This is a genomic window from Paraburkholderia bannensis (genome assembly GCF_014200455.1).
GTDB classification, from domain to species: Bacteria; Pseudomonadota; Gammaproteobacteria; order Burkholderiales; family Burkholderiaceae; genus Paraburkholderia; species Paraburkholderia bannensis_A.
The window spans coordinates 229,886-287,556 of sequence record NZ_JACHBW010000007.1 but is presented as its reverse complement, the minus strand read 5'-3'; the positions used below and the strand labels follow the sequence as shown (position 1 = coordinate 287,556).

The 57,671-nt window shown below is 61.5% G+C and carries 40 protein-coding genes (1 of these 40 cut by a window edge); 11 read left to right on the top strand and 29 right to left on the bottom strand.

What is annotated here, in order from left to right; genetic code table 11:
* The 12 genes in view from F4827_RS14185 to rfbB are tightly spaced (at most 60 nt apart) and all read right to left on the bottom strand, a layout consistent with a single transcriptional unit that may run on beyond the window.
* Positions 1-1,922 carry the 5' portion of a glycosyltransferase family 9 protein gene (locus F4827_RS14185; protein WP_183724571.1) on the bottom strand. The gene continues 22 nt to the left of window position 1, outside the view, so 1,922 of the gene's 1,944 nt are visible here — the first part of the coding sequence; the start codon lies at positions 1,920-1,922; its stop codon lies off the left edge, out of view.
* A 2-nt stretch (positions 1,923-1,924) separates the two neighbouring features.
* Positions 1,925-5,377 carry a glycosyltransferase gene (locus F4827_RS14180; protein WP_183724570.1) on the bottom strand — a complete coding sequence of 1,151 codons (3,453 nt, stop codon included), beginning with the start codon at positions 5,375-5,377 and terminating at the stop codon, positions 1,925-1,927.
* 31 nt (positions 5,378-5,408) lie between these two features.
* Positions 5,409-7,301, bottom strand: coding sequence for a glycosyltransferase (locus tag F4827_RS14175; RefSeq protein WP_183724569.1), 1,893 nt, complete (start codon positions 7,299-7,301; stop codon positions 5,409-5,411).
* A 1-nt stretch (position 7,302) separates the two neighbouring features.
* A complete protein-coding gene (locus tag F4827_RS14170) occupies positions 7,303-8,052 on the bottom strand; it encodes an ABC transporter ATP-binding protein (protein WP_183724568.1) in 750 nt (249 codons plus the stop codon).
* A 9-nt stretch (positions 8,053-8,061) separates the two neighbouring features.
* Positions 8,062-8,844: an ABC transporter permease gene (locus tag F4827_RS14165; protein WP_183724567.1), complete on the bottom strand. Its 783-nt coding sequence runs from the start codon at positions 8,842-8,844 to the stop codon at positions 8,062-8,064.
* Between the two features lie 60 nt (positions 8,845-8,904).
* Positions 8,905-9,822 carry a glycosyltransferase family 2 protein gene (locus F4827_RS14160; protein WP_183724566.1) on the bottom strand — a complete coding sequence of 306 codons (918 nt, stop codon included), beginning with the start codon at positions 9,820-9,822 and terminating at the stop codon, positions 8,905-8,907.
* Positions 9,807-10,793, bottom strand: a complete 987-nt coding sequence (gene rfaD / locus F4827_RS14155; protein WP_183724565.1) for an ADP-glyceromanno-heptose 6-epimerase — start codon at positions 10,791-10,793, stop codon at positions 9,807-9,809. The genes F4827_RS14160 and rfaD overlap by 16 nt, the downstream gene beginning before the upstream one ends.
* A 32-nt stretch (positions 10,794-10,825) precedes the next feature.
* Positions 10,826-11,821: a D-glycero-beta-D-manno-heptose-7-phosphate kinase gene (gene rfaE1 / locus F4827_RS14150; protein ID WP_183724564.1), complete on the bottom strand. Its 996-nt coding sequence runs from the start codon at positions 11,819-11,821 to the stop codon at positions 10,826-10,828.
* Between the two features lie 54 nt (positions 11,822-11,875).
* A complete protein-coding gene (gene rfbD / locus F4827_RS14145) occupies positions 11,876-12,754 on the bottom strand; it encodes a dTDP-4-dehydrorhamnose reductase (RefSeq protein WP_183724563.1) in 879 nt (292 codons plus the stop codon).
* 7 nt (positions 12,755-12,761) lie between these two features.
* Entirely contained in the window at positions 12,762-13,313 is a 552-nt protein-coding gene (gene rfbC, locus F4827_RS14140) for a dTDP-4-dehydrorhamnose 3,5-epimerase (protein WP_183724562.1), read from the bottom strand.
* The gene (gene rfbA / locus F4827_RS14135; protein WP_183724561.1) at positions 13,298-14,191 is read right to left on the bottom strand and encodes a glucose-1-phosphate thymidylyltransferase RfbA; all 894 of its coding nucleotides are present in this window, start codon (positions 14,189-14,191) and stop codon (positions 13,298-13,300) included. The genes rfbC and rfbA overlap by 16 nt, the downstream gene beginning before the upstream one ends.
* 12 nt (positions 14,192-14,203) lie before the next feature.
* A complete protein-coding gene (gene rfbB, locus F4827_RS14130) occupies positions 14,204-15,265 on the bottom strand; it encodes a dTDP-glucose 4,6-dehydratase (RefSeq protein WP_183724560.1) in 1,062 nt (353 codons plus the stop codon).
* Positions 15,266-15,679: 414 nt separating this feature from the next.
* On the opposite strand from rfbB, the gene F4827_RS14125 reads away from it, so the two are divergent.
* On the top strand, positions 15,680-16,531 hold the full coding sequence (locus F4827_RS14125) for a symmetrical bis(5'-nucleosyl)-tetraphosphatase (protein ID WP_183724559.1): 852 nt from the start codon (positions 15,680-15,682) through the stop codon (positions 16,529-16,531).
* A 33-nt stretch (positions 16,532-16,564) separates the two neighbouring features.
* On the opposite strand, the gene F4827_RS14120 is transcribed toward F4827_RS14125, so the two are convergent.
* The 8 genes from F4827_RS14120 to F4827_RS14085 all read right to left on the bottom strand — a co-directional run bounded on the left by F4827_RS14120 (position 16,565) and on the right by F4827_RS14085 (position 23,935).
* Entirely contained in the window at positions 16,565-17,380 is an 816-nt protein-coding gene (locus F4827_RS14120) for a 2OG-Fe(II) oxygenase (protein ID WP_183724558.1), read from the bottom strand.
* A 62-nt stretch (positions 17,381-17,442) separates the two neighbouring features.
* Positions 17,443-18,207, bottom strand: coding sequence for a 1-acyl-sn-glycerol-3-phosphate acyltransferase (locus F4827_RS14115; RefSeq protein WP_183724557.1), 765 nt, complete (start codon positions 18,205-18,207; stop codon positions 17,443-17,445).
* Between the two features lie 51 nt (positions 18,208-18,258).
* A complete protein-coding gene (locus F4827_RS14110) occupies positions 18,259-19,536 on the bottom strand; it encodes a dihydroorotase (RefSeq protein ID WP_183724556.1) in 1,278 nt (425 codons plus the stop codon).
* 11 nt (positions 19,537-19,547) lie between these two features.
* Complete coding sequence (locus F4827_RS14105; protein ID WP_183724555.1) at positions 19,548-20,609, bottom strand: aspartate carbamoyltransferase catalytic subunit; 1,062 nt, start codon at positions 20,607-20,609, stop codon at positions 19,548-19,550.
* A 94-nt stretch (positions 20,610-20,703) separates the two neighbouring features.
* Positions 20,704-21,138 carry a Holliday junction resolvase RuvX gene (gene ruvX, locus F4827_RS14100; RefSeq protein ID WP_221303679.1) on the bottom strand — a complete coding sequence of 145 codons (435 nt, stop codon included), beginning with the start codon at positions 21,136-21,138 and terminating at the stop codon, positions 20,704-20,706.
* On the bottom strand, positions 21,135-21,713 hold the full coding sequence (locus F4827_RS14095) for a YqgE/AlgH family protein (RefSeq protein ID WP_183724554.1): 579 nt from the start codon (positions 21,711-21,713) through the stop codon (positions 21,135-21,137). Before F4827_RS14095 ends, ruvX begins: the two co-directional genes overlap by 4 nt.
* A gap of 191 nt (positions 21,714-21,904) precedes the next feature.
* Positions 21,905-23,431: a hypothetical protein gene (locus F4827_RS14090; RefSeq protein ID WP_260175193.1), complete on the bottom strand. Its 1,527-nt coding sequence runs from the start codon at positions 23,429-23,431 to the stop codon at positions 21,905-21,907.
* Positions 23,432-23,764: 333 nt separating this feature from the next.
* Positions 23,765-23,935 (bottom strand): rubredoxin, encoded by a 171-nt coding sequence (locus F4827_RS14085; RefSeq protein WP_008342674.1) that lies wholly within the window; start codon positions 23,933-23,935, stop codon positions 23,765-23,767.
* Between the two features lie 308 nt (positions 23,936-24,243).
* Here F4827_RS14085 and F4827_RS14080 point away from each other — a divergent pair, with 308 nt between their 5' ends.
* The 3 genes from F4827_RS14080 to F4827_RS14070 all read left to right on the top strand — a co-directional run bounded on the left by F4827_RS14080 (position 24,244) and on the right by F4827_RS14070 (position 27,372).
* Positions 24,244-25,128: a hydroxymethylpyrimidine/phosphomethylpyrimidine kinase gene (locus tag F4827_RS14080; protein ID WP_183724553.1), complete on the top strand. Its 885-nt coding sequence runs from the start codon at positions 24,244-24,246 to the stop codon at positions 25,126-25,128.
* 230 nt (positions 25,129-25,358) lie between these two features.
* Positions 25,359-26,309, top strand: coding sequence for a glycosyltransferase family 2 protein (locus F4827_RS14075; RefSeq protein WP_183724552.1), 951 nt, complete (start codon positions 25,359-25,361; stop codon positions 26,307-26,309).
* Positions 26,310-26,313: 4 nt separating this feature from the next.
* The gene (locus F4827_RS14070; protein WP_183724551.1) at positions 26,314-27,372 is read left to right on the top strand and encodes a glycosyltransferase; all 1,059 of its coding nucleotides are present in this window, start codon (positions 26,314-26,316) and stop codon (positions 27,370-27,372) included.
* A gap of 135 nt (positions 27,373-27,507) precedes the next feature.
* Here the strand turns inward: F4827_RS14070 and groL are convergent, their stop codons facing one another.
* The 7 genes from groL to F4827_RS14035 form a co-directional block, all read right to left on the bottom strand.
* On the bottom strand, positions 27,508-29,148 hold the full coding sequence (gene groL / locus F4827_RS14065; protein ID WP_183724550.1) for a chaperonin GroEL: 1,641 nt from the start codon (positions 29,146-29,148) through the stop codon (positions 27,508-27,510).
* 45 nt (positions 29,149-29,193) lie between these two features.
* Positions 29,194-29,484, bottom strand: coding sequence for a co-chaperone GroES (gene groES, locus F4827_RS14060; RefSeq protein ID WP_137333599.1), 291 nt, complete (start codon positions 29,482-29,484; stop codon positions 29,194-29,196).
* 489 nt (positions 29,485-29,973) lie between these two features.
* A complete protein-coding gene (locus tag F4827_RS14055; RefSeq protein ID WP_183724549.1) occupies positions 29,974-30,504 on the bottom strand; it encodes an SMR family transporter in 531 nt (176 codons plus the stop codon).
* Positions 30,501-32,228, bottom strand: a complete 1,728-nt coding sequence (locus F4827_RS14050; protein ID WP_183724548.1) for a hypothetical protein — start codon at positions 32,226-32,228, stop codon at positions 30,501-30,503. The genes F4827_RS14055 and F4827_RS14050 overlap by 4 nt, the downstream gene beginning before the upstream one ends.
* Positions 32,229-32,257: 29 nt before the next feature.
* On the bottom strand, positions 32,258-33,706 hold the full coding sequence (locus F4827_RS14045) for a UbiA family prenyltransferase (RefSeq protein WP_183724547.1): 1,449 nt from the start codon (positions 33,704-33,706) through the stop codon (positions 32,258-32,260).
* Between the two features lie 294 nt (positions 33,707-34,000).
* Positions 34,001-35,884 carry an HAD-IIIC family phosphatase gene (locus F4827_RS14040; protein ID WP_183724546.1) on the bottom strand — a complete coding sequence of 628 codons (1,884 nt, stop codon included), beginning with the start codon at positions 35,882-35,884 and terminating at the stop codon, positions 34,001-34,003.
* A gap of 252 nt (positions 35,885-36,136) precedes the next feature.
* Positions 36,137-37,075 carry a glycosyltransferase family 2 protein gene (locus F4827_RS14035; protein WP_183724545.1) on the bottom strand — a complete coding sequence of 313 codons (939 nt, stop codon included), beginning with the start codon at positions 37,073-37,075 and terminating at the stop codon, positions 36,137-36,139.
* An 837-nt stretch (positions 37,076-37,912) separates the two neighbouring features.
* On the opposite strand from F4827_RS14035, the gene F4827_RS14030 reads away from it, so the two are divergent.
* The 7 genes from F4827_RS14030 to F4827_RS14000 all read left to right on the top strand — a co-directional run bounded on the left by F4827_RS14030 (position 37,913) and on the right by F4827_RS14000 (position 55,761).
* On the top strand, positions 37,913-38,623 hold the full coding sequence (locus F4827_RS14030) for a 4'-phosphopantetheinyl transferase superfamily protein (protein ID WP_183724544.1): 711 nt from the start codon (positions 37,913-37,915) through the stop codon (positions 38,621-38,623).
* Between the two features lie 364 nt (positions 38,624-38,987).
* A complete protein-coding gene (locus F4827_RS14025; RefSeq protein WP_183724543.1) occupies positions 38,988-48,965 on the top strand; it encodes a non-ribosomal peptide synthetase/type I polyketide synthase in 9,978 nt (3,325 codons plus the stop codon).
* A gap of 3 nt (positions 48,966-48,968) precedes the next feature.
* Entirely contained in the window at positions 48,969-51,239 is a 2,271-nt protein-coding gene (locus F4827_RS14020) for a condensation domain-containing protein (protein ID WP_183724542.1), read from the top strand.
* Positions 51,240-51,254: 15 nt separating this feature from the next.
* On the top strand, positions 51,255-52,409 hold the full coding sequence (locus F4827_RS14015; RefSeq protein ID WP_183724541.1) for an SGNH/GDSL hydrolase family protein: 1,155 nt from the start codon (positions 51,255-51,257) through the stop codon (positions 52,407-52,409).
* Between the two features lie 376 nt (positions 52,410-52,785).
* Positions 52,786-53,772, top strand: coding sequence for a cupin-like domain-containing protein (locus F4827_RS14010; RefSeq protein WP_183724540.1), 987 nt, complete (start codon positions 52,786-52,788; stop codon positions 53,770-53,772).
* Between the two features lie 65 nt (positions 53,773-53,837).
* Entirely contained in the window at positions 53,838-54,758 is a 921-nt protein-coding gene (locus tag F4827_RS14005; protein WP_183724539.1) for a cupin-like domain-containing protein, read from the top strand.
* Positions 54,759-54,846: 88 nt separating this feature from the next.
* Entirely contained in the window at positions 54,847-55,761 is a 915-nt protein-coding gene (locus F4827_RS14000) for a transcriptional regulator (RefSeq protein WP_183724538.1), read from the top strand.
* Positions 55,762-55,778: 17 nt separating this feature from the next.
* On the opposite strand, the gene F4827_RS13995 is transcribed toward F4827_RS14000, so the two are convergent.
* Both F4827_RS13995 and F4827_RS13990 read right to left on the bottom strand, forming a co-directional pair.
* Entirely contained in the window at positions 55,779-56,660 is an 882-nt protein-coding gene (locus F4827_RS13995; protein ID WP_260175191.1) for a glycosyltransferase family 1 protein, read from the bottom strand.
* Between the two features lie 224 nt (positions 56,661-56,884).
* Positions 56,885-57,670, bottom strand: coding sequence for a glycosyltransferase family 25 protein (locus F4827_RS13990; RefSeq protein WP_183724536.1), 786 nt, complete (start codon positions 57,668-57,670; stop codon positions 56,885-56,887).
* Position 57,671 lies beyond the last annotated feature (1 nt).

The window sequence follows — 57,671 nt, the reverse complement described above, 5'->3', positions numbered from 1 at the left end:
AGCATCGCAAAGAACGCCTGCAGCGCCACCGAATCGACCGTATATCCGGTGCAGTAATCCCTTTCAGGATATGCAACGCAGGTCAGCGAGTTGCACGGCGAGCAGTTGACAATAGGTCCGAGATTCAGGCACGGATTCGCCTGGCTCCTGAACCAGCGCTTGGAATTCACGTGGTCCGGGTGCGTCGAGCCATACATGCAGACTTGCGGAATATCAAGGATCGCGCCGAAGTGCGACGTCCAGGAGTCCACGCAGATCAGCGCACGCCCAAGCCAAAGAATCTCTTTCCACTGTGACGGCATGAAGTTTTCAAGAATCGCGCCATCGGTGTGAGCGACGCGCCTATCTTTGGCCGCACCAATTTGAACGAGCTTGAATCCCGCTCTATGAACCTCCTCCGCCAGACCCGCCATGATGTGCGGAGGAATGGACTTCAAGCTCCAGCCGCCAAGCGGATGCACAAAGACAATATCTTCACCAATCGCATCGACGAGTTCACGCGCGCGACGACGTTGTGCGTCGGTACTGATCGGTTGCAGATTCGGCAAACGCGTTTCGAGCGGAAGCCCTGCCTCCCCCAGCATATATTCGACAAGATTGCGTCCAGTGTCCGACAAGTGACGACTCGGATGGCTGCGTGCAATGCGTGGGACGGCATCACGCCGCAGCGAGACGTATTGATATGAGTCGAGCAGCACGGGGTACGTCTCTTCCGCGCTGACCACCGGAACGGGGATCGATTCGACGTTAAGGCTCGGCCCGAACTCCTTCGCCCAGGAGACTAGCGGTTCCGCAACGTGCAAGCGTACGCGCTTGCCAACCGCGGCCGCACTCGCTGCCACCTGAACAGCGAGGATCATGTCGCCACGATGAAATGGACAAACGATCTCGATGACTTCATTTTTGTCAGGCGTGGCCGACGACGCGCTCGCCGCAATCCGACGCAAATCGTGGATCGATTCCCATGGCTCTGCTCCGTCGGTCATTTTCCCCAGTGTCGAACGCGAATACGCGCTGCCACTACGCACAAGCGCTACCCCCTTCGCCCGTAGCCTTTGGGATAGTTTGGTCACGGCGAGATTGCTCAGCAAACGCGTGTCGAGCAGTTGACCGTCCTCGTCGGCCAATAATGCACGCGGACCGCCGTAGATGCCCTCCGAAAAGGCGTCAAGCGGTTGATCCATCGGCAATTTTTGCGTTTGAACACTGCTTGCGTTGATCGCTCGCGCGAGCAGTGCGGCGCAAGACGCTGCTTCGAGAATTCCCTCTTCCTGCTCGCAAACTGGACCAAGATCAACGACAACCGAGCGCAAGCTTGCACCTGGCTCGACCGTGCCAGAAACGATTACGGCACGATTTCTCTGTTCGAGTTGGGTCTTGAACAGATAGGTAAAACACCCATCGAGGGGAATGTCGTAACGCCCCACGACCCATACATTCTCGTGCTGCGTCTCGCGCCACCCGAGCGCAAGCGCATCGACGTACCTGAAATCCTGCGAGTCGCTGGGCACCACCTTGAAACTGGTAAGCGGCAGCCGCCGCCGCCAAGCCGCAACGTGATCGCGAATCGCCACTAGACGCGGTTGTTCCGCCGTAGCGTCGACAACCACGATCTCCGCGACATCCAGTTTCTCATTGCGGAGTTCATCAATGAAAACCGATACATTGTCGAATGGCGCCGCTCCAGACACGACAATTGACGATCGCGAAGCAAGCGCCGCCACATCCGCGTCGTCGATGTGCACACGTGCGTCGAAAGCGCGCTGGCTTTCCTGAATCTGCGCAATCAGGTTTCCGAATCGCGCTGCATTGCGCGCATCATCACCGCGCCGTGCACGCAAGGCCAAGCTCAACCGATCCGCAAGCCCAGGGGCCGCACGCCGGATCATGCGTTTCAATTTCCGTTTTGCACTTGCTTTCATGTTCATCGCACCTGCGCATCAGTATCTTTCCAGCGCTTCACTGCACGCGGCGGAAAGGCAAGACCGTAGTTCTCTGCTGCAACCGTGAGGTTGGGGCTGTAGAAAGGATCGTGAGCGATGACATTACCCCATCGGGACATCATGTAAGCGCGCTCAAGTGCATCGCGCTCGATCTGCGCAGCCGAAAGATTCGCGCCACGCGAAATCGACTCCAAGTGGTACAGCTCAGCAAACGGTGTATAGACGACGTCATAGCCAGCCTCGCGAATCTTCAGGCACAGATCCACGTCGTTGTAACCCACGGTGAGATTAATTTCATCGTAACCGCCGACCTTCTCGAACACGTCCTTGCGCGCCAACATGCAAGCTGCCGTCACGGCAGTCATATTCTGCACCAGCATCGGACGACCGAAATAGCCGATCGTATTGCGAGGGAAATGCCGGTGTCCGTGCGCAGCCACACCGTAAAGGCCCAGCACCACGCCGGCGTGCTGGATCGTATCGTTGGCGTAGTAAAGCTTCGCACCTACCGCGCCGACGTTCGGCTGCGCCAGTTGCGCCACCATCTCCAGCAGCCAGTCCGAATGAATGATCTCGATATCGTTGTTGATGAACCCAATCATCGAACCCGTAGCGATCTCGACCGCCGCGTTGTTGAGCGCGGAGAAGTTGAATGCGCCCGGCACACGCAGTACCTTGACTCGCGGATCGCGCTTGATTTGCTCGAAGTATTCGAGCGTCTCTTCTTCCTCGCTGTCGTTGTCGACGACGATAATTTCCAGGTTCTCGTAGTTCGTCTCGTGCATCAGTCCATCAACGGCCGCGCGTAAAACACCCACACGGTCACGAGTCGGCACGATGAGCGAGACACGCGGCAGTTCGACGGGCGGCTGGCGTTTGATGCGCCACCAACCCGGGAAGCTGTCGATAGGCAACACTTCTGACGTCGGTTCAACATCCGCGAAGTACTCAACCATCGCGCGGCGTGCGGTGTCGACCGACGCATCGGGATTGTCGGTCGAGAAGCTTGACACGCCGGGGAAAATCCGCCAATGGTACAGAACGTGCGGAATATGGCGGATTCGCTTGCCATCTGTGTGCTTGAGGAAGCGCAGCGCGAAATCGTAATCCTGGCTGCCCTCGAAACCCACCCTGAAACCACCGATCTGCCGCACAATCGACGTGCGGTACACGCCAAGATGCGCGATGAAATTCTGCGAGTAGAACAGTTCGCGATTCCAGTCGGTCTTGAAGTGCGGATCGTGACGCTGATCGTTCTCATCAACCTTATCCTCGTCGGTATAGATAAGGTCGACGTCCGGATGACGATTGATCTCGTCGGCCACCATAAACAGCGTGTGCGCAGGGATGGCGTCGTCGTGATCCATCAGTGCGACAAATTCGCCCTTGACAATCTCGATCGCCGAATTGGTCGACGCCGAGATATGGCCGTTTTTCTCGCGGAAGACTACGCGAATTCGCGCGTCCTTACGCATATATTCTTCCAGCACCGTGCGAATTTCCGGATTCGGCGATGCGTCGTCAGCAATGCACAGTTCCCAATTCGGATACGTTTGCGCAATAACGCTGTCGAGCGCTTTGCGCAGATATTTGGGACGTGTGTTGTAGACCGGCATTACGACCGAAATGAGCGGCTTTTTTGCCAGCGCGTCACCCAGTTCGCGCAGGCGCACGAGATCCTGCTCGGTGAGCGTGTCATAAGTCTCCACCCACGCGCGATATTCACCCTTGTCGTATTTGCCGACAATGCCCGAGCGCACCAAGGTCTTAGCCAGCCGAAGTTTTGCGCCAAGAAGGGCGCGCCAGACCTGCCCTCGTTGTTCAGGCGAAAGCGCGGCATAACCTTCGCGAACCAAGCCCAGCCTGCCGATGCTGCGAACGGAGACGTCTTTTAGACTAAAGCGAACGTCGCGGCGATCGGTCGGATCGAATCGCAGCGAGCGCACATCCGGCGGCAGCACGATCAGGCGCCTCTCTCGCCCCTTGCCGTAGCCAGGCATGGCGTAAGACGAAACTTGCGCGCCGTCAGCGCCGTGGAAGGCATAAAGGACCGGATTCAGACTCGGTTCATTTGAGTCCATATCGACCGTGAGCACTGCCCAACCCGGACGCAGTCCGGCCCAGTGCGGTGTGACCGCGACCTGCGGATCAGCGCCTGTGGACACGAAGCCGGCTCCTCCTGTCGACTGCATCTCGTGGACGGGCGTGAACGTCGGCTTGCCCGCCGACATCATCAAGCGATACAAGCCGCGGGCGACGTTGCGGCCACGCCGCGCAACGCGGCTCGCCACACGAACGGGAGCGGTGATGCGCCAACTGAACGATGTGCGATAGGCATGCACCGCGGCGTTGAGTTGCTCGACCGATGCACCGAGCCGGCTAAGCGAGGCTTCGAGCGCGTGCTTCTCGGCCTGCAGACGGGTCAACTCGGTCCGCTGCACCCGGGCCGCACTGCGCAGCATATTGATCGAGGCCGTCGCGCTTTCCAGTTGCGTCGCCTGCTCTGCTGCGTGCGCCTGGGCGTTCGCCAAGGCGCTCAGGGTCTGCTCCAACTTCTCCTGGGCCTGCGCGCGTGCTTCTTCAGTACGCGCATGAGCAGCACGAGCCTCTTCTTCGGCGCCCCGCACCTGATGGAACGCCGCTTCAAGCGCCGTGCGGCCCTCGTTGAACTCGAAAATCTCATGGTCGCGTGCGGCGATCGTGGCCTTGAGCTGAGTCACTGCATCGGACTCGCTAATATCGGTCTCGAACACACCGGACGCCAGCGGCGGCACCTCGGCGTCGGATGCGACGGCGATGAGATACATCGGCGCGACGAGCCCCGAGTCATGCTCGACGTTAGACGAGGTCTTGCGAAAGCTCTCGATGGGCCCGCCCTGCTCCGCGAGCAACGCCGATGCATAGACGACTCGCTGGCCATAAATGGCGACATGCTTGAACGAAGCACGCACCAACGTCTCGAACTCCTCCCGGGTCAGTTCCTTGACGTGGTATTCATTGCGAAAGCCTGGAATCTCGGAGTAGACCACGCGATCCGGGCTTGACATGATAAGCAAGCCGCCCGGACGCAGCACGCGCCGGATCTCGGCCATCATCTCGTCGTGCTGATCGTGATGCTCGATGGTCTCGAAGCTCACAACGACATCGATCGACGCGTCGTCGATCGGCATTTTCGCCGCTGAACCCAACCGGAATTGCAGGTTCGCAGCCGCGTGATGCTGCGACGCATGATCGACAGCTTCCTGCGCGATATCCACGCCGATGACGCTAGCCGCGCTACGCGCGAGCAGCGACGAACCGTAACCCTCTCCGCAGGCGATATCGAGTACTGTTTTACCCTTACATAGCTCAGCGGCACAAAGATACCGGTGCACGTGTTCGAGCTCAATATTGCCCTTCTGGTCTGGGACAAAGCGTTCGCCGGTGAATTTCATGATTCCTTCGTAGATTCCGCTAGAGAGATGCCTAGTCAAACTGACCTATACGCGGCGATTCCGACAAACGGAAAAACTGCCCGCCATCGATTTCGAGATTTGGGTTGTAGGCAGGATCGCTCACCAGCCTTTTTCCCCATCGCTGTCTCATCCACGCCGCCTCGCGATTCAACCGGGCCGCGCGCTCGCCGGTACGGTCCGCCCCACGGGATGCTGACTCGTGGTGGTAGAGGTTGGCATAGGGCACATACACGTTACGATATCCTTCCATATTCAACTTCAGGCAAAAATCGATATCGTTGTATGCAATGCCAAGATTTTCCTCATCGAGCCCGCCAACCTGCTCGAAAAGCGCCTTCCTGACCACCAGGCACGCGCCGGTCACCGCGGAAACCTGCTGCGCCAGCAATGCGCGGCCAAAGTAGCCCGCTTCGTCGCGGCCAAGCATGTGGTGGAGATGGCCCGCGACGTCATCGCCCGCGAGCGCGACGCCGCCGTGCTGCAACCGCTCATTCGGATACCAGAGCGCGCAGCCCACCGCACCGATGCCAGGCTGCATCGCATAGCCGCAAAGGATCGACAGCCACTCCGGATCACGCGACTCGATATCGTTGTTCAACAGACACAGCACGGCGCCGCGCGCCAACGCCGCCGCCCGATTGTTGAGCGCAGAATAGTTGAACGGCGAGTCATCGCGTATCACGCGGCAGTTTTCTTTTGCATCGTATGCCGACAGCAACGCCAGCGCGCGCGCATCGGTCGAGCCATTATCGACGATCAGGATTTCGATATTTGCGTAGCGCGTCCGCTGCGACAGACTGTCGATGCATTGGGCCAGCAAGTCCGGCTTATCACGTGTCGGAATGATGACCGACACCAGCGGCTGCGGCTGCTGCACCGGAAAAACCACGCGCAGCATGGACGACGTCGGGCGCAGCCAATCGACATCAGCGATGCGGCCAGTCCTCTCAAGATGCTCTTTAACCGCACGCTTCGCTGCCTCGCGCACATACGGCTTGGCCGCCACTTCCCGCGCGGTGCTTTGCTCACTGATGCGCCAGTGATACAGCACGTGCGGAATGTGAACGATTGCGGACGCATCCACTTCCTCCGCACAGCGCAACACGAGGTCGTGATCCTGACTGCCTTCGAATCCCGCTCGAAAACCGCCGACCTCGCGCACCAACGCCGTCGAAATGACACCAAGGTGCGAGAACATATTCTGTCCGAGCATGAGAATAGGGTCCCAGTCCGGCTTGAAATACGGTTCGATACGCTCACCGTCGGGCGTCAGTTTGTCCTCATCGCTGTACAGCAGCTTCGCTTGCGGATGCAACTGAAGATAGCGCGCGATCAGATACAGCGCGTGTTCTGCGAGCCTGTCGTCGTGGTCAAGAAGCGCGACATAGTCGCCGGTCGCCAGCGCAAGCGCATCATTACTGGCCACGCAAATATGGCCATTGACGTCGCGACGCATCGTCTTGATGCGGGTATCCGCAGCCGCGTACTGCGCGAGAATCTCTGCGACATGAGGTTCAGTGGACGCATCGTCGCACAAACACAGTTCCCAGTCCGGATAGATCTGTGCGAGAACAGATTCCAGCATGTCGCGCAGGTGCTCTGCCCGCGGATTGAACACCGGCACGACGATGGAAATGCGCGGACGCCCCTTAAGCTGCGCGACTTTATCGCGCAGCGAAGCACGGCTTGCCTCGTCGATGGTGTCGAAACGGGCAATCCATGCGCCGTAGTCGTCGGTTCTGGCCGCGCGCGAAAGCAGACTGCGCACACCGCCCAGACCTTGTCGCCGAATCACGCCCATCGCAGCCCGCGCCACCGGCAGGACACCGCCGCGCGAGCGCACAGCCTGATGGGCTGCGCGCCAGGCTCGGTACGCGGACCCGGGCACAGAACTCCAGCGCATGTCAGCCGACCTGCTGCTCGTACGCCGCGACGACTTCCTCGACTGGACCGAATGCGCGCACGCGGCCGCCGTCCATCCAGAGCGCCTTGTTGCACACGCGACGGATCTCAGAATTTGCGTGCATGGCAAGGACCACGATCTCAGCGCGGCTATGCAGGTCGTGCAGACGCTCCTGAGCCTTGTGCATGAACGCTGCATCGCCCACGCCCATAACCTCGTCAAGCAACAAAATTTCGGCATCGACTGCCGTCGACACTGCGAATGCAAGGCGAACCCGCATCCCGCTCGAATAGGTGCGTAGTGGCAAATCAAGGTAATCGCCCAGCTCACAGAACTGGACAATACTCTCGGTCTTCGCCCTGATCTCTGCATCTGTCATGCCGAGCAGCAGTCCACGCAGACGGATGTTCTGCATCCCGGTGGAGTTGTCATCCATGCCGAGACTGATATCTAGCAACGGCACGATCTTGCCATCGCTTTCGACCGTGCCGCGCGTCGGCGCATAGATGCCCGCCATCGTGCGCAGCAGCGTCGACTTGCCTGCGCCGTTTCGCCCGATCAAACCAATGCGGTCGCCAGCTTCGAAACGCAGATCCACGTTTTCGAGCGCCTTCACGACGACCACACCGTCGCTGTCCTCGGCGATCGTGTTGCGGCGGCCCATGCGAAGCACCTGCTTCTTGAGCGAGCGTCCCTGCACGTCGTAAATAGGCAGGTCCAGACACGCACCTTTCAATTCGATAAATGCCACAGTGCTCTCCTAGACCCAGTACGGAATGCGTTTGAGATATCGGCCGGTCATTGCCAGCGCAAAAGTCCAGCCCACGACGGCGAGGCCAATCGCGACGCCCCAAGTCGTAGCCGACGGCATCTGTCCGATCAACGGTGCGCGCACCAGTTCGATCAGGTGGGCAAGCGGATTCAGTTGAACGATGAACGCGAAGCGCTTCAACGAATCCGGGCGATAGATGATCGGCGTTACGTAAAATGCAATCTGGATCAGCGCCGAAATGATCTGCGGAAGGTCGCGGAAACGGGCCGACAACAGGCCCGCGAGCATCGCAACCCACAGCGCATTGGCAAGATAAAGCAGCAGTGCAGGAACGAAGATCGGCAACACGGCCCAATCCTTGACGCCGTAAATGGCAAGCAGGATCAGCACGATGATGAAGTTGTGCGCAAGAATGACGAGATTGCGCCACACGACCTGGAAAACGTAAATTAGCTTTGGCGTTGCAGCCTGCCGGATATACGTCGCGCTATTGATGTAAGCGATGCTGCCTTCCTGCACAGTCTGGGCAAACATCGTCCACATCACGAGGCTGATCGCCAGAAACGGCAGATAGTCGCTCATCTTCTGGCCGAACAGCGACCCGTACACCACGCCGATCGAGCCGATCATGACGCCCATACTGATGGTCAGCCAGAACGGCCCCACGCGCGAGCGCGCATAGCGCTGCCGGATTTCAAGCCAGCCAAGCAAGGTCCACAACCGGTAGGACGCGATGCTCTGCTTCAGGTCTGTAAATATCAAGTTGAACATAGCTGTAGTCGAGGGATTGCACCGCCCGCGTAAGCACGTTTGCTTCGCGAGGTCTGTAATTCAAAGCTCGGATTCGAGCGGGCCGCGGCGGCCCCGCAATCCGTGCCATAAACCAAGAAACGCCATCCCGAGATGGCGTCGTCGAGGCTTGAGCCAGATGCCGTAGATCGCCAGGCGAAACGGCATCTTCAGCAACTCATTCGCCTTCCATTTCCACGGTATGTACCGCCTCTTCATGAGTTCGACGGCATTTCTGAACATGTAGTAGTGCCGCATCGGCGAGTGACTGGGATAGCTGCGTCCCAGGATGTTCACCGGCTCGCCGCCCAGTTCGTGGGCCAGCCGCAACCACGGTGCGCCTGCCACGCGATAACCTGCGGCACTTGCCCGGATGCACCATTCGAGATCCACGAAGTCAATGAAAAGCGAATCATCCATTCCGCCGATCTCAGGCCAAACGTCCAGATTCACGCACGAACCCGACGTGATCAGAAAGTCCACGTCGATCAGATTCTCGCCGTCTGCCGCGACGCGCTGCAACGCGGGAAACCCGAAGCGAACGAACGGCGCGATCCCGCCAAGACGCACGTCTTCGTAGGCCGGTCCGATCAGCGCAATGCGTTGCCCGGCTTCGACTTCGCGCGCCAAGACGGCGGGCAACTCGAGCAGCAGATGCGCGGAGGGTTCGCTATCCTGATCGAACAACAACACGCTGCGACAACCTGCGCGCCGCACCTGTTCCACGCCCTGATTGAGCGCTGTGGCAATGCCGAGATTTGCGCCGTTCGCAACGTATGTAATCTCCGGCCTCAGGCCCAACTCCTGCGCGGACCAAACACCCTCGGTATTGTCGACCACCACACAATGGCCGAACTCCACAAGGCGATTGGCACGCTCGATACAGGCGTTGTCGGGCCGATAAAACACCACGACGATGCCTGGCTGCAACTGCACGAGCACCGTTACTTCGCCAGCCAACGTACGTAACGATCCACCCCTTCCTGAACCGTCAGGAACGGTGCGTCGTAGCCCGCTGCGCGCAACTTCGTCTGGTCGGCCTGCGTGAAGCATTGATACTTGCCGCGCAGCGCGTCCGGGAACGGGATGTACTCGATCAGCCCTTCCTTGACCTGCTCTTCGAGCGTGAGCGCGGGCTTGCCTTCCATCGCGCGCAGCGTGTTGACCACGCTCGTGGCGATATCGTTGAACGGCTGCGCGCGGCCGCTGCCAAGGTTGAAGATGCCCGACTTTTCCGGATGATCGAAGAAGAACAGGTTGACCTTCACCACGTCTTCCACCGACACGAAATCGCGCGTCTGCTCGCCCGGCGCGTAACCGTTGTACTCGCCGAACAGCTTCACGCGGCCTTCCGCGCGGAACTGGTTGAAGTTGTGGAACGCCACCGACGCCATGCGCGCCTTGTGCGTCTCGCGCTGGCCGTACACGTTGAAGTAACGGAAGCCCGCGATCTGGCTCTGCGCCGTGGGCAGCACGCGGCGGATCACCTGGTCGAACAGGAACTTCGAATAGCCGTACACGTTCAGCGGCGCTTCCACTTCGCGATCTTCGACGAAGCGCGTCGAGCCGCCGTAAATCGCCGCCGACGACGCATACAGGAACTGCGCGCGCTGCGCCTGGCAGGCGTCGAGAATCGCGCGGCTGTAGCGGAAATTGTTGTCCATCATGTAGCGGCCGTCGGTTTCCATCGTGTCCGAACAGGCGCCTTCGTGGAACACCGCGCGCACCTTGCCGAAATCGCCGCGCGTGAAGCGTTCGACGAAATCGGTCTTGTCGAGGTAATCGTCGATTTCGCAATCGACCAGATTCTTGAACTTGTCGGCGCGCGTGAGATTGTCGACGGCGATGATGCGGTCTTCGCCGCGTTCGTTGAGCGCCTTGACGATGTTGCTGCCGATGAAGCCGGCTGCGCCGGTCACGATGATGGTCATGATCTTCTTGGTGTCGTTCGGTGGCGAAGCGATCAGATCGCCGCTTCGGTAACGAACACGTCGTCGTAAGAGATGGGGGAGGTCCCTACACGGCCCACCACCACGCCTGCCGCGCGATTGGCATAGCCAACCGCGTCGATCAGCGGGACGCCCGCGCCCAGCATGGCCGCTACCGTGCCGATGACGGTATCGCCCGCGCCGGAGACATCGAACACTTCGCGCGCCGCCGTAGGGACGTGTACGGGAGCATGGTCGCTAAAGAGCGTCATGCCCTCCTCGGAGCGCGTTAGCAGCAGGTTTTCGATGCCAAGCGATTTGCGCAGTTGCGTAACACGTGCGGTCAGGTCCGCTTCGGACGACCATGCGCCAATGACATCGCGCAATTCCGCGCGATTTGGCGTGATCAGGCTGGCGCCGGCATAGCGCTGCCAGTCGCTTCCCTTGGGATCGATCAATACCGTCTTGTCGAGACGACGAGCCGTCTCAATCATGTTGGAGACGTGCGTCAAGCCGCCCTTCGCGTAATCGGAAAGCAGCACGATGCGCGAGTGCGCAACCATGGCATCGAAGCGCGCAAGACTGGCGAGCAGAATCTCCTTGGTCGGCGTCTCTTCGAAATCGACACGTACCAATTGCTGTTGGCGGGCGATGACCCGCAGCTTGATGATCGTCGAGATCGAACGGTCGCGTTCGGCGTATGCCTTGACATTGCTTTCAGTAAGCAGCGTCATGAGCCGTTCACCCGGCTCATCCATCCCTACCACGCAAAGCAGCACGGCGTCAGCGCCCAGCCCAGCAATATTGCAGGCAACATTCGCCGCGCCGCCAAGACGCTCTTCACTGCGCTGGACGTGCACGACGGGAACCGGCGCTTCGGGCGAAATTCGATTGACGTCGCCGAACCAGTAGCGGTCGAGCATCACGTCGCCCACCACCAGCACCGAAGCGCCTGCGAGCCGTTCGCGCGAAACCGTCGGAAGCGAGTGTTCCTGGTTCGATTTCATCACGGCGCTTTCAATGACGGACATAGGCTTTTGGGAAAATGAGGAATCGCGGAACAAAGCACTGAACGCGCCCCGTCCTTACTGCATGCACAACGCCAGCGCCTCGCGCCAGTCCGGAGCACGCACGCCAAACGCCGCTGCAAACTTGTCGTTCGAGATGCGCGAATTGGCGGGACGCGTTGCCGGAGTCGGATACGACGACGCGGGAATAGGCTTGACGACGGGCCGCTTCGCGAGCGACGACAGTTCAAAGATCGCCTCGGCGAAGCCGTGCCATGAGGTCGAGCCACCCGCAGTCAGATGGTAGACACCCGACTGTTGCGCCCACCACTGACCGCGGTCGGCGGCACGCGTCGCCTGCGCGAGCACGTGAGCGGTCGACGTCGCGATCGTACGAGACCACGTCGGCGCACCGATCTGATCGGCTACGACAGTCAGCTCTTCACGCTCCGCGCCAAGCTTGAGCATCGTCAGCAGAAAGTTCTTGCCGCGCGTGCCGTACACCCAGCTTGTACGAAGAATAAGGTGATCGCAGCCGCTCGCCGCGATCGCCTGCTCGCCTTCGAGCTTGGTCTTGCCGTAGACACTCTGCGGATTGACCGCGTCGGTCTCGACATAGGGCGTGTCCTTCGTGCCGTCGAACACGTAATCCGTCGAGTAGTGAACGAGCGCGGCTTTCAGACGCTTCGCTTCTTCGGCGAGAACGACGGGCGCATCGACATTCAGGCGCTGCGCACCTTCAACGTCGCTTTCCGCCTTGTCGACCGCCGTATAGGCGGCCGGATTGACGATGATCGTCGGATTAATCTCGCGCACGACGCGACGAATCGCATCGGGACTATCGAGATCCAGCGCCGCGCGATCGCAGCCAATCACACGCCCAAGCCCCTGCAGCGAGCGCAGCAGCTCATACCCAACCTGACCGTTGACGCCCGTCACGAGAATGGTGGAATCCATCACACCCTCACGCAAACACGTCGGCTTCGGCCAGCTTCTTGCCCGCCGCATCCTTGGCGGCCAGCAGCGGCTCGAAGTCGATCGGCCATTCGATGCCGACGGCCGGATCGTTCCACACGAGACTGCGTTCGTGCTCCGGATACCAGTAATCGGTCGTCTTGTAGAGAAACTGCGCCGATTCCGACAGCACGACGAAGCCGTGCGCGAAACCCGGCGGCACCCACAACTGCCGATGGTTTTCCGTCGACAGATGCACGCCGACCCACTTGCCGAAATTCGGAGAGCTCTTGCGAATATCGACGGCCACGTCGAACACTTCGCCTTCCACCACGCGCACGAGCTTGCCCTGCGCGTGCTGGATCTGATAGTGCAAACCGCGCAGCACGCCCTTCGCCGAACGCGAATGGTTGTCCTGCACGAACTCCACGCCCGGCTCCACGAATTCCGCGAATTCGCGGCCGTTGAAGCTTTCGTAGAAGTAGCCGCGCGCGTCGCCGAACACCTTCGGCTCGATGATCTTGACTTCCGGCAGCGCCGTTGCCGTTACCGTGATGGCCATGCGACCTGATCCGTAAGAATGTTCAACAAATATTTGCCGTAGCCGTTCTTCGAGAGCGGCGCAGCGAGTTTCTGCAGTTGTTCCGCGTCAATCCATTGACGGCGATACGCGATTTCCTCTGGACACGCGACCACGAGGCCTTGACGTTTCTGCAGCGTCGCAATAAAGGTCGCCGCCTCGATCAGCGAATCGTGCGTGCCGGTGTCGAGCCACGCAAAACCGCGGCCCATGATCTCGACGTTAAGCGCGCCATCGGCGAGATAACGTGAGTTCACATCCGTGATCTCCAGCTCGCCGCGCGGCGACGGCTTGATGTCCGCTGCGATATCGCAAACACGGTTGTCGTAGAAGTACAGCCCCGTGACCGCATAGTTCGAGCGCGGTTGGGCGGGTTTTTCTTCGATCGACAGCGCGCGGAAGCTCTTGTCGAACTCAACCACGCCGTAACGTTCCGGGTCCTGCACGTGATAGGCGAATACCGTCGCGCCCGATTCCTGCGCCGTGGCGCGCTCGAGCTGCTTCGCCAGATCGTGGCCGTAGAAAATGTTGTCGCCAAGAATCAGCGCCGACGGATCGTTGCCAACGAACTCCTTGCCGATGATGAACGCCTGCGCGAGGCCGTCCGGGGACGGCTGCACCGCGTACTGGATGTTCATGCCCCACTGGCTGCCGTCGCCGAGCATCGACTCGAAGCGCGGCGTGTCCTGCGGCGTCGAGATGATGAGCACGTCGCGAATGCCCGCGACCATCAGCGTCGACAGCGGGTAGTAGATCATCGGCTTGTCGTACACGGGCAGCAGTTGCTTCGACACCGCATGGGTAATCGGATAGAGCCGCGTGCCGGAACCACCAGCGAGAATAATGCCTTTGCGTGCCATATGGTCCTGCCTTTACGTACGCTGCGCGTAGTTGGTTTCGACCCACTTGCGATAGTCGCCCGATGCGACTTCGTCAGCCCACGCCTGGTTGTCCAGGTACCACTGCACCGTCTTCGCAAGACCCGTTTCGAAGGTCTCGGCCGGCTTCCAGCCCAGTTCGCGTTCGAGCTTGCGCGCGTCGATTGCGTAGCGGCGGTCGTGGCCGGGGCGATCCGTCACGTAGGTGATCTGGTCGCGGTAAGAACCTGCGGCCTTCGGGCGCAGCTTGTTGAGCAGGTCGCACAGCGTGTGCACGACTTCGAGGTTCGTCTTCTCGTTCCAGCCGCCGACGTTGTAGGTCTCGCCGCTCTTGCCGCGCGCGAGCACTTCGCGGATCGCGCTGCAATGGTCGCCCACGTAGAGCCAGTCGCGCACGTTCTGGCCGTCGCCGTAGACCGGCAGCGGCTTGCCCGCGAGTGCGTTGGCGATCATCAGCGGAATGAGCTTTTCGGGGAACTGGTACGGCCCGTAGTTGTTCGAGCAGTTGGTTGTAAGCACCGGCAGACCATACGTATGGTGATACGCGCGCACGAGGTGGTCGGAACCGGCCTTGGTCGCCGAGTACGGGCTGTTGGGCGCGTACGGCGTGGTTTCCGAGAATTGGGGATCGGTTGCCGACAGCGAGCCGAACACTTCATCGGTCGAGACGTGAAGGAAGCGGAAGGCGGCCTTCCCTTCTTCCGGCAAGGTATTCCAGTAATGACGGGTGGCTTCAAGCAGCGTGAACGTGCCGACTACATTGGTCTGAACAAAGTCCGCCGGAGCGTGGATCGAGCGATCGACATGGCTCTCTGCGGCAAAGTGCAGCACGGCGCGCGGCTTGTGTTCGGCGAGCAGCACGTCGAGCGCGGCGCGATCACAGATGTCGACGCGCGCGAAGACGTGCTTCGGGTTGCCCTGCAGCGATTGCAACGTGCCGAGATTGCCCGCGTAGGTCAGCTTGTCTACGTTCAGAATGGCTTCGTCGGATTGACGGAACCAGTCAAGCACAAAGTTGGCGCCGATAAAGCCGGCACCGCCCGTTACCAGGATCATGGAATTCCTTTTGTAGGCGTGTGAAGGTGGTGCGCCTGGCCGTCTAACCCAAAGGCCCCCGGCAGCCAAACGCACGAAAGGATGCTGTAAAAGTGGATTTTTTGCGAGAAAAATGCAGCACTTTATCCGTGGAGCATACTCTTCTAGCTCTGTTTTATCGTGTCAATTATACGGACAGACCGCACGAAAACCATACCGCTAACATCTTGAAACAGCTTGACAAAGTTATCTTATTTCTTCTTGATTGTCATTCTTACTCCAGCCTTACGCCAGCAGAATTAATGTCGATCTCGTTTATCCGTGATCCCGATCCCAATCCGGCATCACGCGGCAATCGTTTTCCTGTGATACCGTCACTTCCTGCCTTGGCACCCTGCCAACCTATTGCAGACTACTGCAAGTGATTCAGATTCAATGACCAAGCAAGCGCCGTTCCCGCCGCCTCTCGCTTTTGGCGACCTTCAGGGTTGTCTCACCCCGTTCCGGGAGTTGCTGGCCAAGGCCGCGCCCTCTGCCGATACGCCCCTTTGGTTCGCCGGCGATCTCATCAATCGCGGCCCGGCGTCGCTTGAGACGCTACGCGAAGTAATCGCCCTTGGTGATCGAGGCGTAGCGGTGCTCGGCAACCACGATCTGCATCTGCTGTCGGTGTCGGCGGGCATTCGTAAGTCTAAAAAGGGCGACACCATAGACGCCATCCTCGCTGCTCCGGATGCCGACGATCTGCTGCACTGGGTCCGCCATCGCCCGATCGCGCACTTCGAACACGGCATGCTGATGGTTCATGCGGGCGTGCTGCCGCAGTGGGATGTGGATCTGACGCTGGAACTTGCGCACGAGCTGCAACAAGCGCTGCGCCGCGACGACTGGAAAGAGACGCTCGCCGGCCTCTACGGCAACGAGCCCAATCGCTGGTCGAAGAATCTGAAGGGTATCGAGAGGCTGCGTCTGACATGCAGTGCGCTTACGCGCATGCGCTTTTGCAACGAAGACGGCGTGATGGATTTCAGCGCGAGCGGCGGACTGGATTCCGCGCCGCCGGGCTACAGGCCGTGGTTCGACGTGCCGGGGCGCAAGACCTCGGACATCACCGTCGTATTCGGGCACTGGGCGGCGCTCGGCCTGACCTTGCGCAAGAACGTGATCGGCCTGGATTCGGGCTGTGTGTGGGGCGAACGGCTCTCGGCGGTCAGTCTCGCAACCGATCCTTACCAGCGCATTCTCACCCAGGTCGCCTGTCCGAACTGCCGCGCAGTATCGGCCTGAACGCGGCCAAAGACGGCCTGATGGATGGTCGCCTCAGCGCTTCTTGTTGTACACGTGCGTCGTGGCCTTCACGCCTTTCGGGAAGACGCGGCGCACAAAACCGCGTGCCGCCGCATCGGCCTGAAGCACCACATCGCGCACGGGCTGCTCGGGGCGACCGCGAAACGACGTCGGATGAAAATAATCATCGGCGCCAACCGGATGATCGGAAAAGTAGTAGTTCGACACGCAGCAACGCTGCTCGTCGCTTACGTTTTTCGACACCGAATGCCATGAGTGCTGGTTCGTCACCATCACGGCCAGGCGATTGAAACGGCTGACGATGGTCGTCGGTTCCGCCTTCGGGCCCTGCGGCCACACTTCGAGATTGGCGCCCTTCTCCAGCGACCAGTCCGGCGACACGTAGTAAAGCAGATTGAGCACGCGATAGTGCTCGCGATCCTTATCGTGCGAGTTGTCGAGGTGCGGGTTCAGGAAATGTCCCGGCCCCATCATGGAGATACCGCCCGCATACAGATGTTCGTCCGGATACAGCGAGCGCAGCCCCGTGATTTCCTTGACGAGCTCGACCACGCGCGGCGCCTGGAACGCGAAGATGATCTCTTCGAGCAGCGGCGCATGTGCATCCATCTGCGCGGATACGTACTTGAGTTCGCGCAGGCTCTTGCGCAGCATCATCTTCGACGCATCGGGAAAGCCCGCGCGGATCTCGCGGGCAATCGCTTCCGGCAACACATCGTCGATATGGAAATGCTGGATAGGCGCAGTCTGCGTCCATTGTTCGCGCAGCCGTGCGAGTTCAGTTTCAAGTCGCGCCGCGATCAGCGCACCCAGTTCCGTACGATCCATGATGACTGTCCTGCTTTCGATGTTCCGATGATGATGGTCTGTGCCGCTGCACGCGCGCTGAATCACACGCTCTGCACCACACCCGCCGACGCCCGCTCCCGCATCGCCGCCAACCCCGCCTCCACCGCCTCCTGCGCCCGCGCCGCCAGCTTGCGCCGATCGTCGCCCGGCTCAAGCGCCTCGCCCACATACACGTGCGCGGTAATCGGCCCCGCATTGAGCATGGCGTCGAGCGAATCCTTCAGCGACAGATCGTCGATATAAGCCGGCGCAGTCGACTGCCTTCCCTGCGCATCCTCGTACATGATGCAGATCGGCTGCACCGGGCGCGCCGCCGAAACAGGCGCCTGGAACATATTCGAGTGAAACTGCTTGAGCGCCAGCCCGTCGGTCGTCGTGCCCTCCGGAAACACGCACATCAGCTCGCCGCGTTCCAGGCGCGAAGCCAGCTCGTGCATGATACGGCGCGCCTCGCTGCGCTTCTCGCGCTCGATGAACACGGTATCGAGATTCGCCGCGAACCAGCCGATCAGCGGCCAGCTGCGCACCTCCGCCTTCGACACGAACGGGGTCGGCCGCCACGCGTTGATCACGTAGATGTCGATCCACGAAATATGGTTGCTCACGACCAGCGCGCCCGCATCGAGGCGCGCCGAATCGTTATGCACCACCAGCTTCATGCCGCACAGGGCGAGCATCTTGAGCGACCAGGCGCGGTTCAGGGCGTGGCGCTGCTCGGGCGTGGCGCGCGGAAAGCGCACGCCGACGGTCCAGGCGCCGCGCAGCAGGTGGCCCAGCAGACGGGCTTTGCGAAAAAAGAGACTCATGGCTGGGTCAGTATCGAAGTCGGTCGCGGCTTGCGTTCAGTGATGCCCGGTTCAATGGCGCTCGAAGCCGATGCGCCCTGCCACCAGCGTGGCACGCACCAGCGCAGGCAGTTCGTAGCCGAGGAACGGCGTATTGTGCCCCTGGCTCTTGAGCGCGCGCGGTTCGACCTGCCAGTGCGCGTGTTCGTCGAACACACAAAGGTCTGCGCTCGCGCCCACGGCGAGACGCCCCGCGTCCTTGCCGATCACCGTCGCCGGCGCCGACGTAATGCGCGCCAGCGCCTTCGCCAACGGCACATTGGCTTCCTGCGCCCACTTCACCGTGAGCGAGAGCAGCAATTCCAGGCCCGTCGCGCCAGGCGTTGCTTCGGCGAAAGGCAGCAGCTTTTCGTCGTCGTCCACGGGCGTGTGCTGCGAGCAGATCGCGTCGATGGTGCCATCGAGCACGCCCGCGCGCAGCGCTTCGCGGTCGCGCTGTTGACGCAGCGGCGGGTCAAGGCGGAACTGCGCGTCGAAGTAGCCGATATCCGTATCGGTCAGATGCAGATGATTCGCCGTCACGTCGCAGGTCAGCGGCAGGCCTTCGGCCTTGGCCGCCCGCACCAGCTCCACGCCCGCCGCCGACGACAGATGCTGCACATGCACGCGCGCGCCCGTCACGCGCATCAGCTCGAACAGCGTGAAAAGCGCAATGGTTTCCGCGCTGACCGGCACGCCCGACAGCCCCAGCCGCGAGGCCAGCGCGCCGCTCGCGGCCACGCCGCCCTTCGACAAATACGGATCCAGCGGGCGCAGCCACACCGGGTAGCCATACGTGCTCGCGTACTGCAGCGCGCGCAGCAGCACCTGAGTGTCGCCGATCGGCGAGTCGGCCTGCGTGAAGCCGATGCAGCCCGCCTCGGTGAGCGACACCATTTCGGTGATCACCGCGCCCTTGAGGCCGACCGTGAGCGCGCCAAGCGGATGCACGTTCGCACGTTCGAGCTTGCCCGCGCGGTACTTGAGCATTTCGACCAGACCTGCTTCGTCGAGTACCGGATCGGTGTCCGGCGGACATACGAGCGTCGTCACGCCGCCAGCCAGCGCCGCGTGCATTTCCGAATCGAGCGTGGCCTTGTGCTCGTAGCCCGGCTCGCGCAGACGCGCGCTCAGATCGACGAAGCCGGGCGCGACCTTCAGGCCGCGCGCGTCGATCGTCTTATCGGCCGTGAAGCCCGCTGGGGCCGTGCCAAACGCGGCGATCGTGCCCGCTTCGATGAAAACGTCCTGCTGCTGTTCGGTGCCCGCGACCGGATCGATCAGCGTGCCGCCTTGAATATGAATCTTCATGCTGCCCCGCGTTATGCGTTGTTGTCTGCGCTGCTACTCACAGGATTACCCGCGACGATGCCCATCACCGCCATGCGCACCGCAATCCCGAAGCTCACCTGATCGAGGATCACCGATTGCGGCCCGTCCGCGACCTGCGAGTCGATCTCGACGCCGCGATTCATCGGCCCCGGATGCATCACGATGGCATCGGGCGCGGCAAGCGCGAGACGCTCGGGCGTGAGGCCCCAGCTCTTGAAATACTCCTGCGCCGAAGGCAACAGCGCGCCGCTCATACGCTCGTTCTGCAGGCGCAGCATGATGATGACGTCCACGCCCTTCAACCCTTCGTCCAGGTTGTGGAACACGCGCACGCCCATCTGTTCGAGACCGCCCGGCAGCAGCGTGCGCGGACCGATCGCGCGCACTTCCGGCACGCCCAACGTGGTGAGCGCGTGAATGTCCGAACGCGCCACGCGCGAATGCAGGATGTCGCCAACGATCGCCACGCGCAGATTGGTGAAATCGCGCTTGTAGTGGCGGATCGTGTACATGTCGAGCAGGCCCTGCGTCGGGTGCGCGTGGCGGCCGTCGCCGGCGTTGATCACGTGGATGTGCGGCGCGCAGTGTTCGGCGATCAGATACGGCGCGCCGCTCGCCGCGTGACGCACGACGAACATATCGGCGTGCATCGCCGAGAGGTTGCCGATGGTGTCGAGCAGCGACTCGCCCTTGCTCGTCGACGACGCGTTGATGTTCAGGTTCAGCACATCCGCCGAAAGACGCCTGGCGGCGATCTCGAAGGTGGTGCGCGTGCGCGTCGAGTTCTCGAAGAACAGGTTGAACACCGACTTGCCGCGCAACAGCGGTACGTTCTTGATGTCGCCGTCAGTGGCGCTCACGAACTGCGTGGCGGAATCGAGCACCTGATTGAGGATCGCGCGCGGCAGGCCCTCGATCGAGAGCAGATGCTTGAGCTCGCCGTTCTTCGTGAGCTGCGGATTACCTTTCAGAAAGCCGTAGCGATAACGCTTGTCGGCGGCATCGGCCGCATTTTGAGATGCGATCGATGCGGGCGTGGGCTGTGAATTCATTGCTTGAGTCCTGCGCGAATGGCTTGCGGGGTCAATCTCAAAAGGTGTGCGGCGTGGCGCGTCCGGCTGGATAGACACATCACCCTGGCGGCACTCAGGCGGAAGGGAGTTCGTCGAGGTATTGCTGGAGGATCACGCAGGCGGCTTCGGCGTCGATGTGTTCGGCGCGTTCGCCGCGCTCGCGCAGACGCGCTTCGGCATCGACCGACGAATAGCGCTCGTCCACCCACACCACGGGCAGATTGAAGCGGCCATTGAGCTGGTTGCCAAAGCGCTTCGCCTGCTTCGTCATGACGTGCGGCGTGCCGTCCGGGTGGCTGGGCAAACCGACCACGAGGCGATCGGGCTGCCACTCGCGCAGCAGCGCGGCCACGGCTTCAAAACGGGAATCGATGCTGCGGTTCTGGATCACGGTGAGCGCACGGGCGCTGCGCGTGAGCGCATTGCCCAGCGCCACGCCGATGCGTTTTTCACCGTAATCGAAGGCCAGCAGGGTCGCCTCGGCGGCGTTGCGCCCCGCCACGCTCATGCGTGACCCGCTTCGCCCGAAAGCATCGTCGAGGAAATGCCGAGCAGCGCGAGCGCCGCTTCGAAGCGATCTTCGGCGGGCACCTCGAACACGATCTTCGGATCGGCTTCCACGGTGAGCCAGCCGTTCTTCGAGATTTCGTCTTCGAGCTGGCCCGCTCCCCAGCCGGCATGGCCGAGCGTAAGCAGGAACTGCTCGGGGCCGGTACCGCTGGCGACGGCTTCGAGCACGTCCTTGGAGGTGGTCATCTCCAGGCCGCCCGGCACCGACATCGACGACGTGTAGTTCGTGCCCGTGATAGGCGCGTGCAGCACGAAGCCGCGCTCGGTCTGCACCGGGCCGCCAAAGTAGACGGGCACGTGCAGCAGCGGTTCGATTTCCAGCTTGAGGTCGATGCGCGAGAACAGCGCTTCCAGATCGATATCGGTAGGACGATTGATCACGAGACCGAGCGCGCCGCGCTCGGAATGATCGCAAAGGTAGACCACCGTTCCTGAAAACGTGGGGTCCGCCATGTTGGGCATGGCGATCAGGAACTGATTGGTCAGATTGATGCGATCGTTACTTTTGGACATGATTTGAATTCTAGCAAAGACGATACGGATTGGCGGTGGCCTGCGTGGCCCTCCGGCTGCGCGCTGGACTCGTCCTCGACTCATCCTGGGCTCACCGTAGCGCGGGGAATAACTCACTCTAACATGCTGGCGCGGCGTGCCAGTAACGCCCCTTTTGCATGGCCGCAACGGGTCGGTTGCCGCATTTTCGGCTAGCGCGCCGCGAGCGGCGCGGCCGGTGCGCCCACCCCGCCCGCGGCTCCGGAAATCGCCGCGCCGAGCAGGCGTACCGTTGCGCTCGCGTCAGGCTGGGCTACGCCCGCCGCAACCTTGTGCAGCATTGCGCGCAAGGCTTCGTTGGCCTGCTCGATTGCGTCGAAATCGGGCGCATTCGAAGGTTGCGCGCCATAGGCTGGGGTCGACCCGGCACGATTGCCGGCCGCGACTGCCGCATGCGCGGTACATCGCCACGCAAGACCCAGGGCGTCGGCCAGCAGCCCGACATGGCCCAGACCCAGCGCCCAGGCCGCAGCGCCGATCCGGTAGGCTGCCTCCGCCGCCACCAGTGCGGCGGCCGGGTCGGTCGGCGTCCCGGCGGGCTGCAGCGACACAGCGCGCGCCTGGGTGCCGAGCGCGAGCATCGCCGCATCGGCGGTCTGCAAAAAATCCTCGTAGGCATTGCCATTGACGACCAGCGCGCCCAGATCACGCATCGGCGCGACACGGCTGGCGAGCGCATCGGCCTGCGCACTTTCGGCTTCCCAGAGCGCCTCGGAATCCTGCGTGCCCGCGACATGCCAGTCCACGGTCAACCCGTAGTCGTGCAGCAGTTCGACATCGGCCGTATCTTCCGCTGCCGCGCCGAAGAGCGCGTAATCGCGCCACAGCAGCGCCAGCGACGTGCGAACGAACGACTGCGGCGCGACGCGCAAGCCGCGTGCTTGTTCCGCCATCAACAGATTGCAGCGGGCGTAGAACCGACGCGCATCCTGGTCGCCCCACAACGCGGTGCTGCGCTGCAACACGCGCGCGCACGCTCCGGCGAGACGCCAGCAGTCGTAGGGATCGTCGCTGGTCAGCTCGGCGAAACAGGCGTCCATCTCGCCGAATGCCGCCTGCGCAAGTGCGTCGGAGGCACGGTTGCCATTGCTCTGGCGCAACTTCAGCACCGGCAGCAGCGCCGTTTCGAATCGCGCGCGCGCCTGCGCGAGACGCTGCGTGGGCTGCGCATGCAGCGCGGCAACGGCGATCGGGCGGCCATGCAGCGCGACGTCTTCGTAGGCAAGCGACACGCCGGGCGCGTGCTCGGCGAGCGCTTCGACCAATCTGCGCTGATGCGCGTAAAGCGTGGGCGAACAGGCCAGTTCGCGCAGATTGTGGCGATCGAGCGCGGCCGCCAGATCGGTCAGCGCGTCGCGAAAGACTTCGCGGAAGCGGCTGTCGTCAGGGCCATCGTGATCGTGCGCCGGCCGTGGCGGCATACCGGGCGGCGGTGGCGTGGGCACGTTGGCCGCTAGCGCAAGGGGCGAAGCCAGCAACAAGGTGTCCGCAAAGCGCGCCGCCGCCAGCCAGCCCGCATCGCATAGCGTACGCACCGCCTGCCGAAGCGGCCGCGCGACGTCGCGCTGCTCGTCGAGCGCCTGACTGGCCTGGGCCAGCGCAGCATGTGCGAACGGCACATGGCCGCCGCGCGGATTTGGCAGCGCTTCGAAGGGAGCCGACGATGAGTGATCAGTCATGAGGCAAAGGCAGCGCCGGAAACAGTTGCGAACTGATGCAGACGGACCTGCGGCGGGCGAACCTGCGGCAGGCCGTCCTGCAGTGCGGCACAACAACGTAGGTCAACGCCCGACAATGACAGATTTCGCATCATCGGGGCGTCTGGCTGACCAGCCGCCTCGGTTGCACGCGATGCAGGGCAGTGACAGCAAGTTGCGCGCCGCATGAAGTTTGAGGCAGGACGTTTGAAAACCGCATGCGGCGACATCAAACAAGCCATCACACAAGCCGAAGCAGCGCGTGTCGCACGCATCAGGCCGCCCCGCCACGCTTGGGCGCGATCGAGGCAGGCCTCAGATCTGGACCATCTCGAAGTCTTCCTTGCGCGCGCCGCACTCGGGGCACGTCCAGTTGATCGGCACATCCTCCCAGCGCGTGCCCGGCGCAATGCCTTCGTCTGGCAAACCGGCCTCTTCATCGTAGATCCAGCCGCAGATCAGGCACATCCAGCTTCTATATTCCATTCTTATGCCGCGTCGAAAAGTCGAAAATACCGCGCGCCTCTACCCTCTCTGGAGCGGACGCGATCGGTCGGGGAAAACTGCCAGGTCATGAGAGCCATGATGGTACCGTGTTGCCGTTTTTATGCCTAGCAACCGTGTCAGGGGCAGGACGCTCCCCTGTTGTGAGGTCAAGACGGAAATATCCCTCGCCTTAGACCGGTCATCCGTCCCCTGCTACGCGCCCGAGACGGCATAATTGAAGCGATAGCATCATCAACAGCAGCGCCAAAGCAGCCGTAACGAACCAACCCCTCACTGCGTCAACGTCCATGCCCGGCGACACCCCTCCCATCGTCCTTTCCTTCGGCCTTTCCGATCCGACCGGCGGCAGCGGCCTGCAAGCCGACCTGCTCACGCTCGCGAGCATGGGCTGTCACGGCGTCAGCGTTCTCACGGGCTATACCGTGCGCGATTCGGCAGGCTGCGACGAAGTCACCGGAATCGACCCCGAAACCGTCGCAAACCAGGCGCGCATGCTGCTCGAAGATATGCCCGTGGCAGCTTTCAAGGTTGGCGCGGGTGCGCGCGCGGAAGTGGTCAGCGCGATTGCCGAAGTCGTCGCCGACTACGACGAAGTGCCGCTGGTGCTCGCGCCCGACTTCACGCTCGACGACGAACACGTTCTTGCCGCCGACGAACTGCGCGAAACCGTCACAGATCTTCTCGTGCCGCAAACCACGCTGCTGGTCGCCGATGTGTCGGTGCTGCTCGCGCTCGCGCAACCCGATGGCGACTCCGAACCGCCCGGCATCGACGCCGCGATTTCGCAACTGCTGTCGAGCGGCTGCGAATACATTTTGTCGATGGAAACCGGCTCTCACCGCGTGGTCAACACCCTCTATAGCGAGGAAGGCCAGATCCGCCAGGACCTGTGGGAGCGCACGAGCCAGCCGATGATGGGCGTGACGGATACGCTCGGCTCTGCCATCGCCGCGCTGCTCGCCAACGGTCAGGAGCCGCCCGAAGCCGTGCGCGAGGCCCAGGAGTATCTATACCAGGCCATGCAGAGCGCGTTCCGCCCAGGCATGGGCGCGTGGGTTCCGGACCGCTTCTTCTGGGCGCGCAGCAACGATGCCGAAGAAGGCAAAGACGACGCAGCGGACGATGAAGATGGCTCGGGTAAGACGCCGCCTTCGGGCGAGGCACGGCATTGATTGTCTGACCAACCGCAGCGAGCTCTGGCATCCGGCCCGCGCCGTGCGGCAGCCGATCGCGTACGCCGGGACCGCGAAACGCAATTTACAGATACTGACGGCGGGTATACTGCCGGGCCTCCAGACAAAGATAACACCGCCCGAGCAGTCCCAGACGCGAAACCATTCTCGACAATATTCGAGATGGTGCGTCATGACCGATACGGGCGCACCCCACTCACGGCAGACCCATGTCCCGCACCCTCCTGTCACTGGTCGTACCTTTCTACAACGAAGAGGACGCCATTGCGGCTTTCTTCGCCGAGGTCGTACCCGCTCTTGAAGCGCTCGGCCAGGCCAACGAGACCGACTTTGAAATCGTGTGCGTCAACGACGGCAGCAAGGACTGCACGCTGCCGCTGCTCGTCGACGCCGCCAACGCCGACGCGCGCATACGCGTCATCGACTTCTCGCGCAACTTCGGCAAGGAAGCCGCCTTGTCCGCGGGGCTCGCCGAATCGCGCGGCGACATCGTCGTGCCCTTCGACGCCGATCTGCAGGATCCGCCCGAAGTCATCGCGCAACTCGTGAGCAAATGGCGCGAGGGTTTCGATGTCGTGCTCGCGAAACGTTCGGACCGTAGCTCGGATACATACCTGAAGCGCCAGTCCGCTGTGAGTTTCTATCGGCTGCACAACAAGCTCGCCGACGTGAAGATCCCGGAAAACGTCGGCGATTTTCGTTTGATGACGCGCGAGGTCGTGGATACGCTCAACGCGCTGCCGGAGTCGCGCCGCTTCATGAAGGGCCTGTTCGCCTGGGTGGGCTTTCGCACCGCCGAGGTCACTTACGTGCGCCACTCGCGGGTCGCGGGCGAGACCAAATTTTCCGGCTGGAAATTGTGGAATTTCGCGCTAGAGGGCATCACGAGCTTCAGCACGGTGCCGTTGCGGATGTGGACGTATTTTGGCCTGATGGTGGCGGCGAGCTCGTTTCTCTATGCGGCGTATCTCGTGCTCCGCACCCTTGTGCGTGGCATCGACGTGCCGGGTTATGCGTCGATCTTCGTGTCGCTGCTGTTTTTCAGCGGCGTGCAGATGATCGGCATCGGCGTGATCGGTGAGTATATCGGCCGGATTTATCTCGAATCGAAGCGTCGGCCGCTCTACGTGATTCGCCGTCGCTACGGCAAGGAAAAGTAAAAGCATGAACAATCCGCATGCGGCGCTCGTAGAAGCGCCCAGGCAATCGGGGAACGAAATTGCGCGTCGCATCGATGCCAGCGTCATCGTGCCGGTGTACAACTGCGAGCCATGGCTCAGGACGCTGCTCGCCTCGGTGCTCGAACAGGAAGGCGTCGAACTCGAAGTCATCGCGGTCTGCGACGGCGCAACGGACGGCAGCCTCGCGATCCTCGAAGCGATCGCTACCGCAGACCCGCGCGTGAGGGTCGTCGCCCAGGAGAACCGCGGCGTCTCGGCATCGCGCAACGTGGGACTTGCGCTCGCGCGCGGCGAATGGGTCGTGTTCGCGGATGGCGACGACTGGGTCAAACCCGGCGCGCTGCGCCGGTGGATCGAGCACGGTCGGCAGAACAATCTCGACGTCGTGATCGGCAACGGCTTCGCGTTCGATACGCTACCCGCGCCAGCACGGCCGTCGCCCATGTACGAACACCAGCCCTGGGGCGAGATTTGCGACGGCCGCACGTGGATGCTGCGAACCGTGCCGGACGACGATTGGGTCGTTTGCGTCTGGCTGCAGTGCATGCGGCGCGACTTTGTCGAACGGTTCGGCCTGCGCTTCGAGGAAGGCGTGGTTCACGAGGACATCATCTGGACCCTGCAGTTCGCGCAGCACGCCCAGCGCATGGGCTTTGTCGAAGAGCCGCTTTATGGCTATCGGCACAATCCTAATTCGATCATCAACGCGCCGTCTGAAAGCTCGCTCGCGCGTCGTGCCCATGGCTATCTGCGTGTCATCGATGCACTCGCCAGTGCGGCCAGTGCACGGCGCGAAGATCGTCCGTTTTACAGACTGCTGCTTCGGCAGATCAATCGCGAAGGCGGGAATTTCCTGCATCTGCTGAGAAAGCGTCTTCAAAGCAGCGAGTTGCGCCGCCACTATGCGCGCGCGTTTCTCGACAAGGGAAATATCCGGGTCATGCTGCGCGGGGCCACCAACGCGAGCGAAGTGTGGCGCGCGCTGCGCTGCTGGCGCACGCTTTCGCGTTTTGTCCAGACGTCGAGCCCGGCTACACGCTGAGCCTCGCGCATAGCGCGCGGCTGCACGATGCGGGAACGACGCGCATAAAAAAACCCGCATCGCTGCGGGTTTTTTCTTTTGGGAAGCACGCTTCGCAGCGCGCTTCCCACATGGTTGTAATCCAGTTGCCTGGAATTACATGTCCATGCCCATGCCGCCCATGCCGCCGGGCATGCCGCCGGGCATCGGTGCATCTTCCTTGGCGATTTCAGCAACCGCTGCGTCCGTCGTCAGGAGCAGGCCAGCAACCGAAGCTGCGTTCTGCAGTGCCGTACGCGTGACCTTCGTCGGGTCCACAACGCCGGCCTCGACCATGTCGACGTACTCGCCCGTCGCTGCGTTGTAGCCGTAGTTGCCCGAACCTTGAGCAACGGCTGCCACCACGACCGACGCTTCTTCGCCGCCGTTCGTGACGATCTGGCGCAGCGGCTCTTCCATTGCACGCAGGACGATCTTGATACCTGCGTCCTGGTCTGCGTTGGCGCCCTTCAGGCCCGACACAGCAACGCGAGCACGGATCAGTGCCACGCCGCCGCCCGGGACGATGCCTTCTTCAACGGCAGCGCGGGTTGCGTGCAGCGCGTCTTCCACGCGTGCCTTCTTTTCCTTCATTTCGACTTCGGTCGCAGCGCCAACCTTGATTACTGCAACGCCGCCTGCCAGCTTGGCAACGCGCTCTTGCAGCTTTTCACGGTCGTAGTCCGACGTCGCTTCTTCGATCTGCGTGCGGATCTGCTTGACGCGCGCTTCGATGCTTGCGGCTTCGCCTGCACCGTCGATGATCGTCGTGTTTTCCTTGCCCACTTCGATGCGCTTCGCTTGACCGAGTTCGTTCAGCGTTGCCTTTTCGAGCGTCAGGCCGGTTTCTTCAGCGATGACCTGACCGCCGGTCAGGATCGCGATGTCTTCCAGCATCGCCTTGCGACGGTCGCCGAAGCCCGGAGCCTTGACAGCAACGGTCTTCAGGATGCCGCGGATGTTGTTGACGACCAGCGTAGCCAGTGCTTCGCCTTCGACGTCTTCAGCGATGATCAGCAGCGGACGGCCAGCCTTCGCGACTTGTTCCAGAACCGGCAGCAGATCACGGATGTTCGAGATCTTCTTGTCGAACAGCAGGACAAACGGGTTGTCCAGAACGGCGACTTGCTTGTCCGGGTTGTTGATGAAGTACGGCGACAGGTAGCCGCGGTCGAACTGCATACCTTCGACGACTTCGAGTTCGTCTTGCAGCGACTTGCCGTCTTCGACGGTGATGACGCCTTCCTTGCCGACCTTGTCCATCGCTTCAGCGATACGGTCGCCGATCGACGAATCGCTGTTCGCCGAGATCGAGCCGACTTGCGCGATTTCCTTGTTGGTCGTGCAGGGCTTGCTCAGCTTGCGCAGCTCTTCGATTGCAGCGGCCACTGCCTTGTCGATGCCGCGCTTGAGGTCCATCGGGTTCATGCCCGATGCGACGTACTTCATGCCTTCGCGAACGATCGATTGCGCGAGGACGGTTGCCGTCGTCGTGCCGTCGCCTGCGTTGTCGCTGGTCTTGGAAGCAACTTCCTTGACCATTTGCGCGCCCATGTTCTGGAGCTTGTCTTTCAGCTCGATTTCCTTCGCGACCGAGACACCGTCCTTGGTGACCGTCGGGCCGCCGAACGAGCGTTCGAGCACCACGTTGCGGCCCTTCGGACCCAGCGTGACCTTCACTGCGTTGGCGAGAATGTTCACGCCTTCAACCATCTTGGAACGGGCGGAATCGCCGAACACGACGTCTTTAGCTGCCATCTTCTAACTCCTTGGGATTCTTGATGAATGTGCGGTGGGCGGAACTTACTTCTGCACCACGGCCATGATGTCTTCTTCGCGCATCACGAGCAGTTCGTTGCCATCGACCTTGACGGTCTGGCCAGCGTACTTGCCGAACAGGACGCGATCGCCAACCTTGACGTCGAGAGCGATTTGCGCGCCCTTGTCATCGCGCTTGCCCGGGCCGACTGCCAGGACTTCGCCTTGATCCGGCTTTTCAGCCGCTGCGTCCGGGATCACGATGCCCGAAGCGGTCTTGGTTTCTTGATCCAGGCGCTTGACGATCACGCGATCATGCAAAGGACGAAGGTTCATGGATAGATCCTCTCTTGATTTGGACTTGAAGAGACTCAAGAAAACCTGGCTGCCGACAATCGTCAGCCAGCGGTATAAGTGCACCGAGCGTTCTTAGCACTCTCATGCGGTGAGTGCTAATTATATGGACGGGTAGTGACAAATTCAAGAACTGGGGCCGAAGGAAAGTAAGATTCCTATAACCGCCCGTCGGCGACTCCAAAGCGACTACCAGCCGAACCGAGAAGCGCAAAAAAAATCAGAAATAATCCTTTATAAACATATTGTTGCAGTTCGTTGAAAAGAAGAAATCACAAAATTGGAGACAGACCACGCGCGCAGACGAAAAGGCGTGGACATCGGCAACGCATGAGCGGAAGGGGTAAATCCTGGGGAAATTACCGACGTCGCCCGATATTGGCGACAGAGCAATTGATCGCGGAAGTGGGATCCGAGCGCTAGGACAACGTGCGCTGGTTATTCTTTGCCCGCAAGCCGGCTGGTGGGCAACTAATCGGGATGGGCAGAGGGACGCCCCGCTGTCAAGGATGCGATAGCGGCGTCAGGCTTTCGTTCGGCGGCAGCCGGGCCGCCATTTGTGGACACGCCGGAAGCGACCCGGCGCACATGTCCTGAATGGGTCTTCGGATAACTCAGCGCTAGCAGCGCTACGCCGATGACGATGACTGCGACACCCACGAGGCGCATGGCTGGCAAACTTTCACCCAGGAGATAGTGGCCGGAGAACGTTGTTACGACCATCCCCAGCGCAACGAACGGGTAAGCATACGAGACGTCGACCCGGGAGAGCACCACCAGCCAGATCACTACGCTCAGTCCGTAAGTCACCAAACCGCCAATCAACCATGGCGAGTGCGACAACGACATCGCCAGCCTGAGAATTTCGCCCCGCCCCAGGGCCACCTGCGCGTCAGGCGCGCTCATGCCGACCTTCAGCATGACCTGCGCCGCGGCCGACATCAATACGCCCAGCAAGATCAACGTCAGCACCACCATATCCGTTGCACCTGTCTTTTTCATTGGCCAGGATCTACTGCGAAAACACAAAGTCTGCCTGATCGGTAGACGGGAACTTGACCAGCCGCGACGGTGCAATCATCGACCACTCGCCCAATCCCGTTCTCGCTCGCGTAGGCCAGGCGTTCCGGCAACGTTCTGGCAAGCAGGCTGCCGACCATCCGCGCGTGCCAGAGCGGATAATAGCTGGGCAGCCACAACGCGGCCGCGCCGTATTTCCCGGCAACCCACACCGAACGATGAGACAACGTCACGAACACCTCGCTGCCAACCAGCAGGTCCGACATGCGTTGCGGCTCCGCCGGCAACGACGTTCCTGACCATGTCCGCATCACCGGCAGCAGAAACACTGTATCGGGCGGCGTGCTGGTCTTGGCCCAAGCCGCCAGTTCCTGCCATTCGGCGCGTTGCATCGCAATTTGCGAATCAGCGCGATACTCCTTGCCGATCTTTACCGCGACCCCCAGGCTGGCCATCGACAGTAAAGCCAACGCTACCGGTGAAACCGTCAGCCAGCTCGCGGGATGCCACGCTTTGCGCAGCAAGAGCAGTGGCAGTACCAACGCACTCGCCAATGCCGGCAACACCGAACACACAACCAGAAGCGGTCCCCACAATTTGCTGTCCGCCCGGTTCGTTGAAGTCATCCATCTCGTCGTGAGCGCGGCCAGCGCGAGTCCAGCAAGTATTTGCAGATAGGTAGTCGAGCGAAGCAAGTGAAGATTGAACAGGAGCGGCGCTTGTGTCAGGAACGGCAAGAGCGCGCCGATCGACCACACCATGAGCAACGTCGCCGCCATCATCCGGATCAGGCGCGAGACACTCGCGGGCAACTGCCAGGCCGTCGCGAAGACGGTGACGATGACAATCCCGAAGCCGATGTATTGCCTCGGTGCGAGGTGCATTGCCAGAAAGTGATCGGGCCAGTGTTCGAGCAAAAAAACACGATAGTCGTAACCGGGTCGATGACCAACTTCGGGGTTGTGAGCCAAACTGATGAGAACCGGGAGCGCAATAACCGCACAGACGAGCAGTCCAGGCAAGCATTGCTTGACCAGACGCGCAATCGAAACCGGTTGATCGCGTAATCCCATCAGAAAAGTACCGACCATTAGCGGCGCCAGCCATACGGCCATGAAAATGTTGAGGAAGAAAACCAGACCGGCCACGCTCAGTGCCCAGCCATAGGCGCGACGCCAAACGAGTGATAGCGCAATCAAGGCAAGTCCATTGCCCAATTCCGAGTGCGTAAACGAGCTAATCGCAATGCCGCCGTCGCCAGCGAAAGAGGTGCCGCGCAGCAGGCTGCCGACTGTCGCCAGCAACATGAAAATCAGCACCTGCTTTCGCCCTGCCAGCCCTAGCATTGCGGTCCACGAACCGATACCGGCAAAGAAGAGCACTCGCGAAACAAACAACCATGGCAGAAAAAACTTCAGGACCGAATCGTCATCGGCGACTCCGCTCTGAAGCAACCAGAATCCCGAGGAAAAATAACGCAATGACTGGATAAACGGATCGTGGATGAACTGCGGCTCGCGCCACAGCGCCTCCAGAATCGGCAAATGGAAAATATTATTGTTGTCAATGGTGAAACCCGTCACACCCAGCGACAGCACGCTGAGCCCAACGAGCAGAACTGCCCACCCTGCCCAACTGAGACCGGCTGCGGTGGAAAGCAATTCCACACGATTCAGGCGAGGCGCCTCGTCGAGCTTTACTTCCATGGTTTTCTCCGTCGTCGACGTTGGCTGCTTTACAGGAATGCGGCGATCATCACGATTGCGACAAACAACGCACCACCGATGCGGCAGACTCGATCACGAAGCGCCCAGACAAGCGGGTCATCATCCATCTCGCGCCGATGGGCAACCAGCAATGCGCGGGAAATCAGAAAGAGCATGAGCGGGCACGTCCCCCAAAGCCATTGGGGGTGATGGTAAAGCAGCGATACGCGCGGCGAATCGATATATAACCCAAGCACGGTGACTGCATTCAAACCGGTTGCTGCAGCCAGCGCGGAAATGATGGGCAAGTCCTCCTTACGGTATCCGCGATTACGCGCCTCCGGTAAGCCGGCGTCCAGACGCACCAGCAACTCCGTATACCGCTTGATCAGCGCGAGGGACGCAAAAACGAAAACACAGAAACCGAGCAACCAGTTCGACAACTCAATCCCCGTGGCATAGCCGCCTGCAATCACCCGCATTTCATAAAGCAAAGCAAGAACAACGATATCTATCAGTATCTTTCGCTTCAGAAAAAAGGAATAGCTCGTGGTCAACGCAAAATAAGCAAGAAGAGTCAATGCGAATTTAGGGGCAAGCGCGACGGCCAATGCACTGCCAAGAACAAGCAATAAGACACCCACGGCGAGCGCGTGAAAAACACCGATCTCCCCTGCGGCGAGAGGACGGTGCTTTTTCGTGGGATGCAGGCGATCATCCTCCAAATCGACGAGATCGTTGATGATGTAGATGGCAGATGCAGTTGCAGAGAAGGCAACAAACGCAACACAGGCTTCGAAGAAAATCTGCCAGTCCAGCATGTGCCCTGCCAGCATCGGCAAGAACACCAACACGTTTTTCGCATATTGATGAACGCGCAGCGCCTTGCGCCAGACCCTGAAACGGTTCGACGACGTCGGCAGCACTTCGCTGTCGAGCGCAACGGATTGCATCATCTTGATCGTGCTATGACTGGCGCCGATGGCATACGCGCGTCTTGCATGCTGCCAGACAGCGACGTCAGCCTTGCTGTTGCCAACGTAATCGAACCCTTTCTCGCCAAACGCCGCAACGAGCTCAGCTGCCTTATTGCCACTCGCAAGATTGAGATCGGCCGACGTCGCAAACCGGCCGTCGAACATGCCCAGATGGTCAGCGACCTTGTTACCGTAGCGTTCGTGACTTGCCGTAGCCAGAAATACGCGCCGTCCGCAAATGCGCGCAGTTGAAATCAAATCGAGCACGGCCTGCCGATAGGGCAGCCCGACAACGTCTGGCGCCACCAGCATGGCGATGCGATGTTTGAATGCGGCTTTTCCCTGAGCCAACATAGGCAGCGCCAGCAGAAACTGCAAGGGATGGCGAAAGAGCAAAGTGACGACCGCTTCATGCAGCAGATCATTTGCAATCAGTGAGCCATCCAGATCCACTACGAGAGGGTTCTCCATGCTGGAATCACTCGTCGTCAACGTGTTCATGGGAATCTCGCCATGCAGGATTGCTTCGCGAATGGGAGCTGCTCGCCTGATCGGCCTGTTTCGACGACTTGCCGCCATCCGATTGGCCTGCGAGTAGCATTTGAACGGCGCTCAAACGGGATGCCGTTCGACTTTGTACGCATACAACTCTTTCACCGATGTACGTCAGCACACATTCGGACTGGGTCGCCGACGCACAGGAGGCAAAATACCTGCTTACGATAAGCCTGATATCCACAGCACAGAAACGCCGGTCACACCGTGACCGTCACGTCACCGATTGGCCCTCATTTTTCAATCGTCATTCCAGATACTGACCGGCGGAAACTCCGGCGTGCCAATATTCTCGATCTCAATGTAACGCGGCGGCTCATTCGCCGCACGCGCGTACAACCCCTCCCGCGTTTGAGAGAAGCCAAGGCGCTCGAAATAATCGTGACAGGTGGCATTCCTGCCCGTGTCGACGAGTTCGGCCTTGACCTCGGAGCGAGCCTTGAGCGCCAACCGTGTAGCAACCGCTCCAACGACCAGCTCCGCACCCAGCCCGAATACGCGGCACGACAGGACCACCTGGACGATGCTGCCGCCCTTGATCAGGCAGACGGAAATGATACCGTTGTCGATCAATTTATCGCGCAGCGACGAGACGACACAAAGTCCCCCTTTGCCCAGAAAATCCTCGAATTCCGATTTTTCCCAACGCTTGCCAGTCGTATTGAACTGATTTGTCTTGTTGATCAGTTCAAACGCGCGATCGAAATATCGGGAACGCGGAGTTTCGATCAGGAAAAACGATTGACGAAGCTTGAGCGACGCGAGCCACTCCTCGCGCGAAATGCTGCCTGCCGTATCTGCATCGGTCTGGCGTTGTGAGATGGCGCGCACGAGCTCGGTGCGGCGCGACGACTCTTCGCTCACGAACGGAACCTGCGTTTCGGACGAGCGCAGGATGATCCGCCGCCAGTCATAGTGATTACCGCCCAGGCAACGCATTTCGGGGATTGCCGCCTTTACTTCGGATAGCTCACGGTCGTTATCATCGATGAAGACGCAGTTCGCTGGCAGCAAATTAACCTCCTTGAGGATGCCAAGGATATTCTGCGATTTTGGCTGCCAGTTGATGCGCACGCTCGCGAAATCGTCCAGCGTGATCGCGCCGCGCCAGATCGCGTTAAACCTTTCGACGGTGGGCGCTTCTTCATTCTTGCTGCAGATCGCGAGCAGGCCGCCGCGCTTCTTGAAGAACAACAAGGCTTCCGCCAGTCCGACGGGCCAACCCTCGATCCGTTTGTCCACGTCCATACTTTCGCCTTCCGCAGCGACACCGCGCCACATGGTGTCGTCGAGGTCGACAATAACCAGCTTGACCGGATCCCGCTGTTCCGCAATCTTGACGATCGTTTCTATCCTGGAGAGAAGCAAAAGCGTAAATTCGCGCGCCGCGACTTCGTAGGTCAGCATATTGCCGAACGCCTTCGGCGCGTTCAGCCGGTTTGCATCGAGCTTGAAATCCCAATCGTTGATAAACGAAGCATGCGAACTGCTGGCCAGCACATCATCCTGCAAGTGGCGGCGGCCAATGAAATTCAGAATCTCATTGGAATCGAGAAAGAAACCGTTACTTGCCTTGCGCACCGCGCGCGACAACAAGCGGTTGAATTCGCGCACGAGATACGTGGGCGACGTCGGGTCGAATGGATCGATCACATCGCCCATGTAATTGAAACTCGGTTCAAAAAACGACATGAACAGAACCGGTATCGCCGCGATTTTCCCGGTGATCGCCATCACCTGCTCGGAAAGAAAGGCTTCGGTGCGCTCAAGTAGCACGCGGGCGTCGTCCTCCGAGCACAGCCGGGCGAAAACCATGTCGACCTCTGGCTCCGGCGTTTGCGTCACCTCGCTCAGAACATGCCGCAAGGTCAGGCCCACCACGGCCACGTCGTCGCCCGGTGCGGCAGCGGGTACGACCGTATGACGCTTCGAGCCCATCAGCACATGCCGGATGGTGTGCCCGGAATTGGCACTACGCTTGACGAGCATATCGACCGCGCAGGTGCCAAGCAGGAGGATATTGAGCTTGCGCGGGCCGCCTGCCAGCGGCGTGGGCGGCAGGGGTAAATTCACCTGTCTATCGGCAACGGAACCGTAAAACAGATCGCGGATATATTGACGCATTGCATCCCCCCAGAATCGAAGCGTGCCAGACAGGCACCACTTTTATGGTTGCTCTCGGCGTCTGCGCGAACGACGACTGCGCCCATGCCCTGACTGAGACTGCGTGTGAGTTTCGCCCGGGAGGCGCATCCCTGCGCACCGCCGATGCAGAGGCGATTAAAGCAGAGCGAGCGCGCATCCTCTGTGCGCCGACATACAGAAAACCCTGTCATGGGGCGCGTAGTGAGGCGTATCCGGCAAGCGCGATCGTACTTAGGCCGAGTAATCGCCGATCTGGATCTTTTTCCTCAACTTCTTCATGACGCGCACACCTCCCCTGCCAATAATCAAGCGCATCAGCAAAATCAACCAACCCTTTTCCGGAACATTAATCTCGCCCATCACGATTTTACTGACGATACCAAACCGCGACATCACGCTCAGCCTCTTATAGATCAAGACATCGAAGACAAACGAAGAAACCTGTCTCCTCGACATTGTTTTCTTATATTTATTGAAAAATTCCAGACTCGGCTCTCCGCTTGGAATTTCTGAAATCCGGAGGCCTGCACCATTCAATGAATATTCCGAAAGCGCGTCATGAACATAGATAAATTCACAACCTTGCCTTTGCGCATTGATGGCGAAATCCCAATCCTGATGACGACGCAAAATCCCATCGAAGCTGATTAATGGATACTGATGACGCCACATCATGATCGAGGAGGTCTGAATATAGCCACCCTCCAGCAAGATAAAATCGAACATCGATTGACCGCGATAGGGCACCGGATTGCCCAAAGTGCGCCGGTTACCGTCGATCAACATGACATTGCTGAACAACACTTTGGCGTTGGGATCAGATGGTTTGGGGCCAAACGCGGCGATGCACCGCTCCAGTTTGCGCGGAAGCCATCGGTCATCCGCGTCAAGGAAGGCGATCAGGTCGCCAGTTGCCTCCTCGATGCCCCGGTTGCGGCACCAGGCCGCCCCGCGATTCTGCGTCTCTCGAATCAGGCGCAGTCTGATATCCGCGCCGCAATGACTCGGCAATTCGAACTGCAACGCCGATGCATCGTCGATAACAATGATTTCCGATGGAACCACCGTCTGGGTTGCTATGGACTCGATAGCGACCCAAAGCAGATCAAGCCTGTTGTAATGTGGAATCACCACACTAACGTTATAGGCGCCATCTAAATCCCCTCGCATTCCGCACCTCGAATCTGGACTTCGAATAATTAATCACATGAATAGCTGAATCATTCAATCCGCATTGCAGTGCTTACGACTTCCACCACTTGCCAAGGTGTTATCCCGCCTACATCAATTCGCCTGCAAATAGCCATCAATCGCGCGAGCGAAACAATTACACGGCATTACATTACAAAATCTAGACGTGGCCATGGCTTCCGGGCATCACCGCAGCGCGCATTGACGCGAACTGATGGCGCATTTGTTCCAGAAAAACCGTACCGGCGTCGTTCGGAATCGCATATAACGATGGACTTCACAAAATCCGGTGGGCGATGACTTCTCCCGACGCCCGTAAAAGGTCGCAGGAGGATTACCCGGCAGTGCTAACTTCCAGGGTCACAGCAGGACTGAAGCGTATACACGAGACACCACCTGCCTGGCAGGTGGATAACGGCAGCCAGATAATTGGGTTGCGTAGTTCTGATCCTGCACAAGCGACGACGACGCGATGCGTAGTTCGTCGTGACCATGCAATCGCGCCCGCAAGGCCGGACGCACGCGCCGTGCTAAAGACCCACGCGGCAGGATCACCCGAGCGTTCTACGCCATCGTATAACGAGGTCCACATCCCTTGCGTGGGCTGCCCAACAATACGGCGCGATTTCAGCGCAAGTTCCAGACGGAACGTCGACGCCTTGCGCACGCAGGCAGCGTGTTCGCCTGAATCACAAACGCCGCCTGTCACTCATGTCTATGTCTATCGCGCGAAAACAGCGCGCCGGCGCACACCGGACACGCGTTCCCGGCTTGTAGAATCCGCTCACGTTGTCGCCAGTCCATCTCAGGCTCTCAATGTCTTCCTCTGCCCTCGCTCCACCCGCTGTGCACGAAGTGCATATCTGGCGTTGGAATCTCGATGTCTGCAAAAGCCGACTCGATCGCTACTGGGAAACGTTGTCGCCACAAGAACGCGAGCGCGCCAACGCGTTTCATTTCGAACTGCACCGCAGCCGTTTCGTCGCGGGACGCGGTGAACTCCGGCGCTTGCTCGGCGACTACCTCACTCGTGCGCCGCAAGCGGTTGCGCTCGGTTATGGCCCGCAAGGCAAGCCGTTTTGCACGCACCAGCCTGAAGGCTGGACGCTTGAATTCAACCTGAGTCACAGCGCAAACATGGCGGCGCTCGCGGTTTCAAACAGTCTTGAGATTGGCATCGACATCGAGTGCATTCGCCCGATCGAGGAAAGCATGCCGGTCGAGGTGTTCTCCGCACGCGAGCGCGCGACATTCACCGCGCTAGCCGATGGGCAGCGGCAAGCGGTCTTCTTCGAAACCTGGGCGCGCAAGGAAGCCTGTCTCAAGGCACTCGGCACCGGCTTCATCTTGCCGCCCGATCACTTCGAATTCGATCTCAGCACACGCGGCGACACCACACCGAGCCATGTCGCAGGCGACGCGATCGAAGCCGCGCATTGGCGCATTCGCGCGCTGACGGGCGCGTCGGACTGGGCAGGCGCGGTCGCGGCACGGCACGCGCAATGGTCGCTCGTCGTCATGAACTGATCGCTGCCGCTTCATTTCGGAGCCTGCGATCTGTGCGTCTACGCACAGAAGCCACCGAAACATCAAAGGCAACGAGGCGTCGCGCGTGCCTGCCGCCCGCGTTGCTCGCCCCACCTGCGTTGTCGTGTTGCCGCGGCGTTCGTGTGTGCGTCGGCGAACGGACAGTCTCGCCGCGCAAAATTAAATTCGACTTACAGAATATTTCGCACCGAAGCAGGTACCTGGGTGCGCATAGGCAGTGTATTAACGGGGCTTTCTTTTTGTCGTGAACTCGCCGAGGTGCATCGAGCCACCACGTTGACGGCGACGAATCGACGATCCAGCAAATTCCGATGGCCGATCAAAACGATTGGGAGACCGGCAAATGTCGCATCGAGATGAAATATCAGGGGGCGTGACAAGCGGCGCCGACCACGCTGCAAATGTGGTCGAGCGCTTCGACGTCATTCGTGCGGAATATGGCGATCGAATCGCCGTACTCGACGCGACGGGCGAAGAGCGTTACGCCGATCTCGGCGAACGTTCCGCCCGTCTCGCCACCGTTCTGCGCAATTGGGGGCTGCAGCCCGGCGATCGCTGCGCGATCATGGTGCCGCGCAGCCGCGACACGCTGGCGCTGATCCTCGCGATCCTGCGCGTGGGCGCGGTATACGTTCCGCTCGATCCTGCCTATCCGCGTGCGCAACTCGATTTTATCGTGTCCGATTGCGCACCCAGATTCCTGATCTCGCAAGGCGCCGAACTCGCGCATGCCGACAGTCTCCACGGAGTCCTAATTGATCTCGACGATCTCGTGACCTCGGCGCAAGCCGCGGTAGTTGCCGCGTCCCATGCAAGCGGCCGCGACGACCCGGCCTACATCATGTACACGTCCGGCTCGACCGGCAAACCCAAAGGCGTGATCGTTCCGCACCGCGCGATCCTGCGTCTCGTGCACAACCAGACGTTCACTGAACTGTCGCCGCAGACGTGCTTTCTCAATCTCGCGCCGCTCGCCTTCGACGCGAGCACGCTGGAAATCTGGGGCCCGCTGCTCAATGGCGGTTGCGCGGCCATCATCAACGACGTGCAGCCGTCGCTCGACACCATCGCAGCCGAAATCGCACGGCTTGGCGCGACCAGCGCGTGGTTCACTGCAGGCCTCTTCAACGCGCTCGCCGATTACCGGCTCGAAGCGTTTGGCCCGCTCAAGGAAGTGTTGACGGGCGGCGACGTGCTCTCGCCCGTCCATGTGCGCAAAGTCATCGAGGCGCATGCCGGGCTACAGGTCATCAACGGCTACGGCCCCACCGAAAACACCACGTTTTCGTGTTGTTACCGCATTGCGCGCAACAGCGAAGCGCTCGCACACGGCGACGCCATTCCGGTCGGTCACGCTATTGCGGGCACGCAAGCCTATATCCTCGATGACAAGTTCGCGCCGGTCGCGGACGGCGAAGTTGGCGAACTCGTGGTTGGCGGCGACGGCGTCGCGCTCGGCTACCTCAATCGCCCCGAACTGACGGCACAGAAGTTCGTCGATGACGTCTTCACGCCGGGCGCGAAGCTGTATCGCACCGGCGACCTCGTGCGCCGCCGCCCGGACGGCGCAATCGCTTTCCTGGGCCGCAACGACCGGCAGATCAAGATTGCGGGCAAGCGCATCGAACTCGACGAAATCGAGCATGCGCTGCGCGTTGCGCCCGGCGTCGCTGATGCGGCCGTAGCGGCATTCGAAGGCCACAGTGGCAAGGCCATCGCAGGCTTCGTGAAGGCCGACGCCGCGTCGGCATCGACCTTGCTCGACGCGCTGCGCGCGCATCTTAAAGCTGCCCTGCCCGACTACATGATGCCGGCACAGTTGCGCGTGCTGCCCGACTTTCCGTTGACGCCGAACGGCAAGATCGACCGCAAGGCGCTGCTCGCGCTTCTCGACGTGCCCGCCGCATCCGCACTCAACACGGTCAATACGATCGCCACGCAGACACAGGACGACGACCTCGCCGGCAAACTCGCCGCCGTCTTCGAAGGACTCCTTGGCAAAACCGTCGAACGCCGTGCGAACTTCTTCGATCTCGGTCTGCGTTCGCTCGATCTGATGCGCGCGCACGCGATCATCGTGCGCGACGTGAGCGCGGGCATCGCACTGGTCGATCTGTTCCGCCATCCGAACGTCGATGCGCTGGTCACGCATCTGCGCGCGACGCTCAGCACGCAGCAATGCGGCGCGATCGAGCGCCGCCGCACCACGGCGGGCGGCGCGATCGCCGTGATCGGCATGGCCGGACGCTTTCCGGGCGCGCGCAACGTTGCCGAACTGTGGGCCAACCTGCTTGCGGGCCGCGACTGCATCACGCATTTCGATGTGTCGGAACTCGAAGACAGTTTCGACGACGACGCGCGCCGCGAAGAACGCTATGTGAAGGCGCGTCCGATTCTTTCCGATGTCGACCGTTTCGATGCGGGCTTTTTCGGCATGCTGGCGCGCGAAGCCGCGCTGACCGATCCGCAACAGCGTCTGTTCCTCGAGATCGCGTGGGAAGCGTTCGAGGACGCGGGCTACGATCCCGCCGCCGTCGCAGGCGCGGTCGGCGTATTCGCCGGCACGTCGATGAACACGTACTTCCTCAAGCACGTGCTTTCGGATCGCAGCGTGATCGACGAATTCACGAGCCAGTTCCAGATCGGCGAATATCAAAAGCTGGTGGGCGCGGGCGATTTCGTCGCCACGCGCACGGCCTACAAACTCGGCCTCAAGGGCCCGGCGATCTCCGTGCAGACCGCCTGCTCCACCTCGCTCACCGCGATCGGACTCGCCGTCGAGAACCTGCGCGCGGGACGCTGCGACATGGCGCTGGCCGGCGGCGTGTCGATCACCTTCCCGCAAAAGCGCGGCTACTTCTACGAGGAAGGCGGCATGGGCGCGCCCGACGGCGTGTGCCGTCCGTTCGACGCCAACGCGAAGGGCACGGTATTCGGCAGCGGCGCGGGCGTGGTGCTGCTCAAGCGCCTCGAAGACGCCATCGCCGACCACGATCCGATCAGCGCCGTGATTCGCGGCGTGGGCATGAACAATGATGGTTCCGACAAGGTCGGCTTCACCGCGCCAAGCGTCGATGCGCAGGCGCGCGCCATCGCCATCGCCCACGCCGAAGCGGATATCGACCCGGCGACGATTGGCTATGTCGAGGCGCATGGCACCGCCACACCGCTGGGCGATCCGATCGAATTCGCCGGGCTCGTGCAGGCGTTTCGCCTCGGCGGCGTCGAGGGCGGCCAGTTCTGCGCGCTCGGTTCGGCCAAGGCCAATGTCGGCCATCTCGATGCAGCGGCGGGCGTCACCGGCCTGATCGCGGCGTCGCTCGCGCTGCGCGATCGCACGCTGCCGCCGCTGCTGCATTTCCAGTCGCCCAATCCGGGCATCGACGCCGCCAGCAGCCCGTTCTACTTCAACGCCACCGCGCGGGCGTGGGACGATGGCCCGACGCCGCGCCGCGCGGGCGTGAGTTCGTTCGGCGTGGGCGGCACCAACGTCCATGTGGTGCTGGAAGAAGCGCCCAAGCGCGCACGCGTGCAGGCGAACGCGCAACCTGCGCTGCAGCTTCTGCCGCTGTCCGCTCGCAGCGCCGGCGCCCTCGAACGCGCGAAGGCGAATCTCGCCAGCCATCTGGCGGCGCGCCCGTCGATCTCGCTCGGCGACGTGGCCGCGACGCTGCAAACCGGCCGCCGCGCCTTCCCTCACCGCGCAGTGATTGTCGCTGACAGCCTCGATCAGGCGCTGGCAAAGCTGCAAAAAGGCGCGATCGAAGCCCAGGCTCCGCAGGCCACGCCCCCGGTGGTCTTCATGTTCCCCGGCCAGGGCGCGCAATATCCTGGCATGGGCGCGGCGCTCTATCGCACCGAGCCGGTCTATCGCGAGTGGATCGACAAGGGCGCACTGGCGCTCGAACCGCAGCTCGGGCTCGACATCCGCACCCTGCTGCTGAGCGACGCCCCCGAGGGCGACGATACCCCGCACCCGATCCGCTCGACGATCTACGCACAGCCCGCGCTCTTTCTCACCGAATACGCGCTGGCGCAGGTGTGGATGGCGCGCGGCATCAAGCCGACGGCGATGATCGGCCACAGCATCGGCGAACTGGTGGCGGCCTGCGTGGCCGAAGCGATCGGCTTCGAGGACGCGTTGCGCCTGATCGCCCAGCGCGGCGCGCTCATGCAGGCGGCGGAACCAGGCGCGATGCTGGTCGTGCGCCTGCCGGAGGCCGAGCTGCGCGCCACGTTGCCCGAAGACGTCGATCTCGCGGCCATCAATGCGCCGTCGCTTTGTGTCGTGGCGGGCCCGTTTGCGGCAGTCGAGGCGTTCGAGGCCACCTTGAAGGCGCGCGACATCGAGCATCGGCGTCTGCATACGTCGCACGCGTTTCATTCGCGCATGATGTCCGGCGTCGTCGAGGAGCTTGCCAAAGTCGCGGGCAACCTGACGTTTGCGCTGCCGAAAATCCCGTACGTGTCGTCCGTCACCGGCCAATGGGCGGCGTCGGATCGTCCCGTGTCCGGACGTTACTGGGCCAGCCATTGCCGCGATGTGGTGCGTTTCGGCGACGCGCTCGCCACGGTAACGGCGCAGGGCAAGCCGCTGCTGCTCGAAATCGGCCCCGGCCGCACGCTGGCGACCTTCGCCACGCAAGGCCTGCCCAAGGACCGCTATCAGGCCGCCATCGCTTCGCTGCCCGATTTCGCGCTGCGCGAGCGCGAGCTTGCCGTCTTCGCCGAAGCAACCGGGCGGCTGTGGCTGAATGGCATCACGCCGGACTGGACGCGCCTTCAGAGCGAAGACGCCCAACGCATCGCGCTGCCGACTTACCCCTTCGAACCCGAACGCCACTGGATCGATGCGCCCGCAACGGCCGCATCCCGCCCGATCACGACGCAAGCGGCGGCGATTGCCGCACCTGCTTCCCTCAACGCGATTACCGACCTTCCTCAGACCGCCATGGCACAAACCGCACAAATCGATCGCAAGCCGCGTCTCGTCGCCGAACTGGCGTCGCTTCTCACCGAAATGTCGGGCGAAGCGCCGGATACGTCCAATCCGGATGTGACCTTCTGGGATCTTGGCTACGACTCGCTGTTCATGGGGCAGGTCTCGCGCCAGCTGCGCCGCCGCTACGACGTGACGATCAGCTTCCGCCAGATCATGAGCGACTACCCGACGCTGCCCGCGCTCGCTCAGTTCCTGGACGGCGCGCTGCCGCCCGATCCGGAACCAGCCGCCGCGCCCGCACCCGCGCCTGTTGAGGCCGCTGCGGCAGCGGCTCCGGCTGGCGCCACGGCCGCCACGCCCGTCGTTACCGCAGTCACCGCCTCGACCGCGATGACCGCGATGCCCGCGATGCCCGCGATGCCCGCGACGGGCGACGTGCAATCGGTGATCCGCGATCAGATCGCGGCCATGCAATCGTTGATGACGCGTCAGCTCGAAGTGCTGCAAGGCGTGCCGCTGGCGGTTGCGCAGCCCGTCGCGCCGATTGCGGCGATCGCAGCGCCGGCAGCGGCGGCCGCGCCCGCTCCGGTTGCGGTGCCCGTCGCGGCCGCCGCGGCCGCGCACGCCGCCGGCCCCGAGATCAAGTTCGAAGAAAACCGCCCGACGCGCTTCACCGCCTACAAACCCGGCGCGACGAACTCGGCGCAAATGACCGACGCGCAGAGCGCGTTCATCGCCGATCTTACGACGCGCTACTCGGCGAAAACCGCCACCTCGAAGTCGCGCACGCAGTCGTACCGCGCCGTGCTCGCCGACCCGCGCACGGCCAGCGGCTTTCGCGAAGAGTGGAAGGAACTCGTCTATCCGATCGTCGCGCAGCGCTCGAAAGGCTCGAAGATCTGGGACGTGGACGGCAACGAGTACATCGACCTCGTGAACGGCTACGGCCAGACCGCCTTCGGCCACACGCCGGACTTCGTGGTGGACGCTGTCAACGCGCAGATGGCCGAAGGCTTCGCGATCGGGCCGCAATCGCCGCTCGCAGGCGAAGTCGCGCAGATGTTCGCCGAGATGACCGGCCATGAGCGCGTCACGTTCTGCAACACCGGCTCGGAAGCCGTGATGGCCGCGATGCGTCTCGCGCGCACCGTCACGGGCAAGGAAAGGGTGGTCTGCTTCGACGGCGACTATCACGGCCAGTTCGACGAAGTGCTGGTCAAGCCGGGCAGCGAAGCCGGTGTTCCGCGCGCCTTCCCGCTCGCCCCCGGCATCCCGAACAGTTCGGTCGGCAATATGGTCGTGCTGCCCTACGCACGCACCGAAAGCCTCGAATGGATCAAGGCCAATATCGACGACATCGCCGCCGTGCTGATCGAGCCGGTGCAGTCGCGCCATCCGAATCTGCGTCCGAAGGAATTCGTGCAGCAACTGCGCGAAGTGACGGCCGCCAACGAGTCCGCACTGATCGTCGACGAGGTGGTCACGGGCTTTCGTGTGCACCCGGCCGGGATGCAAGGCTACTGGGGCATCAAGGGCGACATGGCAACCTACGGCAAGGTGGTGGGTGGCGGGTTGCCGGTCGGGGTGCTCGCCGGCAGCGCGCAATACATGGATGCGCTCGACGGCGGCCAATGGCAATTCGGCGATGCTTCGGTGCCCGAAGTGCCGCCCACGTTCTTCGCCGGCACCTTCGTGCGCCACCCCGTGGTGCTGGCCGCGATGAAAGCCGTTCTGCTGCATCTCAAGGCCGCCGGGCCGGCGCTGCAGGAAACGCTCGGCGCGCGCATGGAAGGACTCGTGCAGCGCATCAACACGCATCTGGAGAAAGTCGGCATCGCCACGCGCGCGGAAAGCTTCTCGAGCTGGTTCTACATCAGTTTCGCGGGCGAGGACCGCCTGGGCAGCCTGTTCTATGCCTATATGCGCTATCTAGGCGTGCATATCATGGAAGGCTTCCCCTGCTTCCTGACCACGAGCCATTCGGACGAAGACATCCGCAAGATCGGCGACGCCTTTGTCGCCAGCATCGCCGCGCTGCAGGGCGCGGGCATTCTGGGCAATGCGACGCAACCGGTTGCGGCTGAAGCAGTGCCGCCGCTCACGCAAGCGCCGCTCACCGAGCCGCAGAAAGAGATCTGGATGTCGGCGCAGCAAAGCCATGCCGCCTCGCTCGCATTCAACGAATCGTTCACGCTGGAATTGAACGGCGCTCTGAACGAAGCCGCCTTCGAACGCGCCTTCGCCGCAACCGTCGCGCGCCACGATGCATTGCGTGCGCACTTCTCGCGCGTCGGCGACACGATGTTTGCGGATCCGGCCGCTCGCGTGCCGCTCGAACAGATCGATCTGAGCGGCCACGCCGATGCGCACGACCAGCTCGCCGCGCTGATCGATGCGGAAGCGCGCGAGGTCTTCGATCTCACTCGCGCTCCGCTGGCGCGCGCGGCACTCGTGCGTCTGGAAGCCGGCAAGTGGGCTTTCGTGTTCACCGCGCATCACATCATCTGCGATGGCTGGTCGATCAACATCATCCTGCGCGATCTGCAGGCGCTGTACGCCGCCGAAGTCTCGGGCAACGCCGCCGAACTCGACGAAGTGCAAAGCTTCCTCGCCTTCGCCAAGGCGCAGGACGAAGCCGGCGTGGACAAGGAAACGCGCGACTTCTGGATGAACCTGCATCGCGAGGGCGCGCCGCAGCTCGACCTGCCTGGCGACCGTGCACGGCCCGAAGTGAAAAGCTTCAACGGCGCCTCGACGACGCGCCTGCTCAGCGCCGATCTGCTCAAGCAGCTCAAGACCGCCGCCTCGAAACAGGGCTGTTCGCTGTTTGCCGCGTTGTTCGGCGGCGCGCAGGTTCTGTTCGGCAGCCTGGCGGGCCGCGACGATGTGGTGATCGCCGCGCCGATGGCGGGTCAGTCGCAAGCCGGTGAGGCACTGCTGGTCGGCCACTGCGTGAACTTCCTGCCGCTGCGTGTGAAGTTCGATCGCGCACAGCCGTTCGCCGCGCACATGAAAGCCGTGCGCGACCATCTCTACGACGCGGGCGACCGCCAGAACTACACGTATGGCGCGCTGGTGCGCGACCTCGGCATCAAGCGCGACTTCAGCCGTCTGCCGCTGACCGATCTGCAATTCAACCTGGAGAAGGTCGATTCGCAGCTCGACATGGCGGGCGTGAGCACGCGCTTCGCACCCAATGCAAAGGCCTATTGCAACTTCGATCTGTTCCTGAATGTGATCGAATCGGCGCAAGGTCTGCGTCTGGATTGCGACTTCAACACCGATGTCTACGACGAAGCGACGATCCAGCGCTGGCTCGGCCACTACGAAACGCTGCTGACGGCGATCGCCCGCGACGCCGATACGCCGGTCGCCGCCCTGCCGCTGCTCAGCGACACCGAGATCCGCCATCTGCGCGACGAACTGAATGCCTCGCAACGCGCCTACGAACTTTCGCAGACGGCTGCCGCGCTGATCGCCGTGCAGGCCCACCAGACGCCCGATGCAATTGCCGTACGCGACGAACTGGCGAGCTTCACCTATCGCGAGCTCGACGCGCGCGCCAACCAGATCGCACGCCGTCTCGTGGCAGCAGGCATTGCACCGCGCGAGCGAATCGCCATCGCCATGGAACGCACGGCGATGACCGTGGCCGCCATGATCGGCGTGTGGCGGGCGGGCTGCGCGTACGTCCCGCTCGACATGACGATGCCGGCCGCGCGCCTGCACCAGATTCTCGACGGCGCCGACATCGCCGCCGTGCTTAGCGATGCTCAAAGCCGCACGGTACTGGAACCGCTTGAGCATCGCGTGCTCGAACTGGAAGCGCTGCTCGCGCAACATGACGACGCGAGCGTGACGCTGCCCCAGGTGCACGATGCCGATGCGGCCTACGTAATCTTCACGTCGGGCTCGACGGGCCAGCCGAAGGGCGTGGAAATTCCCCATCGCGCGCTGAGCAACTTCCTGCTTTCGATGGCGCAGGCGCCAGGCTTCACGGCGCAAGATCGCATCGTGGCGGTCACCACCTTCTCCTTCGATATTTCGGGTCTCGAACTATTCCTGCCGCTCGTCGCCGGCGGCCAGGTGTTCGTCGCCGGGCATGCCGAAGTGCGCACCGGCTACGAGCTGGTGGCGCGCCTCAAAGCGCAGGCGTCCACGATGCTGCAAGCCACGCCGTCGCTCTGGCGCATGCTCCTCGAAGCCGGCTTCAAGGCGCCGCAAGGCTTCAAGATCCTGTGCGGCGGCGAACCGCTGCCGCGCGATCTCGCCGACGACCTGCTCGCCACCGGCGCCGAAGTCTGGAACCTGTACGGTCCCACCGAAACGACGATCTGGTCGGCCGCCGCGCGTGTGCAGACGGGCGGCCCGGTGGTGATCGGCGCCCCGCTTGCCAATACGCAGTTGCACGTGCTGACCGACGAGCTGCGCCTCGCGCCGCAAGGCGTCACCGGCGAATTGTGGATCGGCGGCGAAGGTCTTGCGACTGGCTACTTCAAGCGCCCCGATCTGACCGATGCCGCGTTCCAGACGATCGCGGTCGAAGGCGCAGCTCCAGTGCGTCTCTACCGCACCGGCGATCTTGCGAAGCGCCTGGCGGACGGCTCGCTGCAGCATCTGGGCCGCCGCGACCAGCAGATCAAGCTGCGCGGCTTCCGTATCGAGATCGGAGATATCGAAGCGGCGCTGCGTAAAGCGCCCGGCGTCGCCGCGGCGGCCGTAGCGCTCCATAGCGTGGCGGGCCATCCGCGCCTCGTCGGCTACGTCGTCGAAGCGTCTGGCGGCAAGACCGATCTCGGCGAAGTCGCCGCGCACGTGGCAACGGAACTGCCGGCCTATATGGTCCCGACCTTGTGGATGACGCTTGGCGCCCTGCCGCAAACGCAGAACGGCAAGCTCGACCGCAAGGCGCTGCCGGTGCCGACCGCCGACATGGTGGCTGCGCCGGCGCGTACGGCACATCCGGCGCTCAAGGCCGTGCCGCAGGTTGCCGCGCCGGTCGAGGCGCAAAGCGCGCAGAGCACCCAGGCCGACGAAGCGATCGCCAAAGCGCCCGTCGCGGCAAGCGAGCCCGCCGCACTGACGCCGACGCAAGCCACGCTCGTCTCGATCTGGGCCGATGTGCTGGGTCTGCAGCAAGTCGGCATCGACCAGCCGTTCTTCAGCCTCGGCGCGGACAGCCTGCAACTGTTCCGCATCGTCGCGCGCGTGAACGAAAGCGGCTTGGGCGTCGACGCGCGTCAACTGATGAAGAACGTCTCGATCGCGCAACTGGCGCAAAGCCTCGACGGCGCACACGTGGAAGAACTGGCCGATGCGGCCGCCGCGGCGCGGCCTTCGATCCTCAACTTCAAGCGTAGAAACGCAGGAGGTATGTGAGCGATGAACGGCACAGCGTTGAAGATCGTCCCGGCCGAGGCGGCGCAAACCGGTTACGCGCTGTTCCCCGCGACCGCCTGCCAGGTGCGGTTCTGGCACGAGCAGAAGGCGTCCCCGCAGGCATCCGCGCTCAACATCGCGTTCCGTCTGCAGTTGTCCGGACCGCTGGACGCCGCGAGCCTCGAACAGGTGCTGGCGGGGCTGGTCGCGCGGCATGAAATCCTGCGCACCGGCTTTCTGATGACGGGCGCGGGACTGCGCCAGCAGGTATGGAGCGACACGCCCCTGCGTCTGGACGTGATCGACCTCACTGGCCGCGACGATCAAGCCGCGCGCGCCGAGGCCGAACGCGTCGGCGGGGAGCAGGCGCGCACGCCGTTCGACCTTGCATCCGCCTCCTTCTTGCGCGCGGTGTGGCTGCCGCGCTCCAGCACGCAAGGCGAATTGCAGCTGACGTTCCATTCGCTGGTGATGGACGGCTGGTCGTTCGCGATTCTGGTGCGCGAACTGGTGGAAGGACTGGCGGCGTTGCGCGCCGGCAGGCTCGCCGCTTACGCCGATGTCGAGCTGCATCATGGCGACTACGCGCTGTGGAAGGAGGAGTTTCTTGCAAGCGGCGCACTCGAGGGCGCGCGCGCCCACTGGCGCCGCGAACTGCACGACTTCAGCCGCTTCGATGTGCCGGGCGATCGCGCGCGCCCTCAAACGCGCCGCTTCCGGGGCGCGATCCGCTCGATACTGTTGCCGGGCGAACTAAGCGAGCACCTGATCGACTCCGCCAAGGCGCAAGGCGTGACGCTCTTCAGCGTCGCTGCCGCGAGCCTCGCGATGGCGTTGCAAAGCGCCGCCGGCGGCACGCGCGTGGCGATCGGCACGCAAATGTCGGTGCGCGATCAGCAGGAACTCGAAGGTGTGGTCGGGCCGCTCATCAACACGGTGATCCTGCGTCTGGACGTGGCGCCGGGCAGCGCGCTGAGCGCCGTCATCGCGCAATGCGGCGCCAAGCTCAGCGATGCGATCGAACATCTGCACGTGCCGTTCGAGGAGATGCTCGACATGGTCGGCGAAACCTCGGGCGCGGAACGGCCGCCGCTTTGCCCGGTGAACTTCGCCTTGCAGCAGAGCTTCGTCGGCATGGGCGACGAGGTGCGCAGCGGCGAATTCGCCGCCACAACCTCGCCCTCGTTCAATGCGGGCGCACTTTACGACCTCAACTTCTTCATGGTGCGGCGGCCCGAAGGCTGGCGCATTTCGTGTGAGGGCGATCTCGATCTTTACGACTTGGAGACGATCGACGGCCATCTCGCGAAGTGGCGCGAAATGCTGGAGAGCGTGGAGATACAGGCCGAACGGCCCGCGCCTGCCGCGGCGCAACCGCGGCCGGTGCAAGCGGTGCAAGCGCGCGCCGATGTCGGCGTGAGCGGCTTCATGAGTCGCGCGGAGCTGGAAGCGAAGGCGCACAACATCGTGCGATTCAACGAGCACGGCACACAAACGCCCATCATCGTGCTCAACAACATCGCCGTATTTTACGAACTCGCGCAGCAGGTCGGCGCGCAACGGCCTGTCGTCGATATGCCGATGGTGCCGAAGACGCCGCAGCACTTGCCGCCGCGCGCCTTCGAGGACCTCGCCGCGGACGCGGTCAGGCTCATCAAGACGATCCAGCCGGAAGGGCCGTATATCCTCATGGGCTACTGCGTGCTGGGCGCGATGGCGCTGGAAGCCGCCCATCAGCTGCGTCGCGAAGGTGACACGGTGGAGCTCGTCATTCTCAACGACTCCTGGTGCCCCGGCTATCGCGAGCAGATGCCCTGGTACGACCGGCTCTGGCGCAAGGTCCAGGTGCGCATGGACGACATCCCGCGCGACTACCGTCTGGCAAAGCGCGGCGAGATATCCATGATTCACTTCCTCCAGCAATTTCGCACCGTGCGCCTGCTGCGTCTGACCCAGCTCGCGGTCAAGTTCGGCATCCTGAAGAATGAAGGCGCCAGCAACATGATCGACGAGAATCTCTGGTACGGCCGCAATATCGGCTATCTGCGCGAACAGCAGGCACGCTATCGTCCGGCGCCTTATGACGGCGACGTGCAGATCTTTCGCAGCGCCCAGGTGCTCAAGGGCCGTCTGTTCTCGCATGCGATGGGCTGGGACGAAGTCATCACGGGCAAGCTGGTCGTCACCGAGGTGCCGGGCTTGCATAACCAGATGTTCCGTGCGGCGGGTTCGGCTGTCATCGGCCAGCAGTTGCGCGAGCGGCTGTCGGCGTGACCGCCGGCGTCGACCATGGCGAACCCACGTCGCTCACGCAGAATCCTGCTAGCCGCCTTATGCGGCGTGCTGGCCGTCACGGGCCTCTTTGCCAGGCTGGGCGTGCCGGGCTTGCTGCGCAAGCCGCCGGTGAGCGTAGCAACGGCTACGCAGCGACCTGCCGGCCCGATACGGTTCGCCGTGCTCGGCGACTCCGATAGCCAGTCCTACCATGACACGCTGATGCTGGGCGGTCCGGACCTGCGCGGCGGTCCGTGGCGCGCGACCACCTGGCAATGGACCGAAGTGCTCGCGCGTCTGCGCAGCGAGCAGATCGATCCCGGCGCATGGGGTGCATGGGGCACCGGTAAATATCGCGCCTTCATCGACGAAGCGCGCGGCGCCCTTTCCCGCACCCCGCCCAAGGAAGACTATCGCTATGACTTCGCGGTCAGTGGTGCGACCTGCCATCAGTTGATGGGCCTGACACAGCGCCAGGCGATCCGCCTGGTCGCGTTGATGGACACCGAACCGCTCGCCTGGCGCGGCGGCGTCGTGCTGATCCGCATCGGTATCAACGACATCGGCGGCCACGATGTGATGGACGAACTCGCGCGCGATCGCCACGCAGCACGCCCAACGGCGCTGATCGACGGCTGCCTGGACGCGATCGGCAAGGCCGTCACGTTAATCCGCACCCATCACCCCGACACCCACGTCGTGCTTGTCGGCATACTCAGCAATGCGGACTGGTCCGCTGAATTCGACAACTGGCAATCCGGCGCCGCCATCGCCAATATCGACGCCGGACTCGATCGTTTCGACAACGGCTTGCGCAACCTCGCCGCAACCGATCGCCATGTCCTTTTTCTCGACGATCGCGCATGGTTCCGCAGCCTGTGGGGCGAGCGCGACGCTCAGGGTCTGCCGCGCTACAAGACCGTGCGCCTGTCCCCGGGCTGGGCCATCACCAATACCTCCGGCAACGATCCGCACAATGCCGTGCTGACCGACAGTCACGCGGGCGTCGTATGGAACACGTTGTGGACGCAACATCTTATCTCCGCGCTGAACAGCGCCTTCGGTCTGTCGATCAAACCGGTTAGCGACGACGAAGTCATCGCATTTCTCCAGCCTGCCTTTGCGTCCCGGCATCGCTACGCGAACGCCGACACTGCCGCTTCGAAGTGAGCCCCGCAGCGCTTGCCCGTAGCGCTTCCCGTAGCGCTTCCCCTTAGCGCGAACGTCGTTTGCCTTGCAGGTTTTAGGCGCCGTGCGGGCGCGACGACAAAGTCCAGGAAAACACAAATTGATGCCCGTAACGTGAAAAAGCGAGATCACGTCAGGCCGCGCATTCGCTCTTTATTTCGATTGGGTTACTTTTCTGTCTTTTTGCCGAATGCGCCCTTACGAACAGAATACAAACAAACTTTCAATGTTTAATAGGACATGTTAGACGAGGGAAATTCCGGGTGATCATCGGGAGGCAGATGTTCGACACCGAACATGTGCTGGACAAGCACGCTAGTAGCCTGAAGACAGGTCTTTTTCAACCTGTGAGGCTGCCATGTCCAACTCCGGCGACGATGCTGCGTGGGCCGACGAATTACTCCAATTCCCCCCGGACGACACTATTCTTGAAGCTCAAAAAAAGGAGTTCAAAAGCAGATTCAATCTTCATCCTTTTAAGTTCAAACATACCCTGCATCAAAGCGGATTGTTTGAAATTCCAAGGATCAGGCAGGTCGCGCAGCGAATGATGGATCGCAATGGCAACTTCTGCGCGATCAATTTCAAGCACGGCTCTGTGGATACGAAATTCAGCGCCATGCCACATAGCAATCAGTTGGACGAGGCGTTTTCCCTGGTTGGCGAAAGCACCACATGGATCAAACTCACTCAGGCCCAGCATTACGATCCCGAGTACGCACAGGTGCTCGACCAGGTGACGGCCGAACTCGAAGATCTGTCCGATTTCCCGCTGCGCAGGGACATGACCTGGCGAACCATGACGCTGATCATCGCCTCGCCCTTGATCGCCACGCCCTTCCATATCGATCACGAAACCAACTTTCTATTTCAGATTCAGGGTTCGAAAGACGTTTGCCTGTTCCCCGCGACCGATCGCGAGCTGGTACCGGATCAGGAAATCGAACGTTACTACGGCGGCAATTTCGAAGCCGCGCATTATCGCCAGCAGTTGCAGGATCGAGGCACGATCTTCCGGCTCTCGCCAGGAGAAGTCGTCCATCACCCATCATTGGCGCCCCATTGGGTGAAGAACGACAACAATATATCGGTGAGCATCAGCATCAGCTATTGCATGAAATCTCTCGAGCGGCGCGCGAGGGTTTATCAGGCAAACTATATTTTGCGCAAGATGGGATTGCACCCGGTGTCGCCCGGGATTTCGCCACTACGCGACAGTTTGAAACGCAAAGTCATGTCGACGCTCGAACATCCGCATCCGAAGACTTTTTCGGAAGTCGTTCACGAACCCTTGAACCGCTTCAAGTCACCGCTCAATGCAGTGAAGCGAATCGTCAAACGCTGAGCGCTAAGCCTTCGGAAAGCGCCCTACGTGCGCCGCGGATTCCGGATTGTCAGCACGCTCACGCCTTGCTTGCGATTACTCGCTCCTTGTGGAGAAAGCTCATGTTGATCACTGACGACCCCTCCGTGACCCATACGCATTGGCGCACCATCGCTCCCCTGCTGGAATGCCGTCGCGAACTGCATAAGACGGCATTTTCGGCGCACCACCCGCTCGCCGGCCACCCGCTTTTCACCATCGAGGCGCTGGCGAAAGTGGCCGAAGCCGCCTGCAAACGCAAGGGCGACGTCTATGTCGATGCGGGAGATCTCTCGCTCGCCGACAAGTGGGGAACGACGCCTCGGCCCAATATGACGATTCCCGAAATCATTGACCGCATCGAGACCGCCGGTGCCTGGCTCGTGATGAAACACGTCGAATGCGATCCGGCCTATAAGGCGTTGCTCGACGAATACGAAGCCTTCGTGCGCGAGATTGCCGGCCCCGAAGGCTCGGGCCTGTTGAGCAACGCCGAAATGCTGGTATTCATCACTTCGCCACGGCGCAAGACGCCATTTCACTTCGATGCAGAGGTTAATTTTCTGGTGCAGATTCAGGGGTCGAAGGACCTGTGGGTTTGCGATCCCAGCGATCGCAGCGTCACGACAGAAGAAGAACTCGAACAATATTATTCCGGCGCGATGAATGCGGGAACCTACAAGCCGCATGCCGAAAAACTCGCCCGGCAATTTACGCTGCACCCTGGCGACGCCGTGCATATTCCCACGCATGGCGCGCATTGGGTGCAAAACCACGACAACGTGTCCGTCTCGCTCAGTCTCAACATGGAATTCCCGCGGCGTTACGGCGACGCGTATCGCGCCAACCACTATATGCGCAAGCTCGGTCTGAAGCCCCGGCCGCCCGGATCATCGGCATGGGTCGACCGGTCCAAGGCGGTGGCCATCGACGGCCTGCGTCACGTCAAGGCCCTGATCAGGCGATAGCGGTAATGGCTCGGCGCAGAGAACCCGAACGTGCGTATCGGCAGCAACGGGACTTGAATTCTCTTATCAGCCTTAAAGGAGCAATTCCATGGAACTGTCCACCATTGAACCGGTTATCGATGCGACACTGCCTGGCGAGTGGATCGACGCGGATGCTTCGGTGTTTCGAGAGAATTTTGAGCGGCGCAGCTTTGAGGTGTTTCATCGATTGGCCGGCCACCCGTTGTTCCAGTTGTCGAATTTGATGGATTTGGCCGAGCGAACGCTCAAAACGCGTCCATCGGATCTTTATCACGACATGGGTAGTGTCGCTCCTGGGCAAAAGTGGAAAGACGTCAATCGGGCGTTTTCGCCGCTGGATGCGTTAAGGCAGCTTGAAGATTCGGACGCGTGGTTCATATTCAGGAGCACACAGCGCGACCCCGCGTACGCCGAGCTGTACCGGCATGCGATCGCCGAAATCAAGACCATGTTGGGCGGCGACATCGAGTCCCTGATCAGCAAGGAAGACATCATCATTTTCGTGACGTCGCCGAAGCGGATAACGGCCTATCACATCGACCGAGAATGCAATTTCATTCTCCAGATTCGCGGAGAAAAGGATATTTTTGTATTCGATCGGGAGGACCGGGAGATCCTCCCAGAGGTCGAAATCGAGCGGTTCTGGGCCACGGACAACAACGCGGCCAATTATCGGCCTGAATTGCAGAACCGTGCAGTGACGTATCGGCTGGTTCCCGGTAACGGCGTTCACGTTCCGGTCAATTGTCCTCATTGGGTGCAAAACGACGACAATATTTCGGTGACGTTGAGTGTCAACTTCCAGTTTGCCGATGTGCTGCGGGCCGATATTTACCGGGCCAACTATTACCTCAGGAAGCTTGGCATCGATCCCACGCCGCCTGGCCGCCACGCACTGCTCGATCGTGCCAAGGCCCGGACATTTTCCACAGCGTGCGCCGCCAGGCGCGCGCTTAAATCGGCATGGCTCGACCCTCGATGAACGAATGAATCGAGAACCTAGCGGCTCAACGCATTGACGGCGTCGAAGAGACCGCGCGCCGCCCGGGTCCAGGTGAAGCCGCTTGCCTGACGTCGCCCCGCCGCAATGAGCGTCTGGCGCACGGCGTCGTCGTCAAGCACGGTTAGAATCGACGCGCGCCACGCTTGTGGATCGAATGCGTCCGCATACAGCGCGGCCTCACCGCACACCTCCGGTAATGCACCGAGCGGAGCGGCAACAACCGGACAGCCCAGCGCCATGGCCTCCAGCGGCGGCAAGCCGAATCCTTCGGTTAGCGAAGGAAAGGCGAGCGCGCCCGCATTGGCCATCAGCCCGACCAGTTCTGGATCGCTGATCCGGCCGGTGAATCGCACGTTGGGCGGCAAGGCCTGGCCGAGGCTTTCGAATTCGGCTTTTGTCGCGCCGCCAAACAACACAAGGTCAACGTCGTTCAATGAGGCGTCCGCGAAAGTCTTGAACAGCACACCGATGTTCTTGTGCTTCTGGGTATTCGCCAGCGCAAGCACGTAGCGCCGCGGCTTCAGACCCAGCACCGCAAGCTGCGTGTCGTCGGGTTGGACGTGCTGAACGTGGTCGCAACCGTTGTGGACCACGACGATCTTGTCGGCGCGAGCAATGCCATAGCGAATCAGTTCCCGCTTCGAGAATTCGGAAACGGTGAAAATGAGCCGATGCCGCTTGCCGATAAAAAAGAACTGCAATCTGTACCACAACCGGAACGGCAGCGAATAGGAAGCGGGCGCGGAATAAACCTGGGCGTCGTGAATCAGCGTGGCGGAGTTGCGATGCCAGACCGGCCCGAGATTGCACAGATTGAGAATAAAATCCTGCCTGCGCGCGAGGGGCAGATAGCATTGTTCCCACGCGATCCTGTGCATTCTGCGAGCCCACGAGCTTTCGCGAATGCAGGCGATATTACGGTATGGCGGTACCTCGACGCGGTCGCGGACAACGAGCACACAATCGACACTGCGCTCGCCTTCCCCTGCAATCAAGGCGTCAGTCGCGGCAACGAGTTGCTCTGCGACCCGATGCACGCCGGTGGGCGCGGCCCCAAAAAACTTACCGTTGAACGCTATCGTCTTCATGGCTTGCCCGCATCTCAGATCCGGTCTTTATAGCGCGAGCGGATTTTCATCTGGCCGTCGCCCCAGACTCGCAAGGTTTGCGCAAAATAGTAGCCACCGCGAAACGGCGACTTCAACTTTTCCAGCCAGGCAGAGTGGTAATCGCTTTCGGAGCGCTCCATTCCAACGGTGGAAACAATGCCCGTCTTGCCTTGTTTGCGCAGAAAATCCTGAATGCAAAGCGCGGGATGCAACTGAAACACGCGCATTGATTCCAGATCACCGTCGAACATGACGAGGTCGACCGCACGATCGGCAGTGGCCAGACGCGCGATCATCTTGCGGCACCCTTCCCGCGAAATAATGTAAGCGGCCGCACCGCCGTGATTACTGCGCAGTCGATGCAACTCGGCCTGATCCGATAAGCGAATGCCTTCACGGTCGACAAATATGCCTGCCAGAAAAGTCTCGATCTTGATGATGTCGAATTGCAAGCCGCGTGCGATTTCCTCGTTGATCGATTCGAGGTGTTTTTTCGCGTCATGGCAGAAATGAACATCGTCCTCCAGCACAAGCGCATGATCGATACCTTCATCGAGCATCATGTTCCAGATTGCGTAGTGACTGAGCGCAACGCCTTTTTCCGGCATCGTGCATGCGCCATGCAACAAAGGTAGCGCCAGCGCCTTCGCCATCTCTTCGACCTGCGCGGGACCGCACGCCGGGAATCGCTCCCATGCGTAACCCAGACGCTCGATCTGCCGGGTCATATGACTTAGCCTGTCCGTCGATTTATCGAGGTTGATGACGAATATTTTCATT

What these genes read in the sequence shown, in the direction of transcription:
- F4827_RS14050 (WP_183724548.1), bottom strand. Translation starts at nt 32,228, where the DNA reads ATGGAAGTAAAGCTCGACGAGGCGCCTCGCCTGAATCGTGTGGAATTG.
- F4827_RS14075 (WP_183724552.1), top strand. Translation starts at nt 25,359, where the DNA reads ATGTCCCGCACCCTCCTGTCACTGGTCGTACCTTTCTACAACGAAGAG.
- F4827_RS13990 (WP_183724536.1), bottom strand. Translation starts at nt 57,670, where the DNA reads ATGAAAATATTCGTCATCAACCTCGATAAATCGACGGACAGGCTAAGT.
- F4827_RS14035 (WP_183724545.1), bottom strand. Translation starts at nt 37,075, where the DNA reads ATGCGAGGGGATTTAGATGGCGCCTATAACGTTAGTGTGGTGATTCCA.
- F4827_RS14095 (WP_183724554.1), bottom strand. Translation starts at nt 21,713, where the DNA reads ATGTCCAAAAGTAACGATCGCATCAATCTGACCAATCAGTTCCTGATC.
- F4827_RS14000 (WP_183724538.1), top strand. Translation starts at nt 54,847, where the DNA reads ATGGAACTGTCCACCATTGAACCGGTTATCGATGCGACACTGCCTGGC.
- F4827_RS14180 (WP_183724570.1), bottom strand. Translation starts at nt 5,377, where the DNA reads ATGAAATTCACCGGCGAACGCTTTGTCCCAGACCAGAAGGGCAATATT.
- groL (WP_183724550.1), bottom strand. Translation starts at nt 29,148, where the DNA reads ATGGCAGCTAAAGACGTCGTGTTCGGCGATTCCGCCCGTTCCAAGATG.
- rfbD (WP_183724563.1), bottom strand. Translation starts at nt 12,754, where the DNA reads ATGGATTCCACCATTCTCGTGACGGGCGTCAACGGTCAGGTTGGGTAT.
- F4827_RS14115 (WP_183724557.1), bottom strand. Translation starts at nt 18,207, where the DNA reads ATGAGTCTCTTTTTTCGCAAAGCCCGTCTGCTGGGCCACCTGCTGCGC.
- F4827_RS14020 (WP_183724542.1), top strand. Translation starts at nt 48,969, where the DNA reads ATGAACGGCACAGCGTTGAAGATCGTCCCGGCCGAGGCGGCGCAAACC.
- F4827_RS14015 (WP_183724541.1), top strand. Translation starts at nt 51,255, where the DNA reads ATGGCGAACCCACGTCGCTCACGCAGAATCCTGCTAGCCGCCTTATGC.
- F4827_RS14105 (WP_183724555.1), bottom strand. Translation starts at nt 20,609, where the DNA reads ATGAATTCACAGCCCACGCCCGCATCGATCGCATCTCAAAATGCGGCC.
- F4827_RS14080 (WP_183724553.1), top strand. Translation starts at nt 24,244, where the DNA reads ATGCCCGGCGACACCCCTCCCATCGTCCTTTCCTTCGGCCTTTCCGAT.
- groES (WP_137333599.1), bottom strand. Translation starts at nt 29,484, where the DNA reads ATGAACCTTCGTCCTTTGCATGATCGCGTGATCGTCAAGCGCCTGGAT.
- F4827_RS14110 (WP_183724556.1), bottom strand. Translation starts at nt 19,536, where the DNA reads ATGAAGATTCATATTCAAGGCGGCACGCTGATCGATCCGGTCGCGGGC.
- rfbB (WP_183724560.1), bottom strand. Translation starts at nt 15,265, where the DNA reads ATGATCCTGGTAACGGGCGGTGCCGGCTTTATCGGCGCCAACTTTGTG.
- F4827_RS14090 (WP_260175193.1), bottom strand. Translation starts at nt 23,431, where the DNA reads ATGACTGATCACTCATCGTCGGCTCCCTTCGAAGCGCTGCCAAATCCG.
- F4827_RS14120 (WP_183724558.1), bottom strand. Translation starts at nt 17,380, where the DNA reads ATGGATCGTACGGAACTGGGTGCGCTGATCGCGGCGCGACTTGAAACT.
- F4827_RS14045 (WP_183724547.1), bottom strand. Translation starts at nt 33,706, where the DNA reads ATGAACACGTTGACGACGAGTGATTCCAGCATGGAGAACCCTCTCGTA.
- F4827_RS14070 (WP_183724551.1), top strand. Translation starts at nt 26,314, where the DNA reads ATGAACAATCCGCATGCGGCGCTCGTAGAAGCGCCCAGGCAATCGGGG.
- F4827_RS14165 (WP_183724567.1), bottom strand. Translation starts at nt 8,844, where the DNA reads ATGTTCAACTTGATATTTACAGACCTGAAGCAGAGCATCGCGTCCTAC.
- F4827_RS14125 (WP_183724559.1), top strand. Translation starts at nt 15,680, where the DNA reads ATGACCAAGCAAGCGCCGTTCCCGCCGCCTCTCGCTTTTGGCGACCTT.
- rfaD (WP_183724565.1), bottom strand. Translation starts at nt 10,793, where the DNA reads ATGACCATCATCGTGACCGGCGCAGCCGGCTTCATCGGCAGCAACATC.
- rfbC (WP_183724562.1), bottom strand. Translation starts at nt 13,313, where the DNA reads ATGGCCATCACGGTAACGGCAACGGCGCTGCCGGAAGTCAAGATCATC.
- F4827_RS14055 (WP_183724549.1), bottom strand. Translation starts at nt 30,504, where the DNA reads ATGAAAAAGACAGGTGCAACGGATATGGTGGTGCTGACGTTGATCTTG.
- ruvX (WP_221303679.1), bottom strand. Translation starts at nt 21,138, where the DNA reads ATGAGCGTGGCGGGGCGCAACGCCGCCGAGGCGACCCTGCTGGCCTTC.
- F4827_RS14040 (WP_183724546.1), bottom strand. Translation starts at nt 35,884, where the DNA reads ATGCGTCAATATATCCGCGATCTGTTTTACGGTTCCGTTGCCGATAGA.
- rfbA (WP_183724561.1), bottom strand. Translation starts at nt 14,191, where the DNA reads ATGGCACGCAAAGGCATTATTCTCGCTGGTGGTTCCGGCACGCGGCTC.
- F4827_RS14085 (WP_008342674.1), bottom strand. Translation starts at nt 23,935, where the DNA reads ATGGAATATAGAAGCTGGATGTGCCTGATCTGCGGCTGGATCTACGAT.
- F4827_RS14030 (WP_183724544.1), top strand. Translation starts at nt 37,913, where the DNA reads ATGTCTTCCTCTGCCCTCGCTCCACCCGCTGTGCACGAAGTGCATATC.
- F4827_RS13995 (WP_260175191.1), bottom strand. Translation starts at nt 56,660, where the DNA reads ATGCACAGGATCGCGTGGGAACAATGCTATCTGCCCCTCGCGCGCAGG.
- F4827_RS14010 (WP_183724540.1), top strand. Translation starts at nt 52,786, where the DNA reads ATGTCCAACTCCGGCGACGATGCTGCGTGGGCCGACGAATTACTCCAA.
- rfaE1 (WP_183724564.1), bottom strand. Translation starts at nt 11,821, where the DNA reads ATGTCCGTCATTGAAAGCGCCGTGATGAAATCGAACCAGGAACACTCG.
- F4827_RS14175 (WP_183724569.1), bottom strand. Translation starts at nt 7,301, where the DNA reads ATGCGCTGGAGTTCTGTGCCCGGGTCCGCGTACCGAGCCTGGCGCGCA.
- F4827_RS14025 (WP_183724543.1), top strand. Translation starts at nt 38,988, where the DNA reads ATGTCGCATCGAGATGAAATATCAGGGGGCGTGACAAGCGGCGCCGAC.